Origin of the sequence: Micromonospora yasonensis (assembly GCF_026013475.1) — a bacterium.
In the GTDB taxonomy this organism is placed as follows: domain Bacteria; phylum Actinomycetota; class Actinomycetes; order Mycobacteriales; family Micromonosporaceae; genus Micromonospora; species Micromonospora yasonensis.
On sequence record NZ_JAPDPH010000013.1, the window covers coordinates 1 to 54,374 of the forward strand.

At 73.0% G+C, this 54,374-nt stretch carries 60 protein-coding genes, 3 tRNA genes and 2 pseudogenes (1 of these 65 running past the window's edge); 41 read left to right on the plus strand and 24 right to left on the minus strand.

What is annotated here, in order from left to right:
* The first annotated feature begins 2 nt into the window (after positions 1 to 2).
* The 11 genes from ONA70_RS04965 to ONA70_RS05015 are packed head-to-tail and all read left to right on the plus strand — an operon-like array spanning position 3 to position 8,381.
* Positions 3 to 863 (plus strand): hypothetical protein, encoded by an 861-nt coding sequence (locus ONA70_RS04965; protein ID WP_265005134.1) that lies wholly within the window; start codon positions 3 to 5, stop codon positions 861 to 863.
* Positions 860 to 1,519 (plus strand): SAF domain-containing protein, encoded by a 660-nt coding sequence (locus ONA70_RS04970; protein ID WP_265005135.1) that lies wholly within the window; start codon positions 860 to 862, stop codon positions 1,517 to 1,519. The genes ONA70_RS04965 and ONA70_RS04970 overlap by 4 nt, the downstream gene beginning before the upstream one ends.
* Complete coding sequence (locus tag ONA70_RS04975; RefSeq protein ID WP_265005136.1) at positions 1,519 to 2,352, plus strand: P-loop NTPase family protein; 834 nt, start codon at positions 1,519 to 1,521, stop codon at positions 2,350 to 2,352. Before ONA70_RS04970 ends, ONA70_RS04975 begins: the two co-directional genes overlap by 1 nt.
* A complete protein-coding gene (locus ONA70_RS04980; RefSeq protein ID WP_265005137.1) occupies positions 2,342 to 3,874 on the plus strand; it encodes a CpaF family protein in 1,533 nt (510 codons plus the stop codon). The genes ONA70_RS04975 and ONA70_RS04980 overlap by 11 nt, the downstream gene beginning before the upstream one ends.
* Positions 3,835 to 4,776 (plus strand): type II secretion system F family protein, encoded by a 942-nt coding sequence (locus ONA70_RS04985; protein WP_406601142.1) that lies wholly within the window; start codon positions 3,835 to 3,837, stop codon positions 4,774 to 4,776. Before ONA70_RS04980 ends, ONA70_RS04985 begins: the two co-directional genes overlap by 40 nt.
* Positions 4,776 to 5,636, plus strand: a complete 861-nt coding sequence (locus ONA70_RS04990; protein ID WP_265005196.1) for a type II secretion system F family protein — start codon at positions 4,776 to 4,778, stop codon at positions 5,634 to 5,636. The genes ONA70_RS04985 and ONA70_RS04990 overlap by 1 nt, the downstream gene beginning before the upstream one ends.
* A 25-nt stretch (positions 5,637 to 5,661) precedes the next feature.
* Entirely contained in the window at positions 5,662 to 5,856 is a 195-nt protein-coding gene (locus tag ONA70_RS04995; protein WP_265005139.1) for a hypothetical protein, read from the plus strand.
* A gap of 21 nt (positions 5,857 to 5,877) precedes the next feature.
* Complete coding sequence (locus ONA70_RS05000; RefSeq protein ID WP_406601143.1) at positions 5,878 to 6,357, plus strand: TadE/TadG family type IV pilus assembly protein; 480 nt, start codon at positions 5,878 to 5,880, stop codon at positions 6,355 to 6,357.
* A complete protein-coding gene (locus tag ONA70_RS05005) occupies positions 6,342 to 6,821 on the plus strand; it encodes a TadE/TadG family type IV pilus assembly protein (RefSeq protein ID WP_406601144.1) in 480 nt (159 codons plus the stop codon). Before ONA70_RS05000 ends, ONA70_RS05005 begins: the two co-directional genes overlap by 16 nt.
* Positions 6,818 to 7,249, plus strand: coding sequence for a hypothetical protein (locus ONA70_RS05010; RefSeq protein WP_265005142.1), 432 nt, complete (start codon positions 6,818 to 6,820; stop codon positions 7,247 to 7,249). The genes ONA70_RS05005 and ONA70_RS05010 overlap by 4 nt, the downstream gene beginning before the upstream one ends.
* A gap of 16 nt (positions 7,250 to 7,265) precedes the next feature.
* Positions 7,266 to 8,381, plus strand: coding sequence for a LysM peptidoglycan-binding domain-containing protein (locus tag ONA70_RS05015; protein ID WP_265005143.1), 1,116 nt, complete (start codon positions 7,266 to 7,268; stop codon positions 8,379 to 8,381).
* A gap of 150 nt (positions 8,382 to 8,531) precedes the next feature.
* Here ONA70_RS05015 and ONA70_RS05020 read toward each other — a convergent pair whose 3' ends face one another.
* Positions 8,532 to 9,389, minus strand: coding sequence for a DUF2231 domain-containing protein (locus ONA70_RS05020; protein WP_265005144.1), 858 nt, complete (start codon positions 9,387 to 9,389; stop codon positions 8,532 to 8,534).
* A 210-nt stretch (positions 9,390 to 9,599) separates the two neighbouring features.
* Between ONA70_RS05020 and ONA70_RS05025 the strand changes: the two genes are divergently transcribed.
* Positions 9,600 to 10,499 (plus strand): EamA family transporter, encoded by a 900-nt coding sequence (locus ONA70_RS05025; RefSeq protein WP_265005145.1) that lies wholly within the window; start codon positions 9,600 to 9,602, stop codon positions 10,497 to 10,499.
* Positions 10,500 to 10,503: 4 nt separating this feature from the next.
* On the opposite strand, the gene ONA70_RS05030 is transcribed toward ONA70_RS05025, so the two are convergent.
* Positions 10,504 to 10,752, minus strand: a complete 249-nt coding sequence (locus ONA70_RS05030) for a flavin reductase (RefSeq protein ID WP_265005146.1) — start codon at positions 10,750 to 10,752, stop codon at positions 10,504 to 10,506.
* The gene (locus ONA70_RS05035; protein WP_265005147.1) at positions 10,749 to 10,949 is read right to left on the minus strand and encodes a hypothetical protein; all 201 of its coding nucleotides are present in this window, start codon (positions 10,947 to 10,949) and stop codon (positions 10,749 to 10,751) included. Before ONA70_RS05035 ends, ONA70_RS05030 begins: the two co-directional genes overlap by 4 nt.
* A 198-nt stretch (positions 10,950 to 11,147) precedes the next feature.
* Between ONA70_RS05035 and ONA70_RS05040 the strand changes: the two genes are divergently transcribed.
* The 4 genes and pseudogenes from ONA70_RS05040 to ONA70_RS05055 all read left to right on the plus strand — a co-directional run bounded on the left by ONA70_RS05040 (position 11,148) and on the right by ONA70_RS05055 (position 13,464).
* Positions 11,148 to 11,915, plus strand: a complete 768-nt coding sequence (locus tag ONA70_RS05040) for a helix-turn-helix domain-containing protein (RefSeq protein ID WP_265005148.1) — start codon at positions 11,148 to 11,150, stop codon at positions 11,913 to 11,915.
* Positions 11,906 to 12,097, plus strand: a complete 192-nt coding sequence (locus ONA70_RS05045; RefSeq protein WP_265005149.1) for a DUF397 domain-containing protein — start codon at positions 11,906 to 11,908, stop codon at positions 12,095 to 12,097. The genes ONA70_RS05040 and ONA70_RS05045 overlap by 10 nt, the downstream gene beginning before the upstream one ends.
* Positions 12,098 to 12,200: 103 nt before the next feature.
* Positions 12,201 to 12,386 (plus strand): annotated as a pseudogene (locus tag ONA70_RS05050) (DUF397 domain-containing protein); the annotation flags it as partial.
* Positions 12,387 to 12,663: 277 nt separating this feature from the next.
* Entirely contained in the window at positions 12,664 to 13,464 is an 801-nt protein-coding gene (locus ONA70_RS05055; protein ID WP_265005150.1) for a crotonase/enoyl-CoA hydratase family protein, read from the plus strand.
* A gap of 146 nt (positions 13,465 to 13,610) precedes the next feature.
* Here the strand turns inward: ONA70_RS05055 and ONA70_RS05060 are convergent, their stop codons facing one another.
* Positions 13,611 to 15,092 (minus strand): dihydrolipoyl dehydrogenase family protein, encoded by a 1,482-nt coding sequence (locus tag ONA70_RS05060; protein WP_265005151.1) that lies wholly within the window; start codon positions 15,090 to 15,092, stop codon positions 13,611 to 13,613.
* 156 nt (positions 15,093 to 15,248) lie between these two features.
* A complete protein-coding gene (locus ONA70_RS05065; RefSeq protein ID WP_265005152.1) occupies positions 15,249 to 16,154 on the minus strand; it encodes a phytoene/squalene synthase family protein in 906 nt (301 codons plus the stop codon).
* Between the two features lie 64 nt (positions 16,155 to 16,218).
* Between ONA70_RS05065 and ONA70_RS05070 the strand changes: the two genes are divergently transcribed.
* The 8 genes from ONA70_RS05070 (at position 16,219) to ONA70_RS05105 (ending at position 21,824) form a co-directional block, all read left to right on the plus strand.
* The gene (locus tag ONA70_RS05070) at positions 16,219 to 17,373 is read left to right on the plus strand and encodes a polyprenyl synthetase family protein (protein WP_265005153.1); all 1,155 of its coding nucleotides are present in this window, start codon (positions 16,219 to 16,221) and stop codon (positions 17,371 to 17,373) included.
* A gap of 28 nt (positions 17,374 to 17,401) precedes the next feature.
* On the plus strand, positions 17,402 to 18,883 hold the full coding sequence (gene crtI, locus ONA70_RS05075; protein WP_265005154.1) for a phytoene desaturase family protein: 1,482 nt from the start codon (positions 17,402 to 17,404) through the stop codon (positions 18,881 to 18,883).
* Positions 18,880 to 19,491 (plus strand): isopentenyl-diphosphate Delta-isomerase, encoded by a 612-nt coding sequence (idi, locus tag ONA70_RS05080; RefSeq protein ID WP_265005155.1) that lies wholly within the window; start codon positions 18,880 to 18,882, stop codon positions 19,489 to 19,491. The genes crtI and idi overlap by 4 nt, the downstream gene beginning before the upstream one ends.
* Complete coding sequence (locus ONA70_RS05085; protein WP_265005156.1) at positions 19,481 to 20,476, plus strand: MerR family transcriptional regulator; 996 nt, start codon at positions 19,481 to 19,483, stop codon at positions 20,474 to 20,476. The genes idi and ONA70_RS05085 overlap by 11 nt, the downstream gene beginning before the upstream one ends.
* A 77-nt stretch (positions 20,477 to 20,553) precedes the next feature.
* Positions 20,554 to 21,339, plus strand: a complete 786-nt coding sequence (locus tag ONA70_RS05090) for a polysaccharide deacetylase family protein (protein ID WP_265005157.1) — start codon at positions 20,554 to 20,556, stop codon at positions 21,337 to 21,339.
* 156 nt (positions 21,340 to 21,495) lie between these two features.
* Positions 21,496 to 21,568 (plus strand) — tRNA-Glu (locus ONA70_RS05095).
* A gap of 33 nt (positions 21,569 to 21,601) precedes the next feature.
* Positions 21,602 to 21,675 (plus strand) — tRNA-Asp (locus ONA70_RS05100).
* A 75-nt stretch (positions 21,676 to 21,750) separates the two neighbouring features.
* Positions 21,751 to 21,824: transfer RNA gene (locus ONA70_RS05105), tRNA-Phe, on the plus strand.
* A gap of 200 nt (positions 21,825 to 22,024) precedes the next feature.
* On the opposite strand, the gene ONA70_RS05110 is transcribed toward ONA70_RS05105, so the two are convergent.
* Positions 22,025 to 22,498: an HIT family protein gene (locus tag ONA70_RS05110; RefSeq protein WP_265005158.1), complete on the minus strand. Its 474-nt coding sequence runs from the start codon at positions 22,496 to 22,498 to the stop codon at positions 22,025 to 22,027.
* A 515-nt stretch (positions 22,499 to 23,013) separates the two neighbouring features.
* Here ONA70_RS05110 and ONA70_RS05115 point away from each other — a divergent pair.
* The 4 genes from ONA70_RS05115 to ONA70_RS05130 all read left to right on the plus strand — a co-directional run bounded on the left by ONA70_RS05115 (position 23,014) and on the right by ONA70_RS05130 (position 25,549).
* Complete coding sequence (locus tag ONA70_RS05115) at positions 23,014 to 23,268, plus strand: hypothetical protein (RefSeq protein ID WP_265005159.1); 255 nt, start codon at positions 23,014 to 23,016, stop codon at positions 23,266 to 23,268.
* A gap of 400 nt (positions 23,269 to 23,668) precedes the next feature.
* Positions 23,669 to 23,983 carry a tyrosine-type recombinase/integrase gene (locus ONA70_RS05120; RefSeq protein WP_406601145.1) on the plus strand — a complete coding sequence of 105 codons (315 nt, stop codon included), beginning with the start codon at positions 23,669 to 23,671 and terminating at the stop codon, positions 23,981 to 23,983.
* A gap of 90 nt (positions 23,984 to 24,073) precedes the next feature.
* Positions 24,074 to 24,709, plus strand: a complete 636-nt coding sequence (locus tag ONA70_RS05125) for an SMI1/KNR4 family protein (RefSeq protein WP_265005160.1) — start codon at positions 24,074 to 24,076, stop codon at positions 24,707 to 24,709.
* Between the two features lie 324 nt (positions 24,710 to 25,033).
* Positions 25,034 to 25,549, plus strand: a complete 516-nt coding sequence (locus tag ONA70_RS05130; RefSeq protein WP_265005161.1) for an SRPBCC family protein — start codon at positions 25,034 to 25,036, stop codon at positions 25,547 to 25,549.
* 66 nt (positions 25,550 to 25,615) lie between these two features.
* On the opposite strand, the gene ONA70_RS05135 is transcribed toward ONA70_RS05130, so the two are convergent.
* Together ONA70_RS05135 and ONA70_RS05140 are read right to left on the minus strand one after the other, a co-directional pair.
* Complete coding sequence (locus ONA70_RS05135; protein WP_265005162.1) at positions 25,616 to 26,320, minus strand: DUF2786 domain-containing protein; 705 nt, start codon at positions 26,318 to 26,320, stop codon at positions 25,616 to 25,618.
* A gap of 52 nt (positions 26,321 to 26,372) precedes the next feature.
* Positions 26,373 to 26,762: a hypothetical protein gene (locus tag ONA70_RS05140; protein WP_265005163.1), complete on the minus strand. Its 390-nt coding sequence runs from the start codon at positions 26,760 to 26,762 to the stop codon at positions 26,373 to 26,375.
* A gap of 166 nt (positions 26,763 to 26,928) precedes the next feature.
* Here ONA70_RS05140 and ONA70_RS05145 point away from each other — a divergent pair, with 166 nt between their 5' ends.
* Positions 26,929 to 28,278: an ABC transporter substrate-binding protein gene (locus tag ONA70_RS05145; RefSeq protein ID WP_265005164.1), complete on the plus strand. Its 1,350-nt coding sequence runs from the start codon at positions 26,929 to 26,931 to the stop codon at positions 28,276 to 28,278.
* A gap of 61 nt (positions 28,279 to 28,339) precedes the next feature.
* Here the strand turns inward: ONA70_RS05145 and ONA70_RS05150 are convergent, their stop codons facing one another.
* Together ONA70_RS05150 and ONA70_RS05155 are read right to left on the minus strand one after the other, a co-directional pair.
* On the minus strand, positions 28,340 to 29,083 hold the full coding sequence (locus tag ONA70_RS05150; protein WP_265005165.1) for an enoyl-CoA hydratase/isomerase family protein: 744 nt from the start codon (positions 29,081 to 29,083) through the stop codon (positions 28,340 to 28,342).
* The gene (locus ONA70_RS05155; RefSeq protein ID WP_265005166.1) at positions 29,080 to 29,937 is read right to left on the minus strand and encodes a 3-hydroxyacyl-CoA dehydrogenase family protein; all 858 of its coding nucleotides are present in this window, start codon (positions 29,935 to 29,937) and stop codon (positions 29,080 to 29,082) included. The genes ONA70_RS05150 and ONA70_RS05155 overlap by 4 nt, the downstream gene beginning before the upstream one ends.
* A gap of 165 nt (positions 29,938 to 30,102) precedes the next feature.
* On the opposite strand from ONA70_RS05155, the gene ONA70_RS05160 reads away from it, so the two are divergent.
* Positions 30,103 to 30,390: a hypothetical protein gene (locus tag ONA70_RS05160; RefSeq protein WP_265005167.1), complete on the plus strand. Its 288-nt coding sequence runs from the start codon at positions 30,103 to 30,105 to the stop codon at positions 30,388 to 30,390.
* A 47-nt stretch (positions 30,391 to 30,437) separates the two neighbouring features.
* Here ONA70_RS05160 and ONA70_RS05165 read toward each other — a convergent pair whose 3' ends face one another.
* Complete coding sequence (locus ONA70_RS05165) at positions 30,438 to 31,217, minus strand: class I SAM-dependent methyltransferase (protein ID WP_265005168.1); 780 nt, start codon at positions 31,215 to 31,217, stop codon at positions 30,438 to 30,440.
* 172 nt (positions 31,218 to 31,389) lie between these two features.
* On the opposite strand from ONA70_RS05165, the gene ONA70_RS05170 reads away from it, so the two are divergent.
* Positions 31,390 to 31,767, plus strand: a complete 378-nt coding sequence (locus ONA70_RS05170) for a PPOX class F420-dependent oxidoreductase (protein WP_265005169.1) — start codon at positions 31,390 to 31,392, stop codon at positions 31,765 to 31,767.
* 101 nt (positions 31,768 to 31,868) lie between these two features.
* Here ONA70_RS05170 and ONA70_RS05175 read toward each other — a convergent pair whose 3' ends face one another.
* Positions 31,869 to 32,078 (minus strand): BldC family transcriptional regulator, encoded by a 210-nt coding sequence (locus tag ONA70_RS05175; RefSeq protein WP_007073996.1) that lies wholly within the window; start codon positions 32,076 to 32,078, stop codon positions 31,869 to 31,871.
* A gap of 269 nt (positions 32,079 to 32,347) precedes the next feature.
* On the minus strand, positions 32,348 to 33,187 hold the full coding sequence (locus tag ONA70_RS05180; RefSeq protein WP_265005170.1) for a hypothetical protein: 840 nt from the start codon (positions 33,185 to 33,187) through the stop codon (positions 32,348 to 32,350).
* A 172-nt stretch (positions 33,188 to 33,359) separates the two neighbouring features.
* Here ONA70_RS05180 and ONA70_RS05185 point away from each other — a divergent pair, with 172 nt between their 5' ends.
* Positions 33,360 to 34,442 carry a Glu/Leu/Phe/Val family dehydrogenase gene (locus ONA70_RS05185; protein WP_265005171.1) on the plus strand — a complete coding sequence of 361 codons (1,083 nt, stop codon included), beginning with the start codon at positions 33,360 to 33,362 and terminating at the stop codon, positions 34,440 to 34,442.
* 301 nt (positions 34,443 to 34,743) lie between these two features.
* The gene (locus ONA70_RS05190; RefSeq protein ID WP_265005172.1) at positions 34,744 to 34,959 is read left to right on the plus strand and encodes a DUF3073 domain-containing protein; all 216 of its coding nucleotides are present in this window, start codon (positions 34,744 to 34,746) and stop codon (positions 34,957 to 34,959) included.
* Positions 34,960 to 35,104: 145 nt separating this feature from the next.
* On the opposite strand, the gene amcA is transcribed toward ONA70_RS05190, so the two are convergent.
* The 5 genes from amcA to ONA70_RS05215 all read right to left on the minus strand — a co-directional run bounded on the left by amcA (position 35,105) and on the right by ONA70_RS05215 (position 39,794).
* Complete coding sequence (gene amcA / locus ONA70_RS05195; protein WP_265005173.1) at positions 35,105 to 35,341, minus strand: multiple cyclophane-containing RiPP AmcA; 237 nt, start codon at positions 35,339 to 35,341, stop codon at positions 35,105 to 35,107.
* Entirely contained in the window at positions 35,310 to 36,413 is a 1,104-nt protein-coding gene (gene amcB, locus ONA70_RS05200) for a cyclophane-forming radical SAM peptide maturase AmcB (RefSeq protein WP_319956152.1), read from the minus strand. Before amcB ends, amcA begins: the two co-directional genes overlap by 32 nt.
* A gap of 122 nt (positions 36,414 to 36,535) precedes the next feature.
* Positions 36,536 to 37,690: a phosphoribosylformylglycinamidine cyclo-ligase gene (gene purM, locus ONA70_RS05205; RefSeq protein ID WP_265005175.1), complete on the minus strand. Its 1,155-nt coding sequence runs from the start codon at positions 37,688 to 37,690 to the stop codon at positions 36,536 to 36,538.
* 60 nt (positions 37,691 to 37,750) lie between these two features.
* Positions 37,751 to 39,280 carry an amidophosphoribosyltransferase gene (purF, locus tag ONA70_RS05210; protein ID WP_265005176.1) on the minus strand — a complete coding sequence of 510 codons (1,530 nt, stop codon included), beginning with the start codon at positions 39,278 to 39,280 and terminating at the stop codon, positions 37,751 to 37,753.
* A 160-nt stretch (positions 39,281 to 39,440) separates the two neighbouring features.
* Positions 39,441 to 39,794 carry a sterol carrier family protein gene (locus ONA70_RS05215; protein ID WP_265005177.1) on the minus strand — a complete coding sequence of 118 codons (354 nt, stop codon included), beginning with the start codon at positions 39,792 to 39,794 and terminating at the stop codon, positions 39,441 to 39,443.
* Positions 39,795 to 39,957: 163 nt separating this feature from the next.
* Here ONA70_RS05215 and ONA70_RS05220 point away from each other — a divergent pair, with 163 nt between their 5' ends.
* The gene (locus ONA70_RS05220) at positions 39,958 to 41,910 is read left to right on the plus strand and encodes a carboxypeptidase-like regulatory domain-containing protein (protein ID WP_265005178.1); all 1,953 of its coding nucleotides are present in this window, start codon (positions 39,958 to 39,960) and stop codon (positions 41,908 to 41,910) included.
* A gap of 99 nt (positions 41,911 to 42,009) precedes the next feature.
* Here the strand turns inward: ONA70_RS05220 and ONA70_RS05225 are convergent, their stop codons facing one another.
* From ONA70_RS05225 to purS, 4 genes are read right to left on the minus strand one after another with little or no spacing between them, the layout of a single operon-like run.
* Entirely contained in the window at positions 42,010 to 42,759 is a 750-nt protein-coding gene (locus ONA70_RS05225) for a 2-phosphosulfolactate phosphatase (RefSeq protein WP_406601146.1), read from the minus strand.
* Between the two features lie 10 nt (positions 42,760 to 42,769).
* Positions 42,770 to 45,541 (minus strand): phosphoribosylformylglycinamidine synthase subunit PurL, encoded by a 2,772-nt coding sequence (gene purL, locus ONA70_RS05230; RefSeq protein WP_265005179.1) that lies wholly within the window; start codon positions 45,539 to 45,541, stop codon positions 42,770 to 42,772.
* 22 nt (positions 45,542 to 45,563) lie between these two features.
* Positions 45,564 to 46,247 (minus strand): phosphoribosylformylglycinamidine synthase subunit PurQ, encoded by a 684-nt coding sequence (gene purQ / locus ONA70_RS05235; RefSeq protein ID WP_265005180.1) that lies wholly within the window; start codon positions 46,245 to 46,247, stop codon positions 45,564 to 45,566.
* Positions 46,244 to 46,507, minus strand: a complete 264-nt coding sequence (purS, locus tag ONA70_RS05240) for a phosphoribosylformylglycinamidine synthase subunit PurS (RefSeq protein WP_265005181.1) — start codon at positions 46,505 to 46,507, stop codon at positions 46,244 to 46,246. Before purS ends, purQ begins: the two co-directional genes overlap by 4 nt.
* Before the next feature lie 468 nt (positions 46,508 to 46,975).
* Between purS and ONA70_RS05245 the strand changes: the two genes are divergently transcribed.
* The 3 genes and pseudogenes from ONA70_RS05245 (at position 46,976) to ONA70_RS05255 (ending at position 47,763) form a co-directional block, all read left to right on the plus strand.
* A complete protein-coding gene (locus ONA70_RS05245) occupies positions 46,976 to 47,107 on the plus strand; it encodes a hypothetical protein (protein WP_265005182.1) in 132 nt (43 codons plus the stop codon).
* Positions 47,050 to 47,172: pseudogene (locus ONA70_RS05250) on the plus strand (peptidase S1); the annotation flags it as partial. The gene ONA70_RS05245 and the pseudogene ONA70_RS05250, both read left to right, overlap by 58 nt.
* 24 nt (positions 47,173 to 47,196) lie before the next feature.
* A complete protein-coding gene (locus ONA70_RS05255; RefSeq protein WP_265005183.1) occupies positions 47,197 to 47,763 on the plus strand; it encodes a YbjQ family protein in 567 nt (188 codons plus the stop codon).
* Between the two features lie 147 nt (positions 47,764 to 47,910).
* On the opposite strand, the gene purB is transcribed toward ONA70_RS05255, so the two are convergent.
* Positions 47,911 to 49,335, minus strand: coding sequence for an adenylosuccinate lyase (gene purB, locus ONA70_RS05260; RefSeq protein ID WP_265005184.1), 1,425 nt, complete (start codon positions 49,333 to 49,335; stop codon positions 47,911 to 47,913).
* A gap of 124 nt (positions 49,336 to 49,459) precedes the next feature.
* Between purB and ONA70_RS05265 the strand changes: the two genes are divergently transcribed.
* Positions 49,460 to 49,684 carry a fascin domain-containing protein gene (locus ONA70_RS05265; protein WP_265005185.1) on the plus strand — a complete coding sequence of 75 codons (225 nt, stop codon included), beginning with the start codon at positions 49,460 to 49,462 and terminating at the stop codon, positions 49,682 to 49,684.
* A gap of 139 nt (positions 49,685 to 49,823) precedes the next feature.
* On the plus strand, positions 49,824 to 50,570 hold the full coding sequence (locus ONA70_RS05270) for an SDR family NAD(P)-dependent oxidoreductase (protein WP_265005186.1): 747 nt from the start codon (positions 49,824 to 49,826) through the stop codon (positions 50,568 to 50,570).
* A 99-nt stretch (positions 50,571 to 50,669) separates the two neighbouring features.
* Here the strand turns inward: ONA70_RS05270 and ONA70_RS05275 are convergent, their stop codons facing one another.
* Positions 50,670 to 51,962: an acetyl-CoA C-acetyltransferase gene (locus ONA70_RS05275; protein WP_265005187.1), complete on the minus strand. Its 1,293-nt coding sequence runs from the start codon at positions 51,960 to 51,962 to the stop codon at positions 50,670 to 50,672.
* Between the two features lie 55 nt (positions 51,963 to 52,017).
* Here ONA70_RS05275 and ONA70_RS05280 point away from each other — a divergent pair, with 55 nt between their 5' ends.
* Together ONA70_RS05280 and ONA70_RS05285 are read left to right on the plus strand one after the other, a co-directional pair.
* Positions 52,018 to 53,376 (plus strand): 3-oxoacyl-ACP reductase, encoded by a 1,359-nt coding sequence (locus tag ONA70_RS05280; protein ID WP_265005188.1) that lies wholly within the window; start codon positions 52,018 to 52,020, stop codon positions 53,374 to 53,376.
* A gap of 263 nt (positions 53,377 to 53,639) precedes the next feature.
* A protein-coding gene (locus ONA70_RS05285; protein WP_265005199.1) for a MaoC/PaaZ C-terminal domain-containing protein crosses the window boundary here: on the plus strand, positions 53,640 to 54,374 show its 5' portion. 156 nt of this gene lie beyond the right edge of the window; 735 of the gene's 891 nt are visible here — the first part of the coding sequence; it begins with the start codon at positions 53,640 to 53,642; the stop codon falls past the right edge of the window.

Genomic DNA, 54,374 nt, shown 5'->3' on the forward strand with positions numbered 1-54,374 from the left:
GCCTGGTGCTGCTGCTGGCCCTGGCCGGGTCGCCCGTCCACGCCGCCGGCCCCGGCGGGGACTGCCCACCGGGGCAGAACGACTGCAACGTCTGGGACGACGACCCCGGCGTACCCGGCGGGCCGGGCGGCGGGAGCACCGGCGGCGGGGGCTCCGGTGACGGTGCCACGCCGAAGTGCCAGTGGGACGGCCGGGTCATCCCCTGCTACGACAACCTGCTGGGCTGGTTCAACAACAGCGACGGCTGCTACTACAAGCTCGAGGAGCCGCAGCCGGAGGCGCCCGACGGCAAGCAGTGGTACCTCCGTACCTGCAATGGCGGGGACCTGGGCGACCAGAGCGAAGTCCTGCTCGACGCCCCGCCGCCCGGCTACGGCGCGCCGCCCGACCCGGAGGAGCTGGCCCGCCGGGCGCTCGCCTCGATCTCGCTGCTGCCGCCCCGGATCGCGGTCGCACCCCGGCGGAGCAAGGGACCGGGCCTGGTCGGGCTGCCGGTCTGGATGTGGGCCAGCTCGGGCCCGGGCTACTTCGGGCCGCTCACCGCGTCCGCCTCGGACCGGGGCCTGACCGTCGAGATCACCGCCCAGGTGGACCGGATCGTGTGGACCATGGGCGACGGCCAGAAGGTCACCTGCACCGGACCGGGCACACCGTACGCGGCCGACGGTCCCCTGGCCGGGCTGACCTCGCCGGACTGCGGCTACGACCCGGGCTACGCCCGGGCCGGCACGTACCGGGTGAGCGCCACCACGTTCTGGACCGTGCACTGGTCCGGCGGGGGCGAGAGCGGCGACATCGCGCAGAGCCGGGTCAGCGGAACGGTCCCGGTGCAGATCAACGAACTTCAGGTGGTGGCGCGATGAGTGTGGCGACCCGGAACGGGATCCCGTCGGAGGCGCCGGTGGCGCCGCCCCGGGTGGTCCGGCAGCGGCGGGTACGTCCCGGCCTGCTCGGCCTGGCGGTGCTGCTCATCGCCCTGGGCGGGCTGGGCGCGACGTTCGCGGTGACCTCGGTCCGGTCGACCGGCAGCTACCTGGCGGTGGCCCGGCCCGTCGACGTGGGCGAGCAGCTCACCACCGACGACCTGGTCACCGTCCGGGTCTCCGGCGGGCGGGAACTGCGCCCGGTGCCGGCCAGCCGGCTCAAGGAGGTGCTCGACCTGCGCGCCGCCGTCCGGCTGACCCCGGGCACGCTGCTGACCCGCGGTCAGCTCACCGACGCCCCGCTGCTCGGGCCCGGGCAGCAGCAGATCGCGCTCGGCCTCAAGCCGGCCCGGGTGCCGGCCCGCAAGCTCCACCCCGGCGACAAGGTCCTGCTGGTCAGCACCCCGGAACGGCAGGCCGACGGGACCGCCGCCACCAGCGGCGGCACCCGGTTCGAGGGCACCGTCATCGACAGCGCCACGCCGGAGAACGACGACGTGGTGGTCTATGTCGCGCTCGCCGTCCGCGACGTGCCGCCGGTGGTGGCGCTGGCCGCCGACGACCGGATCGCGCTCGTGCTCACCGAGGCGGCCTGATGGCGATCATCGCCCTGGTCTCCGCGAAGGGTTCCCCCGGCGTCACCACGTCCGCGCTGGCCGCCGCGTTGAGCTGGCCCCGGCGGCTGGTGCTGGCCGAGTGCGACCCGGCGGGCGGCTCGATCCTCGCCGGTTACCTGGGCGGGGCGCTGGACGGACCCCGGGGCATCGGTGAGCTGGCCGTCGGGGAGCTGCGCGACGGCAACCTGGAGACCGCGTTCTGGTCTCAACTGGTCGACCTGGACGCGCCCAAGCGGGAGCGGCTGCTGCTGCCGGGCGTGGTCGACCCGGCCCAGGCCGGCAGCGTCACCCCGTTGTGGCAGCGGTTCGCCGACTTCTTCACCGGACTGGAACGGGGTGTCCCCCCGTACGACGTGCTGGTCGACTGCGGCCGGCTGCAGGTGGGCGGTCCACCCTGGCCGGTGCTGCGGGCCGCCGCGATCGTGCTGCTGGTCACCCGCGCCCATCTGCCCGACCTGTCGGCCACCCGGTCGACCATCCAGGCGATCGAGCGGGACTTCACCGAGCACCGGCTGCCCCCGGGCACGCTGCGGCTGCTGGTGGTCGGCGACGGCCACGGCAACAGCGAGATCAGCAAGGCGCTGCGGCTGCCGGTGATCGCCCGGCTGCCGCACGACCCGCGTACCGCGGAGGTGCTCAGCCTCGGCGGCACCGTACGCGCCGGACGGCCGCTGATGCGCGCGGCCGGTGCCCTGGAGGTGCCGGTCCGGGCGCTGCTGGACCGGCGGCGGGCCCGGCTGGCCTGGCCCGGGGCCGCGCAGCCGCGGGCGGTGGCCGCGCCGACCGTGCCGGGGGTGTCCGGTGCGGTTTGAGCCGGTCTCCCACGACCCGCGCGGGCAGCAGCCGGGCGCCACCTCCACGGTGCCGCCGCTGGCCCCGCCGAACGGCCGGCAGCACGGGCCCGGGGCGGCGCCGCTGCCCGCAGGGCCGTCGACGCCTCCGCCGCCCCGGCCCCGGGTGGACTTCGCGGTGGTCCGCGAGCTGCGCCGGGAGCTGAGCGAACGGCTCACCCTCTGGCAGCGCGGCCGGGAGTTCGACGCCGACGCCGAGGAGGTCGAGCGGGCCCGGCTGGCCGTCGCGGTGGTCTCCGCGTATGCGGACTCGGTGCGCCGGGCCGGCACCCCGATGCCCGCCGAGGAGGAGCGGCTGCTGCTCGACCAGGTGACCGCCGAGCTGGTCGGCCTGGGCCGGCTCCAGACGCTGCTGGTCGACGACACCATCGAGGAGGTGCACATCCTCGGCTGCGACCAGGTACGCATCACCCGGCACGGTGGGGGCGTCGACTGGGCGGAGCCGATCGCCGACAGCGACGACGAGCTGGTGGAGATCCTCCAGGCGGCGGCCCGCCGGGCGGGGGCCACCGAGCGGTCGTTGTCCACCTCGAAGCCCACCCTCGACCTGCAACTGCCCGACGGCAGCCGGCTGGCCGCGGTGTTCCTGGTCAGCCACCGCCCGTACGCGGTGATCCGGAAGCACAACACCCTCGAGGTGAGCCTGGAGGACATCGCCGGCGGCCGGCCCGACCTGGACGAGATGATCGATCCGCTGCTGCGCGACTTCCTCCGCGCGTCGCTGCGGGCCGGGCTGAACATCATGGTCGCCGGGCTGGCCGGGGCCGGGAAGACCACGATCATCCGGGCGCTGATGGACGAGATCCCGGCGGACGAGCCGTACGTGCTGCTGGAGGAGAGCCGGGAGCTGCTGCCGGCCCGGCGGGGGCACAAGCACCGCGCGGTGATGAGCTTCGAGGCCCGTGAGGGGCACGGCGAACGCGGCATGGACGGCCGCCCGGCCGGCGAGGTGAGCATCGCCGACCTGATCCCGGTCTCGCTGCGGATGGGCGTGCTGCGGATCATCGTCGGCGAGGTCCGGTCCCGGGAGATCGTGCCGATGCTCCAGGCGATGACCACCAGCCGCGGGTCGATGTGCACCATCCACGCCCGTACCCCGGCCGGGGTGAGCGAGCGGATCATCGAGCTGGCCCTCTCCCACGGCCGGGAGATGACGGTCGACCAGGCCCGCCGGATGGCGGGCAACGCGCTCGACCTGATCGTCTACGTCACGGTCGAGGACGAGACCGCGATCGGCGGGCGCAAGCACCGCTTCGTCTCGTACGTCGAGGAGGTCATCGGCGTCGGCGAGGGCAACCGGATCACCACCACGACGGTCTTCGGGCCGGGCCCGGACGGCCGGGCGGTGCCCCGGCACCTGCCCGAGCGGATCCGCGACCAACTGCTCCGGGTCGGCTACGACGCCCGGCTGCTGACCCGCTTCATCGAGGCCGGCACCGGCGCCTGGCGCCGCCCCCGGCACAGCCGGCTCGGGGGGCGCTAGGCATGGCCACCATCGAACTCGTCGCCCTGGTTTCCGGGGCGGTCTGCGTGGCCGGCCTGGTGCTGGCCGTGGTCGCGCTGGTCGGCACCCGCCGGCCGCCCCGCCGGGCACCGGGCGCCGGGCCGGGGCTGCGCCGGCTCTGGACCGGCTCCGGGGCGAGCGCCCGGGAGCAGCACCGCTACCGGCTCCTGCTCGGCGCGGCGGTGGTCGCCGGCGCGCTGGCCTTCCTGCTGACCGGGCTGCCGGTGGTCGGCCTGCTGGTGGCGCTCGCGGTGCCCGGGGTGCCGTGGCTCTTCGCGGTCGGCCAGGCCGAGCAGCGGGCCATCGCCCGGATCGAGGCGGTCGGCGAGTGGACCCGCCGGCTGAAGGACATCTGCGGCACCGGCCAGGGCCTCCAGCAGGCCATCATCGGCACCATCGCGACCGCGCCCGAGGAGATCCAGGACGAGGTACGCACGCTGGCCGCCCGGTTGCAGGCCGGCTGGCTGGCGAAGTCCGCCCTGCTCGCGTTCGCCGACGAGATCGGCGACCCGGTCTGCGACCAGGTGGTGGCGGCGCTGATCCTGCACCTCACCGACCGGGGCGAGCGGCTGGGTGACGTGCTCGGCTCGATCGCCTCGGCCGCGTCGGCCGAGGTGGCCACCCGGCGGGAGATCGAGGCGAAGCGGACCCAGCCGCGGTTCGCGGTCCGCTTCCTCACCGGGATGACCCTGGCCGCCCTCGCGTACGGGCTGGTCAACCGGGAGTACGTGCGGCCGTACGCGACACCGTTCGGGCAACTGGTGATGGCGGTGCTCGGGGCCGCGTTCGTCGGGCTGCTGATCTGGGTGCGTGCGATGAGCCAGCCACCCCGGCCGGCGCGCTTCCTGCCCGCCCCCGACCCCGAGGCGGCGATCGCATGATGGTCAACTGGCAGCTCGCCGTCGCCGTGCTCGGCGGGTCGGCCGTCGGCCTCGGCCTCTTCCTGGTGGTCCGCGAGGCGCTGCCAGCCACCCCGGCGCTCGGCCCGGCGCTGCGCCGGCTGCACCAGCCGCCCGGTCAGGTGACCGGCACCGGCAGCGGGCCGGACTGGCTGGCCGGCCTGTCCCGCTGGTTGCGCCCGCCGCACCGCCAGCTCGCCCTGCTCGACCGCACCCCCGAGCAGTACGCGCTGTCGCTGCTGCTGTCCGCGCTGATCGGGTTCGCCACCCCGGCCGTGCTGTCGGCCGTGCTGTTCGTCGGCGGGGTGTCGCTGCCGCTGGTCGTACCGGTGCTCGGGAGTCTGGGGCTGGCGTTCCTCGCCGGGCTGGTCGCACACCGGGACGTGCTGGCGAAGGCGGAGGCCGCGCGGGACGAGTTCCGCCAGGCGGTCTGCACCTATCTGGACCTGGTGGCCTTGCAGCTCTCCGCGGCGCACGGCCCGGTGCAGTCGCTGGAACGCGCGGCGACGGTCTGCGACGGCTGGGTCTTCGACCGGATCCGGGAGGCGCTGCGGATCGCCCAGCTCCAGATGCACTCCCCCTGGGACGAGCTGCAGGCGCTGGCCGACCGGATCGGCATCCCGGAGCTGGGTGATGTGGGCGCGATCATGCGCTCCTCGGGCAGCGAGGGCGCCCAGGTGCACGAGACCCTGCGCAGCCGCGCCGACTCGCTGCGCGACCAGATCCGCACCGACAACCTGGCCCGGGCCGAGGGCGTCACCAGCCGGCTGGACATCCCCGGCTCGCTGCTGGTGTTCGTCCTGCTCGGCTTCGCCGTCTATCCGTTCCTCGCCCGCCTGTGAACCCACCCCGAGAAGGAGCTCCGACATGCACGTGATCAGCTACCTGCACACGGCGCTGGCCGCGCGCCTGGCCGAATTGCGCCACGACGCGGAGCGCGGGGACAGTCCGGTCCCCACCGCCGTGATCATCTTCGGCCTGGTGGCGGCGGCCATCGCGGTCACCGCTCTCGTCATGAACCGGGCGACCAACTGGATGGGCAACGTCCCGACCGCGCCCTGACGGCCGACGATGCGGCGCGCACTGTGGACAGGCGACGGCCGGGCAACGGGTGCCGTCCGGCCGCACCGGCCGGCCCGTGGCCTCCGCCGGGCGGTCGCGGCCGTCCGGCACCGGCTCGCCGAGGCCGGTACGGACCGGGGGGCGAATCCGGTGGAGCTGGCCGTGGTGATGCCGGCGATCCTGGTGCTGCTCTTCGGTTCGATCCAGCTCGCGGCGGTGTTCGTCGCCCGTTCCACGGCGCTGCACGCGGCGGAGAGCGGGGTCGACGCGCAACGCGTCCTGGCGGCACCACCCGGCGCCGGTGAGGCACGGGCCCGGCGTTTCCTCCGGTCGACCGGCGACTGGCTGGTCGGCTGGGACGAGCGCGGACCCCGCTGCGTCACCACCGCCACCGAGGTGACCTGCACGGTCACCGGCCGGTCCCTGTCGGTCGTCCCCTGGGTCAGCTTCCCGGTCCGGCAGACCGCGCACGGCACCGTCGAACGCTGGACGACGAGGTGAGGCCGGTGCGGGAGCGGGGATCCGTGTCGATCGAGGTGGCGGTGCTGGCCCCGGCCTTCATCGCGCTGATGGTGCTGGCCGGCGTGGTCGGGCGTACCGCGGTCGCGGACGAGGCGGTGGAGTCCGCCGCGCACGACGCGGCCCGGGCCGCCTCGATCGCCCGGGACGCGGCCACCGGCCGGGCCGCGGCGACCAACGCCGCCCGGCGGCGGCTCGACTGGCGGGACCTGAGCTGCGCGGGCGCCCCGGCGCTCGCCTTCAGCGGCACGGTCCGGGGCGCACCGACCAGCTTCGGCCAGGCGTACCGGGCCGCCCCGGGGGTGCCGGCGACGGTGACCGTACGGGTGACCTGCCGGGTCTCCTTCGCCGACCTCCGGGCGCCCGGGCTGCCCGGGGTGCCCGGCTCGCACACCGTCTCGGCGAGCTTCACCTCACCGCTGGACAGCTACCGGAGCCGAGGATGACCGGGTGGACGGGCCGGGAGAGCGGCCGGGTCAGCCTCTTCCTCGCCGCCGCGATGGCCGGCGTCCTCATGATCATCGGGACGGCGTACGACACCGCCGGCCAGTTGCGGTCGGTGCGGCGCGCCGACGATCTCGCCGCCGAGGCGGCCCGCAGCGGCGGCCAGGTCATCGACCGCGCGCGGGCCATCGAGGGCGGCCCGAAGGAGATCGACGAGGCGGGCGCCCGGGTCGCCGTCGCGGACTACCTGCGCGCGGCCGGCGGGGTACGCGGCCACACCGTCAGCTTCCCCGTGGTCGACGGCGAGAAGCAGATCCGGGTACGGGTCCGCATCACCTACCGCCGGGAACTGCTCGGCCTGTTCGGCTTCCGGAACACCGTCACCGTCACCGGTGAGGCCACCGCACGGGCCCTCACCGGAGCCCCGTAAGGAAGGGAAGGCAGCCATGGCCGTACCGCAACGCTCCGCCGTACGCCGGACCAGCCAGGTCCTCACCGGGCTGGGTGCCCTCGTCGTGCTCTGCGCGGCGCTGGCCGGCGGGCCGGTCGCGCTCCTCGCCCTCGCCGGCAACCCCCTCCCCGACCACCTGCCCACCCTCGCCGAGGTGGGTACGGCGTTGACCAGCCGGGACGACGGGCAGCTCTTCCTGCGCGCGCTGGCGGTGCTGGGCTGGTTCGGTTGGGCGACGTTCGCGTTCTCCGTACTCGTGGAACTGCTGGCGGCGGTGCTCCGCCGGCCGGCGCCCCGGCTGCCCGGGATGGGCCGCCAGCAGCGGGCGGCGGCCGCGCTGGTCGGCTCGGTGGCGCTGATCCTGGCGGCTACCCCGGCCGCGGCGAGCGCCGCCACCCTGGCCGCACCCCAACCCGCCGCCGCCCCGGTGGCGGTCGCGGCGCCGGCCGCCCGGGCCGCGTCGCCGGCCTCCGATCCGGCGGTGTACCGGGTGGCGAAGGGCGACTACCTGGGCGAGGTGGCCGAGCGCTACCTGGACGACTTCGACCGCTACCGGGAGGTGGCCCGGCTGAACCGGCTCGCCGACCCGGACCGGATCCACCCCGGCCAGCTGCTGAAGCTGCCGGAGGGTGCGGTCGACGACGGGGCCCGGCGGCACGCCACCGGCCGGTTGGTGGTGCGGCCGGTGGCCCCGTCCCGGCCCGCCCCTACGCCCCGCCCGCCGGCCGCCGCGCCGCACGCCCCGGGTACGGGTCCGGCGGCCACGCCGCACGCCCCGGGCACGGGCGCAGTGGCCCCCGGCGGCGGGTCGGGTGCGACGGCCGACGGAAGCGGCGCCGGCATGACCGGTCAGCCGGCCAAGCCCAAGCCCTACCCGTCCCGGGCCGACACGCCGAGGTCCACGGTGGAGGAGCCGGCGGGTCCGCCGCCGGCGATGGCGGCGGGCGCGTCCCGGGCCACCGGCGACGACGAGGGGATGAACCGGCCGCTGGCGATCTCGGCGGTGCTGGCGGTGGCGAGCATCGTCGGCGCGCAGATCGGCGCGGTACTCGGCCTGCGCCGCCGCCCCGCTGCCCGCGCCCTCGTCAGCGGCCGACACCGCAAGGACTGACGGCCGTCGCCGGCGTCGGCGTCGGCGTCGGCGTCTGCGTCTGCGTCTGCGTCTGCGTCTGCGTCTGCGGGGGGATCTTGGAGGATTTCGGCCCCTCCCGGGGACGTTTCCTTCCAAGATCTTCCTGCCGTCCGGGGCCGGCGCGACCGGTCAGGGGAGGCGGGCCTCGAGGCGGCCGTCGACGATGCGGGTGGTCAGGGTGACCTGGTCGCTGGCGGCCGGGCCGTGCACCACCTCGCCGCCGCTGGTGAGCCGGAACGTGCTGCCGTGCCACGGACACACCACGCAATCGTGTCCGTCGATCTCCTGCACCTGGCCCTCCCCGAGCGGACCGCTCTCGTGGGGGCAGCGCTCCAACATCACGGTGACCTCGTCGCCGTACCGGTACACGATCACCGACACGTCGTCGTCGATCTGCCGGGTGACCAATTGCCGCTGCGGCAGGCTGGCCAGCTCCCCCAGCGGCTGCCAGCCGTCGCGCACCCGGTGCAGCTCGGAGATGCTCTGGCTGACCTGGGCGCCCTGCTTGTAGGCGAGGTGACCACCCAGGTACGCCCCACCGCTCGCCGCCGACAGCCCCAGGTACGCCAGCGCCCGGCCCAGGTCGTACCGGCCGTTGCGCCGGGCGGCCAGCGAACCGATGTAGCAGGCCAGGCCGACGACGTTCGCGCTGGCGTGCACCAGGCCGACCCGGCGCTGGTCGCGGGAGAGGGCCGCCCAGTCGTTCAGCCCGGCGACGGCGGCCGGCAGGGCGCTCACCGTGCCGATCCCGATCAGGGTGGTCGCCGCCCGACGCTGCCCGGGTAGCGCGTCGAGCACCGCGGCGCTCATCCAGGCACCGACCGGCACCTGCACCATCGCCGGGTGCAGCGGGTGCCCCAGCCAGACGCCGTGCAGCAGGTCCCGGATCCGCTGGCCACGGAGGGCACCCTGGACGACCCGCTGGAGCCGGTCGCCGATCCTGTCCAGCCCGGAGGCCTGTTCGAGTTTGTTCACTAGTCCGCGCACCTGGTCCGACTTCCCGGCAGGAGAGGTCCCAAACCGGGCGACGACGCCGGTTCACCCGTCCGAGGTCGTCCCCACCTCCAACATCGCGCTCGATCCCCGAAGTAGTGGCCTCGCGGCGGGACTGGAAACAGTGGCGCGCGCCGTCACCCTTACCGGCGGGCGCCGGGAAATCCCTCGCGTCGGACGCCGCCGGACGGCACCGTGTTCGGCGTGTACGCGCACGCCTCCCGTACCCCCTCGTCGGCCACCGCCACCCGGCTCGTCGCGGCGCTGGGCCGCCCCGAGGCCGTACCGCCGCCCCTGCTGATGCTGCTCGGCATGGTGTCCACCCAGGTCGGCGCGGCGGTGGCCAAGCAACTCTTCGCCGCCACCAGCCCCGGGGGTACGACCAGCCTGCGGCTCGGCCTCGGCGCGCTGGTCCTGCTGGCGGTCACCCGGCCGACCCGTTGGCCCGGCTGGCGGGCGGCCGGCCTGATCGGGGCGTTCGGGGTGGCCCTGGCGGCGATGAACCTCGCCTTCTACGCCGCGCTCCAGCGGGTGCCGCTCGGGGTGGCGGTCACCGTCGGCTTCGCCGGGCCGCTGCTGGTGTCGCTGCTGGGCAGCCGCCGCGTGGTCGACGTGCTCTGGGCGGTGCTGGCCGGCTCGGGGGTGCTGCTGCTGGCCGGGCTGGGCGGGGCCGGGGTCGACCCGCTCGGCCTGCTGCTCTGCGCCCTGATCGCGGTCGGCTGGGCCGGGTACGTGCTGCTCGGCAAGGCGATGAGCGGGCACGTGCCGGGCAGCCGGGGGCTGGCGCTGGGCATGGCAGTGGGCGCGGTCTGCGTACTCCCGTTCGGGGTGGCGTCCGGCGGGGCCGAACTGCTGGACCCCCGGATCGTGGCGCTCGGGCTCGGGGTGGCGCTGCTGTCGTCGGTGCTGCCGTACTCGGCGGAGCTGGCCGCGCTGCGCCGGATGCCGGCGCGGGTCTTCGCGGTGCTGCTCAGCCTGGAACCGGCGGTGGCGGCCCTGGTCGGCGCGCTGCTCCTCGGGGAACTGCTGGCCTGGCCGCAGGTGCTCGGGGTGGTCTGCGTGGTGGGCGCCGCCCTCGGCGCCACCCTGGCCCGCCGCGCCTGACCGGTCACCGGGCCCGCGCCCAGGTCAGGAACCGCTCGGTCAGGTCCTCCGCCACGGCTGAGCCGTTGAGCTGCGACAACTGAGCACCCGCCTCGGCCATCAGGGTGCTCAGGTAGATCAGCAGGGCGGTCCGGTCCGCGCGGTACTCCACCAGCAGCGCGAGCCGCGCCGGTTGGCAGGGCCACGGCGCGCCACAGCCCCGGCAGAGCCAGAGCGGACGCATGGGCAGGTGGGGACGGGTCGCCCGGCTCATCTCGACCCGCCGTTCCGCCGCCACCCGCCGGCCCGCCACCGCTGCGCCGGGGTGAGGTTGCCGGCCCGCCCGGGCCCGTCGACGGGATAGACGTCCGTCGGTTGGCTCGCCCATCCGGGGCGCTCGTTCTGCGGGGTCCACTGCCGGGGTACGCGCGGCGACGCCTCGGGCCGGTGCCGCCAGAACCGGATACGCATGCCTGTCCTTTCCTCGTCGGTTGAAAGGGGCCGCCCGACGTCGTTGGCGGGGCGGCCCCGGTGCTGACGCTGGCCGCCGGGCTCCTCACCTCCACCGGCCGCGCCGTCCTGGGCAACACGCTGCCGAAGGTGGTCGGACAGATACACCGCGTAGCGATATGGTCGGCAGATATTTGAGACGTCCAATGGGGAGGGACCGTGAACGACGCGCTGCGGGCGGCGCTCAGCAAGACCGGGCACACCACCGAATCACTCGCGGAGCGAGTGGGTGTGGACCCGAAAACGGTGGGGCGCTGGTTGAGCGAGGGCCGCATCCCGCATGCCCGGCACCGGGTGTCGGCGGCGGAGGTGCTCGGCCGGGACGTGTCGGACATTTGGCCGGACACTTCGAGACGTCGTGACCCGGTCTGGTTCCGTCCCTGGCAGGAGATCGAGCGGGAGGCGGTCGCACTTCGGTGGTTCGAATCCCTGGTCCTGCCGGGTCTACTCCAGACGGAGGCGTACGCCCGGGCCGTGCTCACCGGAGCCGGCCTGATACCCCGGAGCGACATCGACCGGCACCTGGCCACACGGCTCAACCGGCAGGGCGTCCTGCGCCGGGACGACCCGCCGCAGTTCACGGCGGTGATCGACGAGGCGGTCCTGCGCCGGCCGGTCGGCGGCCGAGACACCATGCGCGAGCAGTTGGAGGCCCTGATCGCCGCCTGCGCCGAACCGCACATCCGGGTGCACGTCGTGCCGTCCTCGGTCGGGGCCTATGCCGGGCTGAACGGCCCATTCGTGATCGCGCAGTGCCCGGACCACCGCCTCGCCGGCTACCTCGACAACCAGGTCCAGGGACAAGTGGTTAGCGATGTCGATGACCTGGCGGCGATAATGGCCGCGTGGGAGAACGTGCGCGGCGAGGCGCTCTCCCACTGGCAGTCGGTCGATCTCATCAGGGAAGTGGCGGAGACATGGAGCTGACGGGCGCGCGGTGGCGCAAGAGCAGCCGCAGCAGCGGCAACGGCGGTGCCTGCGTCGAGGTGGCCGACAACCTGCCCGGTGTGGTCGCCGTCCGCGACTCCAAGGACCCGACCGGCCCCACCCTCACCTTCACCCCGACCGCCTGGCGCGCCTTCGTCACCCAGATTTCCCACCGCGCCTGAGCCGAGTCGTTCGCGACATCAGCTCGACAGCGTGCCCGGACCACTGCCACGCCGCGCACGGCACGCACCCGGCAGAGCGGCCTGTCACGAAAGGCACGGAGGCATGGAGCTGACCGGCGCCCGGTGGTGCAAGAGCAGCCGGAGCAGCGGCAACGGCGGAAACTGCGTCGAGGTCGCCGGCAACCTGCCCGGCGTGGTCGCCGTCCGCGACTCCAAGGACCCGACCGGCCCCACCCTCACATTCACCCCCACCGCCTGGCGCACTTTCCTCACCCAGCCACCCACTCGTGGGAAGGCACGACTGCGCCGAGCCTGTGCGCTGGCCGACCTGGCCAGCCGCGGGCAGGCCGGTGACTTCGACGAACTGCTCGACAAGCACACCTACCGGGTCCCGCGAACCGAGCGCACCCACCCCGGAGACGCGCGCTGATTCAGGGAAAAGTGGCCATTCTCCGTGGCCGTGGGATGACCACTCTTTTCCGCGAATCAGTCCCGTCGGGAACCGGGAGTAGGAGCGGCACGGGGATCCCTGGCGCGCCAGCCAGCACCGAGGGCATGCTGACCCGATGGGGGTACGCGTCGAGCACGCCGGGCCGGTGACCACGGTGATCCTGGACCGCCCGGAGGCCCGCAACGCCGTCGACGGCCCGACCGCCCGGGCCCTGGCGGACGCCTTCCGCGCCTTCGAGGCCGACCCGGACGCGGCGGTCGCCGTGCTCTGGGGCGCGGGCGGCACGTTCTGCGCGGGCGCCGACCTCAAGGCCATCGGTACGCCCCGCGGCAACCGCGTCGAACCGGAGGGCGACGGCCCGATGGGCCCGACGCGGATGCGTCTGTCCAAGCCGGTGATCGCCGCCATCTCCGGGTACGCCGTGGCCGGCGGCCTGGAGTTGGCGCTCTGGTGCGACCTGCGGGTCGCCGAGTCGGACGCGACGCTCGGGGTGTTCTGCCGGCGGTGGGGCGTACCGCTGATCGACGGCGGGACGGTGCGGCTGCCCCGGCTGATCGGCGAGAGCCGGGCCATGGACCTGATCCTCACCGGCCGCCCGGTTCCGGCCGAGGAGGCGTACGCGATGGGTCTGGTGAACCGGCTGGTCGCGCCGGGTGAGGCCCGGGCGGCGGCCGAGCGGCTGGCCGCCGAGATCGCCCGGTTCCCGCAGACCTGCCTGCGCAACGACCGTTCGGCAGTGCTGGCCAACGCCGGGCTGCCCGAACCGGAGGCGATGGCCACCGAACTGGCCTTCGGCATGGAGTCGCTGATCACCGACGCGATGAACGGCGCGGCCCGATTCACGGCCGGCGCGGGCCGGCACGGCGCTGCCCCGGAGGACGACGCCGTGCCTGGCGCGAACGCGCGGACTACCTGACGACCTCGGCGTCGGCGGGGCGCTCGACCTTCACCGGCAGGCCGTAGTCAATGAACGCCATGGCCACCTGGACCCTGGTCGGGGGACCGGCCTGTCCGTTCTCCAGGCACCGACCACTGGAAAGGTTGTCCGGGCCGGACGGGAGATCACGCCAGGTTGCGGAGCGCCTCCTCGATGGCGCGGTGGAAGGTCGGGTACGTGTAGATCATGTGCCGGAGTTGGCTGAGCGGCACGGCCGCGTGCACCGCCACCACCAGCGCGGAGAGCACCTCGCCCCCGGCCGGGCCGACCGAGGTGGCACCGACCAGCACGCCCTGGTCGGCGTCGGCGACCAGCTTGATGAAGCCCGCGTTGCCGGTCTTGTGGATCCAGCCGCGGGCCGACGAGGTCAGGTCGGTGTAGCCGACCTGCACGTTGATGCCGCGGTCGCGGGCCTGCCGCTCGGTGAGGCCGACGGCGCCCACCTCCGGATCGGTGAAGGTGACCCGGGGCAACGCCCGGTAGTCGGCCACCGGGACGCGGCCCGGCGCGGTCGACTCGCCGGCGCTCATCGCCCCGCCGACCGCGCTGGCCACCCCGGCCGCGCCGCCGATCACGCTGGCGGTGCCGCTGGCGTCCGGGCCGCCCCTGGTCCGTCGCATGTGGTCGAGCACGTCGGCGACGACGATCGCGGCCTGGTACATGGCGATGTGGGTGAACGCGCCCTCGCCGGTGAGGTCGCCGACCGCCCAGATGCCGTCGGTGACGTGCATCCGCTCGTCCACCGGCAGGTAGCGCTGGGTCGCGTCCATGTCGACGGTGTCCAGGCCCAGCTCCTCCAGGTGCGCCTTGCGCCCGGTCACCACGAGCAGCCGGTCGGCGGTGAACCCGCGGTCGCCCGTGTGCACGGTGAAGCCGGTCCCGTCGTGGCTGACCCGCTCGGCCCGCACTGCCGTCTCGATGGTCACCCCGTCGGCGCGCAGCGCCTTGGCGGCGATCTCGGAGGCTTCCGGTTCCTCGATGGCGAGCACCCGGTCGGCCGCCTCGATCACGGTCACCCGGACGCCGAACCGGGCGAAGACCTGGGCCAGCTCCAGCCCGATCGCCCCGCCACCGAGCACCAGCAGGGACCCGGGCAGCTCCTCGACCTCGATCGCCTGGTGGTTGGTCCAGTACGGGGTGTCCGCCAGGCCGTCGATCGGCGGGATCGACGGGCGGGTGCCGGTACCGAGCACGATCCCGTACCGGGTTTCGAAGACCTGGTCACCGACGCGTACCCGGTTGGGGCCGTCGAGCCGGCCGCTGCCCCGGACGAACCGGCCGCCCTTGCCGGTGAAGCGGTCCACCGCCACCTTGTCGTCCCAGGTGTCGGTGGCCTCCTCGCGGATCCGCTTCGCCACCGGCGCCCAGTCGGGCCGGACCTCGGCCGAGCCGGCCAGCTCGTTGACCCGGTGCGCCTCGGCCAGCGCGTTCGCCGCCCGGATCATCATCTTGCTGGGGATGCAACCCCAGTACGGACACTCGCCGCCGACCAGGTCTCGCTCGATTCCCACGACGGTGAGACCCGCCTCGGCGAGCCGCCCGGCCACCTCCTCGCCGCCGACCCCGAGTCCGAGCACGACCACGTCCACCAGTTCCGGATCCGCCATCCCGCCAGCATTCCGCACCCAGGCGGTCACCGCGAGCGCTCCGCACCGGAATTACCGGGCCGGTAACCCGGCGGACCACCACGGTGGCCGGGTGGACGCGTGCCTGCCGGTAGCTGGTTCCGGTGTTAGGAGGGGGCCCCTGTACAACGCCAGGCGTTAAGCGGGGCCCCCTCCTTTCACCACCGGCGTGCCGGCGGGGGTGAGCAGGGCCCACGCGGCCACCGCCATCCGCTTCCGCCCGGGTACGCGGGCCCGGCGGGCGAACACGTCGTGGTCCTGGGCGGCCACCTCGTCGAGGATCCCCCGGTAGAGCGTGTACGCGGTGCGCATGCAGGCCTGCGAGGCGGGCGTGAGCAGCGGGATGCCCGGCGCGGCGGCCAGGTAGTGGGCCTGGGCGCGGCTCACCTCGTGCTCGATCAGCTCGCGGATCTTCGGGCCGGCCCGGCCGGCGGCCTTGGCGGCGAAGAGGTCCTCCCGGGTCACGTCGAACTTGGCCAGGTCCTCGTCGGGCAGGTAGGTCCGCCCCCGGTCCAGGTCCTCGGCGACGTCCCGGATGAAGTTGGTGAGCTGGAACGCGAAGCCGAGCTGGCGGGCCGGTTCGCGGGCGGCGGCCGGGTCGGAACTGCCCAGGATCGGCAGCATCATGGTGCCGATGACCGCGGCCGAGCCCTCCATGTAGTCGAGCAGGTCGTCGTAGGTCGGGTAGGACGACACCGTCAGGTCCATCGCCATGCTGCCCAGGAACGACACGAAGTCGCCGCGGTCGAGGTCGAAGACGGCGATGGTGTGCAGCACGGCGGGGAGCAGCGGGTCGTCGACGGGCTCGCCGTGCAGGCCGGCGACGAACCGGTCCGACCACTCCGCCAGCCGGGCGGCCCGCTCCGCGGGCGGCAGGTCCTCGGTGCGGTCGACGATCTCGTCGGCGTGGCGCGTGAATCCGTACAACGCGTGCACATGCCGGCGTTTCCAGGCGGGGAGCAGGCGGGTGGCGAGATAGTAGGTGCGCCCGTGGCGTCGGTGCAGCTCGCGGCAACGGTCGTAGGCGGCGGTGAGATCGTCCACCGACCCTCCTCGAATTCGACGCGGCAATCGACGCAACTCGCAACTTTACGGTACGCTCGCCCGCATGGCCAATGACGCCGTTGCGGCTGACCCGCGCCGCGTCGCGCCGGCGCAGCCGGGAGCGACGGACGATCCGGTCCGCCGCGTACTGGCCACGTTCACCAGAGACCTGGTCGACGGGGTCGACGAGACGCTGGCGGCGTTCCTCGCTGCCGAGGTCGACTCGCTCACCGAGATCGACCCGGCGATGGGTGGTTTCGCTGCGACGGCCCGCGACTGCGTACTGGCCGGCGGCAAGCGGGTCCGCCCCACGTTCGCGTACTGGGGATGGCGCGGGGTGGTCGGCGGTGCCGAGCTGCTGTCCCCGGTGCTGCCGGCGCTCGCCGCGCTGGAGTTGCTGCACACCTTCGCGCTGGTGCACGACGACGTGATGGACGCCTCCGACACGCGGCGCGGGCTGCCCACCGTACATCGGGCCGCCGCCGCCTGGCATCGAGCCGCCGGCCACGCGGGCGACTCGGACCGGTACGGCGAGGCCGTCGCGGTGCTCATCGGTGACCTCTGCATGGTCTGGGCCGACCGGCTGCTGGCGCACGCCAACGTGCCGCCGGCCCGGCTGCTCGAGGTCCGGCGCTGCTACGACCAGATGCGGGTCGAGACGGTAGCCGGGCAGTTCCTCGACGTGCTCGGGGAGAACGACGCGGCGAACTGGTCGGTGGAGAGGGCGCTGCGGGTGGCCCGCTACAAGACCGCCAGCTACACCGTCCAGCGCCCGCTGCTCTTCGGCGCCTGCCTGGCCGGTGCCGACGCCGACTCGCCGCTGGTCGCCGCGTACACCCGGTACGGGCTGGCCGTCGGCGAGGCGTTCCAGCTCCGCGACGACCTGCTCGGGGTGTACGGCGACCCAGCCACCACCGGCAAGCCGGCCGGCGACGACCTGCGTACCGGCAAGCCGACGGTGCTGCTCATGCTGGCCCGGCAGCGCGCCACCCCGGCCCAGCGCCGGGTGCTCGACCGGGCCGGCACGGTCACCGCGTCCGGCGAGGTGGCCCGGCTGGCCGAACTGGTCCGGGACACCGGGGCGGTGTCCCGGGTGGAACGGATGATCTCCGAGCGGGTGGCCGAGGCGCTCGCCGCGCTCGACACCGCGTCGATCGACGGAACCGCGCGTACCGCGCTGACGGATCTCGCCACCGCCGCCACCGCGCGGCGGACATGATGGGCAACGTGGTGAGGGAGGTGGTCACGTGCGCACCGTGAACGGACGTACCGACCGGGTGGTGGTCGTCGGCGCCGGCCTGGGCGGGCTGGCCTGTGCGCTACACCTGGCCGGCAGCGGCCGGCAGGTGACCATCCTGGAACGCGAGCCGGTGCCGGGCGGGCGCGCCGGCCGGCTCAGCGTCGACGGCTACGAGTTCGACACCGGCCCGACCGTGCTCACCATGCCCGACCTGATCGCCGAGGCGCTCGGCGCGGTCGGCGAGGAGTTGACCGACTGGCTCGACCTGACCCCGCTCGACCCGGCCTACCGGGCGTACTACCCGGACGGGTCGACCCTCGACGTCATCACCGACACCGCCCGGATGGCCGCCGAGATCGCCCGGGTCTGCGGCCCCCGCGAGGCCGACGGCTACCTCCGCTTCGTCGACTACGCACGGAACCTGTGGCGGTGGGAACGGGCCGACTTCATCGAGCGCAACCTGGACGCGCCGACCGACCTGCTCACCGGCAACCTGCTCAAGCTGCTCGGCAACGGGGCGTTCCGCCGGCTCCAAACGAAGATCAACCAGTTCTTCCGCGACCCGCGTACCCAGCGGATCTTCTCCTTCCAGGCGATGTACGCGGGCCTCGCCCCCCACGACGCGCTGGCCATCTACGCGGTCATCGCGTACCTCGACTCGGTGGCCGGGGTGTGCTTCCCGCGCGGCGGCATCCACGCGGTCTCCCGGGCGATGGCCGGCGCGGCGGAGAAGCACGGCGTGCAGATCCGGTACGGGACCACGGTGAGCCGGGTGGAGACCGCGCACGGCCGGGCGACCGGCGTGCTGACCACCGACGGTGAACTCGTTCCCGCCGACGTCGTGGTGCTCAACCCCGACCTGCCGGTCGCCTACCGGGACCTGCTGCCCCCCGGTCGACGGCGGAAGCTCACCTACTCGCCCTCCTGCGTGGTGCTGCACGTCGGCTCCACGCAGGGCTATGACAAGATCGCCCACCACAACATCCACTTCGGACGCTCCTGGAAGGGCACGTTCGACGAGGTGATCCGGCGAGGCGAGCTGATGACCGACCCGTCGCTGCTGGTGACGAACCCGAGCCGGACGGACCCGTCGGTGGCCCCGACCGGTCGGCACACCTACTACGTGCTCGCCCCGGTGCCGAACCTCGACCGCGCCCCGTTCGACTGGCGCGGCGACCTGACCCGCCGCTACGCCGACCGGCTCGTCGGCACGCTGGAGGAGCGGGGCTACGTCGGCTTCGGCGCCGGCATCGAGGTGCTGCGCGCGGTCACCCCGGCCGACTGGGCCGAGCAGGGCATGGCCGCCGGCACACCGTTCGCCGCCGCGCACAGCTTCTTCCAGACCGGCCCGTTCCGCCCGGCCAACCTGCACCGGACGCTCGGCAACGTGGTCTTCGTCGGCTCCGGCACCCAACCCGGCGTCGGTGTGCCGATGGTATTGATCAGCGGCAAGCTCGCCGCGTCGAGGATCACGGGGAGCGCGTCATGACGGCCCGCGAAGGTCACCTGGTCGAATTGGTCGACGACACCGGGCACGCGCTCGGCGAGGCCACGGTGGCCGCCGCGCACCAGCCACCCGGCCGGCTGCACCGGGCGTTCTCGGTGCTGCTGGTCGGCCCCGACGGGCGGGTCCTGCTCCAGCAGCGGGCGGCCGCGAAGACCCGCTTCCCGCTGCGCTGGGCCAACTCCTGCTGCGGTCACCCGCTGCCCGGCCAGTCGCTGGTCGAGGCCGCCAACCGCCGTCTCGCCGAGGAACTCGGCGCCGGTCCGGTCGACCTCACCGAGGTCGGGGTGTACGTCTACTACGCCGAGGACCCGGCCACCGGCCGGGTCGAGTTCGAGTACGACCACGTGCTCCGCGCCGACGTGCCCGCCGACCTGTCCACCCGGCCGGACCCCGACGAGGTGGCCGCCCTGCGCTGGGCCGACCCGCACGACGTCGAGGCCGACCTCGACGCCGATCCCCGCACGTACGCGCCGTGGCTGGGCGGGGTGGTGAACCGGCTGCTGCGGCCGGCGCCGCCCGCCGCCGCGTCCCCCGCCGTCCCGTCCGGCACGGCGGCCGATGAGGCACCGGAGCGGTCGGGTGGCCGATGAGGCGCTGAGCGCGGGAGCCGTCGCGCGCCGGCTGGGGGTCGCCGTCACCACCCTGCGCACCTGGCACCAGCGCTACGGTCTCGGCCCCAGTGAGCACATACCCGGGCAGCACCGGCGCTACACGCCGGCCGACCTCGCGCGCCTGGAGATCATGCGCCGGCTCACCGCGGACGGGGTGACCCCGGCCGAGGCGGCCCGCTGGGCCCGGCACGTGCCCGCCGCCGGCCCACCCGACCTGGGTGCGGCGCTCCGGCGACAACTCCGGCTCGACGTGTCTGACACCACACGGCGGCCGGAAGCCGGCGGCCTCGCCGGCACCCGGGACGGCGGCGGTACGACCATCCCGGTGGGCCGGGCCGGGCCGGTCGCCCGCGGACTGGCCCGGGCCGCCATGCGGCTGGACTCGGTGGCCGTCGGCGAGACGATCGCGCACGCCCTCGCCGCCGACGGCGTGGTCGCCACCTGGGACGGGCTGCTCCGGCCGGTGCTCGCCGGCATCGGCGAGCGGCACGCCGCAACCGCCGGGCTGATCGAGGTGGAGCACCTGATGTCCCGGTGCGTCTCGGAGGCGCTCACCGCAGTGGCCCGGGCCCACCCGACCACCGGGCCGGGGCGCATCCTGCTCGCCTGCGCCGACGAGGAGCAGCACACGCTGCCGCTGGAGGCGCTGGCCGCCGGCCTCGCCGAGGCCGGGGTGGGTTACCGGATGCTGGGCGCGCGGGTGCCGGTGGCGGCACTCGTCGAGGCGGTCGCCCGGACCGGCCCGGCCGCCGTCGTGCTCTGGTCGCACACCGAGGCCACCGCTGAGCCGTACCAGCTCGCCGCACTGCTCACCGCCCCACGGCGACCGCTGCTGGTGCTCGCCGCCGGGCCCGGCTGGCGGGCCGACGCGCTGCCCGCCGGGGTGGTCCGCCCGGTGGATCTGACCGAGGCGATCGCGCTGGCCCTCACCGTTCGCGACTCCCTGGACGCGGCGGCGGGCTGACCGCCCCTCCCGGATCGGCGCTTCGTCCACTACCGTCGGAAAGTCCGCATACCCCGACCCCTCTGCGGGAGCCAACGATGCGTCCACGTGCCGTGCTGGCGCTCGCCGTCGGCCTGGTCCTGCTCCTGGCCGGCTGCGGCGAACCTGGCAAGACCCCGTCCCGGGCCGGTGCCCCGCCCGCCGCCTCGGCCACCCCGAAGCCGAAGCCCACGCCCACGCCCCGGCCCAGCCGCACCCCGCCGAAGCCGCAGCTGCGCCCGCTGCCTAAGAACCTGCCCGCCGGGCTGCACCGGCACAGCGGAGACCAGGGGGTGGCGCTCACCTTCGACGACGGTCCGAACCCGCGCTGGACGCCACAGATCCTCGACCAGCTCCGGGCGGCCCACGTCACCGCGACGTTCTGCCTGGTGGGCAAGGAGGCCCGGCGCTATCCGCAGCTGGTGGCGCGGATCGTCCGGGAGGGCCACCAGCTGTGCAACCACAGCTGGCGGCACGACATGGACCTGGGCCGGCGCCCGGTGGCGCAGATCCGCGCCGACCTGGTGCGCACCAACCAGGCGATCCGGGCCGCCGTACCGAAGGCCAAGATCAGCTGGTTCCGTCAGCCCGGCGGCCGGTGGACCCCCGAGGAGGTGGCGGTGGCGGGCCAACTCGGCATGCGCCCGCTGCACTGGAGCGTCGACCCGCAGGACTGGGACCGCCCGCCGGCGAAGACGATCATCAAGCGGGTGGAGTCGGCGGCCCGCCCCGGCTCGGTCGTGCTGATGCACGACGCGGGAGGCGACCGGAGCCAGACAGTGGCCGCCTGCCGGACCCTGATTCCCGACCTCCGGCGGCGGTACGGGATCTCCAGGCTCCGGTGACACCCCCCTCTGAGCTGCAATTTCGTCCGCTGGTGTGCCGGTAGCCATACCGGTTTGGTCGCCCGGGGAGGCATGACATATGCTTCTCATGCCTCCGGCGGGGCCGGATGGGAGCAAGTCCGCTTGAAGTTGCGAGTGTGCAATGATGGCGGGGCCGCCCTCATCGTCTAGCGGCCCAGGACGCCGCCCTTTCAAGGCGGTAGCACGGGTTCGAATCCCGTTGGGGGCACGGTCCGGCTCAGACCGGATGCAACACCAGCTAGGTCCTGTGGAGCAGTCGGAGTGCTCGCCGCCCTGTCAAGGCGGAGGTCGCGGGTTCAAGTCCCGTCAGGACCGCAAGCGCTGACGCCGCGCCCCGCATGCGCGGCGTTCTGCGTATCGGCCTGTGCGGTAGCATGAGCCGAGCACCACGGCCAGGTAGCTCAGTTGGTACGAGCGTCCGACTGAAAATCGGAAGGTCGGCGGTTCGACCCCGCCCCTGGCCACATAGCCTTTCGCCGGGCTACAGGAACGCCGACCAGCGGAAACGCCGGTCGGCGTTCTGCTTTGCGCCCCCAGATGCCACGTGTCCGGTCTGACCCTCGTTGACCCCGGAATCCCACTGGTCGCCGCTCCTTGTTGCACGTGGATTGCACGACGGAGCGCGCCGGGGGTGGGGAGCCAAACCGTCATGCTGTGGCTCGCCTCACATGAGCCCTTCGCCGCGCTGTTGCAGCCACTCGGTCAAGGCCACCGCTACGGCGTCCATCTGGCCGGCGCTGATCGCCTGGCCGTCCGGCTGTCCCAGAAACCCGAACACGTTCGGTCCGCGTCGGTCGGCTGGCAGATCAGCCGGCCGTGGGATCACGTGGAAGTGGACGTGACCAAAGCCCTCTGCCTCCGCGAACTGCACGACGTACGTTTTCGCGCAGCCCGTCACGGCTTGCAGCGCTCGCGACAGGCGGACCTGCCAGTAGCCCAACCCGGCGGCTTCGACATCAGTCAGGTCAGCGATTGTGAGCACGTGACGGTGCGGAACGAGCACGAGCCAGCCTGGCAGCCCGGTACCTACTGCGTGCGCCGCACGCCAGTGCTCATCGGCCGCAATCCGCTCCCGCGGTGGCAGCTCGTCAAACCGGGCGGTGTTCTCACAGGTGAAGCATCCTGGCTTGATCACCATCGGGGCAGTAGACCTCTTGCCGTCCCTTTCTTCAACCCCGCCGTTAGCGGATCTCCTCGTCGGGCATCGGCCTGGACGGGCCTTGGGGTTAGAAGAAGATCGCGGATGACTGGTCAGGCCATCGCGCCCCTGTTCAGCCTGTCCTTGGGTGTCGGGCGTCGTCGGCCACTGCCGCTCTCCTTGGCTGTACGGATGGCTGTACGACCGGCCGGCGCTGACCACCTCATCCGTAGATTCCCAAGAGCATGCCAAGGCCGTCCGATGCCGTCCGCCTGGTCCTGGTCCTCAAGCGCTCGGCAACTCGATAGGTCCCGTCCCGTCCGGTCCAGTCCGCCCCGGTGGCTCCCACGCGTGGCTCCCAGACACCGAGATCATGCGATGCCTCAAGCGCTACATCGCCCGCGACGCGTTCCGCCTGCTCGCATCGCGACCCATGAACCAGGCATCCTTTTCTGGTGCCACCGCTACTAACTGACGACGAGTACAAGGCAACGATGGGACCCCACCCCACAAGAGTGGGTCCGGACCAGGTACCCCCCTTCGACTTCTGGCCCTACTTCGACTCCATCCCCCAAGGCGACTTCAACGGGCACGACTTCTCCCAAGGCCGGGTCACCCACGCTTGGCAGATGCCGGACGGGGCGCACCAACACGTCCTCATCGCCTGCGAGACACCCAACGTGTTCCTGGTCCTCGTGCTCGACCTACATGCCTCCTCGGTCCTCGGCCACCACCTACTCGACCTCAACCGGCTCTACGGACTCCCCTGAGCCGGGCAGCCTTCCCGCTTGACCAGCACGGCGGGCCTCAGAGCCATCTCCGCCGTGAGTCCCACACACCGTGGAGTAGGCCAGGGGCCAGGGGCCAGGGTGACAAGGTGGAGCGCCCTACCGGACGAACGACCTTGGCACCCTGGCCCCTGGTCTGCTCGGCTCTGCCTGGGACTCATGGTGGAGATGGCGACCCGCGCAACCACCGACTACCGCACCGTCCGGACGGGCTTCCCCGTCTCTGTCGAAGATCCCTGCCCGGAGGGCAAACAGCTCTTGCCGTCCGCCAGCGTGGCCGGCTGGCCCGGCCGATGCCGGCCGGAGGTCGCCAGCAGGCCGGGGCCGGGCCGGCGCGGCCCGCTTTGCGGGCCGCCTTGATGAGTACGCGGGCAAAGGCCGACTGTTCGTCAGCCGCGACGGGTCGCCGCTGCGGAGGGACAGCTTGTATCAGGCGTTCGTCCGGGCGCGGAAGCAGGTGGGTCTGGATGGCCTGACCTTCCACGACCTGCGGCACACCGGGCAGACCCTCGCCGCACAGACTGGCGCGACCCTCGCTGACCTGATGAAGCGGTTGGGTCACTCGTCCATGGCGGCTGCTCGTCGCTACCTGCATGCCGTGAACGGACGCGACCGGGAGATAGCCAAAGCCCTGTCCGAGCTCGCCGCGCACGGGGATGTCGCACGGCTGCCCCGACACATCACGATGCGGAGCTAGTGAGCCGTGCCCCATGACAACGCGACCCAGCCACCCACCAACCAAGCGGCGACCTCATCGTCGTCCAAGGCTCGGCCCTACGCTGGGCCAATGCAGCCGATCAACTGGCATGAGATCCGGGAACGGGTCCTCCGGATGACGCCGTCGGTGGAGCAGATGTGGCGGGATCTTGAACCAACATTGACGTCAGGAGAGTTGGACGATCTGCAGCAGCAGATTGGTGCCGAGCTGCCTAACGATTACCAGCAGTTCCTCCTTCATGTCGGACGCGGTGGGCCTGGACCGTCTTACGGGATCACTCCCGTAGGCAAGGTTGAGGGTCGATGGGCATGGCGCGGCGAGGGATACGAACACCGGCCGGTCAACCTGGCCGACCCCTTCCCGCTGCGCACCTCCGACTGGCGTGTGCAGGCAGAGCTGGAAGCGGCCTATCCCGACTGGTTCGCGTTCGCGACACAGGCCAACTACGAAGCTGCGGTGCAGACGTGGCATGACCGGCACGACAGCATCGTGTTCGACCCCCGGCGCACATACGGTGCGATCCCGATCTGCGAAGAAGGCTGCGGCCTGCGGGCATTGCTCATCGTCACTGGCCCCGAACGTGGCCACATCTGGCTCGACCATCGCGCCGACGGTCGCGGCTTGACGCCGGCCTGGCTGCCACACCATCCCCGTATCACTTTCGCCCAGTGGTACCGCGACTGGATCGAGAGGCAGAGCACCTAGTTGCATGGGCCGTTGCACGACGGGGTGCGGCGGCTGTCTGACCTGCGGAAATGCGGGTGCCTGAAAATCGGAAGGTCGGCGGTTCGACCCCGCCCCTGGCCACATAGCCTTTCGCCGGGCTACCAGAGCGCCGACCAGCGGAAACGCCGGTCGGCGCTCTGCGTTGTGCCGGAACGGGTGTCTCCCGTCTTGGCGCGAAGACCGGGTCGGCCGGCCACGGCGCCGAGGCCCGCAGAGCCGGCGACGAACAGTGTCGGGAGCACGTCGGAGAGCGAGCACGCGCGAAGCTGCGCAGCCGGGCATCAGCCGGTATGGTCCGGGCCTATGGGACAGGAGATGGCCGGCCCGGATGAGGTCCGCCAGGAGTTCGACCGTTTCTCCCTCCGCTGCCGCCTCCTCGCCCCCACGTCCGCCGAGCGGGCGTTCGCCGTCTTCACCGGCTCGCTGACCGACTGGTGGGTACGGGAGTACACCTGGTCCGGGCCGGACGCCCTGGCCGAGCTGGGCGTCGAGCCCCGCTCCGGCGGCATGCTCTACGAGATCGGCCCGTACGGTTTCCGGAACGACTTCGGTCGGGTGCTCACCTGGGACCCGCCCCGCCGGCTGGTGTTCACCTGGCAGATCGGGCCGGACCGGGTGCCGGTGCCCGAACCGGCACGGGCCAGCGAGGTCGAGGTGCTCTTCCTGCCGGACGGACCGGACCGGACCCGGGTCGAGGTCGAGCACCGCAACTTCGACCGGCACGGCGAGGCCGCCGAGGGCTACCGCGAGGCGCTCACCGCCGGCTGGCACGAACTGCTCCGCCGCTACCTCGCCACGGTCACCCGCGCCGCGGCCTGAGCGAGGGCAACCCGCGGAAACCCGGCACCGCTGCCGATGCGGACGCGAGCCGGTCGAGGCGGCCCGTCAGTGCCCGAGGCCACGCGCAGCGGCGCCGCCGGTCACGCCCGTGCCGCCCAGGTCGGCCCGGCGTCCCGCCTCGGCTCCTGAACCGAAGCCGGTGCCGGCGAGCCGGCGGGCCGGCGCGGTACGCAGCCGGGGATAGACCTCGGCGAGCCGGCGCTGGACGCGGTCGGAGCGGTCGGCGAGCACCAGGGCCACCGAGGGCACCCCGGACCCGGCGACGGCGCCGGCCTCGGCCGAGCGCAGCCGCTCCGCCACCACGTGCGCGAAGCCGGCCAGCCAGGTACGCCGGAACGCGGCCGGCTGCTCCCCGGCCGGTACGGCGGTGCCAGCCAGCCCGTGTGCGGCCTGGACCAGCAGCGAGGTGAAGAGCAGCTCGACCCGCTCCAGGTCGCTGGCGAAGCCGAAGAGGTGCATCGCGAAACCGCTGCCCTGCCGGCGTCGTACGCAGCGGCAGCGCAACGGGTCGGTGACTGCGGCGAGCAGCCCGGCCTTGTCCCGGGCGTACGGGGCGACGACCTCGACCACGCGGTCGCCGACCGGGTCGGTGGCCGGCTCCCGGGCGGCGAGCAGCGCCCGGTCGACGCCGTAGCGCGCGATCAGTTCGGTCGCCTTGGCCATGAACGCGGCCGACTCGGCGGGCGTGCAGGCCGGGTCCTCGGCCTGGGCGAGCAGCTTGCGCACCTTGCTGAGCATCGCCTCGGACATGCACCAGAGCTACCACAGGCACCGCCGGCGGCCCCTCCGGCACCCCGTGCGGTCAGCCGGCCCGGCTCCGCAACGTGGCCACCGTCGACCCGGCGAGGGTGAGCAGGCAGTCGGGCAGCAACCCGTCGGCCATTGCGGCGCCGAACAGCGCCTCCCCGGTGTCGGCGTCGTCGTTGGCGTACGCGCTGACGAAACGGGCCACCCAGCGGGTGTCGTAGGAGGCCTGGTCGATGCCGGGGAAGTCGAGGGCGGCACCGCCGGCCGGGGCGTCGTCGCCGACCATGGCGGCGGCCAGGCACCAGGCCACCCCGTACGCGCCGGCCAGCCCGGAGCGGTCCACCACCGCGTCGAAGGTGCCGACCACCGCGTCGCCGTCGCCGGCCAGGGCCGAACGGAGCACGGCGGTCGCGTCGTCCAGCGTCTGCTGTGCTTCGTCGGTCACCCGCCGAACAGTAGGACCGAGGGTCAAGCGGTGACCCCGAAACAGCCTCGCCGTCACCCTCGGTGATACCCGCAGTCAAGCTACCGACGGAGCGCCCTCCACAGTCCCACGGCCACCGCCGGCACGCTAATGTGCGCAGCGGACCTTCGCCGGAGGAAGGACGACCATGCTCGTATCACGCGCGTCGCGCGCGGCCATGTCCATGGCCTGCGCGGCGCTCCTGCTCGCCACCAGCGCCTGCGGGAGCGACAAGCCCGAGGGGGCGGCCACCACCACCCAGGTGCGCCTCTACGGCACCGACGGCAACATGCAGAACTCGTACGTTGATGAGTTCAAGGACCGTAGGGACCTCGTCAACGGCATGAAGGGCACCATCCCGCTCACGCCGCTGCCGGAGACCTTCAAGGATCGGCTACGCACCGTAGACCCGGAGCTGAAGGACTACCTCTACTCCGGCGAGACGTACGACGCCGTCGTGATCAGCGCGCTCGCCGCCCAGCTCGCCGGCACCACCGACCCTGCCGAGATCGCCAAGCAGATCGTCGGGGTGACCACCAGCGGTGAGCGGTGCGAGGATGCGGCGACCTGCCTCCAGCTCGCCCGCGCCGGGCAGGACATCGAGTACCGGGGGGTGTCGCTGAACCGGGCCGGGTTCACCGACGCCGGTGAGCCGGCCACCGCCAGCTACGCCACCCAGCACTTCGACAACGAGAAGATCGACGACGGAAAGACCGAGTTCGTCGGCGCCGGCGACGAGTCCGCCGCAAGCACCAAGGCTCCCCCACGCGGGAAGAAGCAGCGCGGCAAGCCGGGCAAGGAGGCGGGTGCCCCGCTGGTCCTCGGCGGGCTGCTGCCGAAGACCGGTGACCTGGCGCTGGCGTACCCGCCGATGGCGGCCGGTGTGGCGCTGGCGGTCAAGGACATCAACGCCGGCGGCGGGGTGCTCGGCGAGCCGATGGTCTGGATCGAGGGCGACGACGGCACCAACCCGCAGGTCGCGAAGGCGACGGTCGCCTCGCACATCGGCAAGGGCGTGCACGTCATCATCGGTGCGGGCGCGTCCGGCATCTCCCGGGCCGTGCTGCCCGACGTGGTGGCCGCCGGCCGGGTCCTCTTCTCCCCGTCCAACACGGACGCCGGGCTGACCACGATCGACGACAAGGGCCTCTACTTCCGTACCGCCCCGTCGGACATCCTCCAGGGGCGGGCGCTGGCCGACGTGATACTGCGGGACGGCCCGCACAAGATCGCCATCGTCGCCCGTAAGGACTCCTACGGCGAGGGCCTGCAGGAGAACGTCCGCGCCGAACTGGAGCGGGCCGGCCTGGGCGGGGACGGGGTCAAGCTGCTCACCTACGCGCCGCCGGCCGACGCCAAGGCGCCGCCGGTCGACTTCGGCGACGGCGCCAAGCAGATCAAGGACTTCGGCGCGGACGCGGTGCTGGTGATCGGCTTCGGTGAATCCGCGCACGTGATCACCGCGCTGGCCGACGCCGGGGTGCAGATCCGGCACTGACCTGACGACGACGGGGGCCGCACCGGCCGAACCGGTGCGGCCCTCGTTCTCTTGCCGGCGCTCAGCGGGACCGGCGCCGCTCCAGGAACTCGGTCATCCGCCGGTGCTTCTCCTCGTCCTCGAAGAGCACCGCCTGGCCGAGCAGGTCGAGCTGGGGGTGCGCGGCCGGCGGGGCGTCCACGGCCAGCTTGGTCAGCCGTACCGCCAGCGCCGAGCCCTTCGCGATCTCGTCGAGCAGGGCGTGCGCGGTGGGCAGCAGCTCGGCCGGCTCGGCCACCACCCGGTTCACCAGCCCGATCCGCAACGCCTCGTCGGCGTCCACCCGCCGGCCGGTGAAGAGCAGCTCCTTGGCCCGGGCCTCGCCGATCAGGGCCGGCAGGCGGTGGGTCGCGCCCGCCCCGGCCAGGATGCCCAGCCGCACCTCGGGCTGGCCGAAAACCGCCCGCGCCGTGCAGACCCGCAGGTCACAGGCGTACGCCAGCTCGGCGCCGCCGCCCAGCGCCGGGCCGTCCACGGCCGCCACAGTCGGCATCGGCAGCGCCCGGACCCGGGCGAAGGCGGCCTGGTTGATGGCGGCCAGGGCGTCCAGCCGACCGCGCTCGCGGAGCTGGCCGATGTCCGCCCCGCCGGCGAAGATGCCCTCCGCCCCGCCGGTGAGCAGCAGCAACCGGGGCCGCGCCTCCAACTCCGCGCAGACCGCGTGCAGCTCGGCGACCAGGTCGGCGTCGATGGCGTTGCGCTTCTCCGGCCGGTCCAGGGTGACCACCAGCCGGTCCGGCAGCTCCTCGATCCGCAGCCCGCTCACTGTCGGACACCGTCCTTCCAGGTGTAGAAGCCCTGGCCGGACTTCTTGCCGAGCTTGCCGGCGGCCACCATCTCCACCAGCAGCGGCGGCGGCGCGAACCGGTCCCCGTACGCGGCCTGGAGGGTGCGCGCGATGTCGAGCCGGACGTCCAGCCCGACCAGGTCGGTCAGCTCCAGCGGACCCACCGGGTGCCGATAGCCGAGCACCATCGCCTTGTCGATGTCGGCCGGGCTGGCCACCCCGTCGGCGACCATCCGGATCGCCTCCAGCCCGAGCGTGACCCCGAGCCGGGAGGTGGCGAAGCCGGGCATGTCGCGTACGACGACGGGGTCCTTGCCGAGCCGCCCGGCGAGCGCGACGGCCGCCTCGGTGGTGCCGGCGGCGGTGGCCGGGCCCACCACGATCTCCAGCAGCGCCATCGCCCAGACCGGGTTGAAGAAGTGCAGCCCGAGGAAGTCCGCGGGGCGGTCCAGCCCCTCGGCCAGCTCGGCGATCGGGATGCTGGAGGTGTTGCTGCCGAGCAGGGCGGGCCGCCGGGCGGCCGCCTCCCGGAGCACCGCCCGCTTGAGGTCGAGCTGCTCGGGGACCGCCTCGACGATCACGTCCGGCCCCTCGGCGACCTCGGCGAGGCCAGCCCGCAGGCTGACCCGCTGCCGGTTCACCGTCGCCTCCTCGGCGGTCAGCTTGCCGCGCTGGACCCCGCGCTCCCACAGCTCGCCCAGGCGCCGCACGGCGGCGGCACCGCGTTCCGCGTCCACCTCGACCAGCTCGACCGCGTAGCCCGCGCCGGCCGCCACGTACGCGATGCCGAGGCCCATCGTGCCGGCCCCGACGACCACAAATCGACCACTCATGACGTCCCCTCGCCGCGTACGGTGACGCGCGGGGTCTCCGCCGCGCCGGGCCGCCCGCTCCGCTCGTTCATGGGTGCGACCCTATGCAGGGCCGGCCCGGGCGGCATGCGTGGGGGCGCGCCGGATCGGGTACAGACGGCCTCCAACGCCGACGGAAGGACCGAGATGAGTCAGGCACCGGAGAGCGCGGAGCGCACCGAGACCGTGGAGACCCGCGGCGAGGAGCGGGTGGACCTGCTGCGCGCGGACACCAACAACGACGGGAAGACCGACGTGTGGGTGGTGGACACCGACGGCGACGGGAAGGCCGACCTCTTCCAGTTCGACACCGACGGTGACGGCCAGGTGGACATCACCATGGTCGACATCGACGAGGACGGCACCCCGGACGAGGTGGTGGACGGCGATGGCGGCCTCCCGCCCGAGCAGACCACGCCGACCGTGCAGGTGTGAAAGGAGGGGGCCCCGGTTGACGCCCAGGCGATAACAAGGGGCCCCTCCTAACCTCTCAGCCGGAGCGTGGCCAGGTAGTACGGGTGGTCCCGGTCGTCGACGTCGGCCAGGTGCCACGGCGAGCCGTGGACCAGTTCGGCGAGTTCGTCGACCGTGCACACCAGGTAGTCGAACCACTCGGTGCCGAGCAGCCGGTAGCGCAGCCGCAACCGGAGCTGCCCGCCCAGCCGGCCGCGCCGCCGGTTGAACTCGTGGTAGCCCGTGTGCACCGGGTCGGTGGTGCCGTAGGGGTCGGTGCCGTGCGCGATCACCTGCGCGCCGGGGCGGGCCAGCGCGGCGAGGGCGGCCAGGAAGCCCGGTGCCCGCGCCCGCCCCTCGATCAGCCCGAGATTGTTGCCGAGCAGCAGGAAGGTGTCGTACCGCCGGCCGTCGGCGACGTGCTCGTCGACCGTGCCGTGCACTAGGTCGCGGACGCCACGGTGGCGGCAGACCCGCAGCGCGCCGGCCGAGGTGTCCAGCCCGGTGACCGGTACCCGCTGCTCCTGCAGGTGCAGCGCGATCCGGCCGGCGCCGACGCCGACGTCCAGCACGTGCCCGCGTACCCGGGCCACGGCCCGGTGGTCGTGCGGCTGCCAGAACCCGGGCGGGTCCAGGTAGTGGGCGGCGGGCGCCCCGTTGACCAGGCCGTCGTCCCGCTCGATGATCTCGATGACCGGCCGGGGCAGCCGCCCGCCGGCCAGCGGCCGGGGCCCGATCCCGGTGGCCACGGCGTACGCGTCCCGGATCATCTCGCCGAACACGTCGCCGATCGTGGGTTCCCCGGTCACGCCGCTGTCTCTGTTCGCGACTGCGGGGCTCGCAGACCCGGCTCACTCCTCGCGCTCACGGCGCTGTCTCTGTTCGCGACTGCGGGGCTCGCAGACCCGGCTCACTCCTCGCGCTCACGCCGATCACGCTATCCGGACTCGACCGGCCTGTCGCGGCCGTATTCTGGGCGGCGTGACCGACCTGGACCGCCTCGGGGCGGAGAAATACGTGCTGCTCACGACCTTCCGGAAGGACGGTCGGGCGGTGCCGACGCCGGTCTGGGCGGTACGGGACGGCGACGCGCTGGCGGTGTGGACCGTGTCGGACTCCGGCAAGGTCAAGCGGATCCGGCGCGACGGTCGGGTGACGGTGGCCCCGTGCGACGTACGCGGGCGGCCGCACGGCGAGGCGGCGCCGGGGCACGCGTCGATCCTCGCCCCGGAGGCCACCCGGCGGATCCGCGGCCTGTTGAAGCAGAAGTACCGGCTGATCGGCCGGCTCAGCCTGCTGGGCAGCCGGCTGCGCCGGGGTGAGGGCGGCACGGTCGGGCTGCGGATCGTGCTGGACTAGGAGATGGCCCAGGGGCCCGGACACGACGAAGGGCGGCGGGATCGTCGCTCTCGCGTACGTCCGGCCGCCCCTGATCGGAACGCCTGGAAAACGTCCGGTCCTCAGTCCCCCTGACGCTGCTGGGGGATCTGCCCCTGCAGCAGGGCCCGGACCTCCGACTCGCGGTATCGGCGGTGGCCGCCCAGGGTCCGGATGGCGCTGAGCTTGCCAGCCTTGGCCCACCGGGTAACCGTCTTCGGGTCGACACGGAACATCGACGCCACCTCGGCCGGTGTGAGTAGCGGCTCTGGTTCGTGCGTTCGCGATGCCATCGGGGTCACTCCTCCACATGTATAGACATCGGCCGGGGTCCCGCCGGCCGACGCGTCTCCCATGGTCCGGCTAGTCCCCGATGTCCGACATGGGCCGAACGGCTGAAGGTCCCTAGACGGACGGATGAACCATGCCCGATTTTTACGACTTTTATGCCGCAGAAACTACCTTATTCGGACTCATGATCACGGTTCGTGATGCGTCAACTACGAGACACTCTCGCATCGAAGGGCCTCGGTAGGGGCAATTCGGGCCACGGGGTGAACGCCTAGTTACAGCGCTCCAGCAGCTGCACCGCCCGCCACCGGGCAACCAGCTTGTCGTACGCCGCCGAGGCGTCCTCCGCCTCACCCCGGGAGAGCCCGGCCAGCCCGGTGGCGACCAGCTCGGTCGAGTCGTCGGCCGCCAGGGTCTCGTCCGGCAGCAGCTGCACCAGGCCGCCGTAGTCCAGCTCGACCACCGAGCGTGGGTGGAACTCCTCCAGCCAGCGGGCGGCCTCCTCGACCGCCTCGGTGATCGGCGCCTCCCCGACCGACTTCCGCAGCACCGACAGCGCGCGGGACGAGCGGCGGCGGGCCTTGGAGATCTCGGTGCGGTAGCGCAGCGCCCGCCGGGCCGGGTCGGTCACCAGGTGCCGCTCCCGCGCCTCGAAGAGCACGAACCAGCGCAGCGGCACCCCCCAGGTGGCGATCTGCTCGTGCACCCGGGGCACCCCGTGCTCCAGCACCCGGGCCCCGCTGCGCCAGTCCTCCACCACCGCCTTGGCCTGGCCGGCCAGGATCGGCGGGACGAAGGCGTCGGCCAGCACCGCGGGCACCCCGTCCCGGGCGCTCAGCGCCGCCTCGGCGACCCGGACCCGCAGGTTCCACGGGCAGACCAGCAGGGTGTCGTCGGTCTCCAGGACGTACGCCTCTTCGGGCAGGTCCGGCAGCCGGGTCCAGCCCGCGCCGAGCGCCTCGATCACCGCGGTCCGTTGCCGTACCGGGCCTTCGAGCGGGGCGATCGCCCGCCCCTCGCTGACGTACCGGCGCCAGAACGACTGGCGTTCCCGGTCGAAGGCGGTCAGCGGCTCGTACACGCGCAGGTAAGAAGCGAAGAGCGACGGCACGGCGCGATCCTCCCACGAGTCGGGACTGGTACGCAGTCGCCGCGACGGGGGGCCGTGACGTGCGCGACAGTACCGCTTCGGCCGATATTAGGCTCAGCAGCACCGGCAACATCCCGCCGGCGGGTAACCAGGTTCGCGCCCCACAAGGGCGCACCCATCACAGGAGTAAGCCATGGGCGTTTTCGCGAGCACCGACGACCCGGGATCCACGGGTCACGAACAGGTCGTTTTCTGCCAGGACAAGCAGTCCGGCCTGAAGGCGATCATCGGGATCTACTCGACCGCGCTGGGCCCCGCGCTCGGCGGTACCCGGTTCTACCCGTACGCCAGCGAGGAGGAGGCCCTCGCCGACGTGCTCGACCTCTCGCGGGGAATGGCGTACAAGAACGCTCTGGCCGGTCTCGACCTCGGCGGCGGCAAGGCGGTCATCTGGGGTGACCCGGAGCGGATCAAGAGCGAGGCCCTGCTGCGCGCGTACGGGCGCTTCGTGGAGTCCCTGGCCGGGCGCTACTACACCGCCTGCGACGTCGGCACCTACGTCGCCGACATGGACGTGATCGCCCGGGAGACGAGGTACGTCACCGGTCGCAGCGTGGAGCACGGCGGCGCCGGCGACTCCTCGATCCTGACCGCCTGGGGCGTCTTCCAGGGCATGCGGGCCGCGGCCGAGCACGTCTGGGGCGCGCCGACGCTCTCCGGCCGGCGGGTCGGCGTGGCCGGCCTGGGCAAGGTCGGCAAGTACCTGACCGCGCACCTGTTGGAGGACGGGGCCGAGGTCGTGGCGACCGACGTCAACCCGAAGGCCCTGGAGTGGGTGCGCGCCACCCACCCGCAGGTCGAGCTGGTCGCCGACACCGCCACCCTGGTCGCCTCCGACATCGACGTGTACGCCCCGTGCGCGCTCGGCGGCGCCCTCAACGACGACACGGTGCCGGTGCTGCGGGCCAAGGTGGTCGCTGGCGCGGCGAACAACCAGCTCGCCCACCCGGGCATCGAGAAGGTCCTCGCCGACCGGGGCATCCTCTACACCCCCGACTACGTGGTGAACGCCGGCGGCGTGATCCAGGTCGCCGACGAGATCGAGGGCTTCAACTTCGAGCGGGCCAAGCTGCGGGCCACCCGGATCTACGACACCACCCGGGAGATCCTCCGGCTCGCCGACGACGACGGCGTCCCGCCGGCGGTGGCCGCGGACCGGCTCGCCGAGCGGCGGATGGCCGAGGTCGGCCGGCTGCGGACGATCCACCTGCGGTGAACGTCACGCCGGGGCGGGGCACCCGCTCCGCCCCGGCGCACCCGTTCTCCCGCCCCGACGGTAAGCTGGAAAATGGGACGTTTCGCACCGGTTTGCCCGCTGTCACGGCCACCCCCGGCCATCGCTCCTTACCGGGTACACTTTGTGACGGCCGGATAACTGCGACGCGCAGGGCCGGCTGACGGTAACCCGAGGTGCCGAACGGTGGCATCCCCATGTACCGTAAGAGCCACGAGAGATGCCTGACGTCATCGGGGCCCGCCTTCGGGCTGCCCCGCATTCTGTGCGAGGGGGTCGAGCCATGGGGCGCGGCCGTGCTAAGGCCAAGCAGACAAAGGTGGCCCGGGAGTTGAAGTACCACTCCCCGAACACCGACCTCGCCGCCTTGCAGCGAGAACTCGGCGGTGGCGGCAAGTCGGACCACGACTTCGACGACGACTACAAAGAGTATGTCGACGACGATGACGAGGACCACGCGGACGAGGACCCGGACACCTGGGCCCGCCCGACCCGCTGACCTCCGGTCGCATCTGAGCACGCGGTAAGCCCCGCGTGCTCACGCATGTGCTCTGCGGAAGCCGGCGTGCCGACCGACGATCAAGGGCCTGTCGCACCGAGTCCCCTCGGCGTACCGGCAGGTCCTTGATCGCGGACTCGTAGCGTCAGCGGGGCCGGTTGTTCCAGTTGTAGAACGTCGGGATGTTCTCGAAGTGGTTCCAGGCGCAGACCGCGCTGGCCCCGTCGCCGCCCGACACCTCCGCCCGCAGCAGCCGCGCGGCCTCCGCCTCCCGGAGTAGTGCGGTCAACCCCACGGCGGCTTCCCGCACCCGGTCGGCGACCAGGTCCGGGGCGGCTCCCCCGGCGCGCTCAGGCTGCCGGTGACTCGTGGTCTCGGGCATGCTCCAACACTCCCTCCAGTAGGCGGATCTTGCTGTTGCGGCAGTGCTCGGTCTCCGTACCGTCAAAGCGCCCCAGCTCGAAGTAGCGGTTGGCGGCGTGGCCGCCGCCGCAGAACCCGAAGTAGGGGCAGGACGACCGGCACCCCTCGACACCGGCGAGGAACTCGCCCACCCAGGGCGTACGCCCGGCGCCGGCCAGGATCTCGGCCAGCGGGGTGGCCAGCACGTTGCCGCTGCTGAAGTCGCCGTACCGGGGATCGGTGAAGCCGGCCAACTCCGGGGAGAGCACGACCACCGAGCCGTCGTGGGCGATGGTGGGGATTGGATCCAGCCGGCGGGGCAGCAGGTCGTCCGCCGTGCCGTCCAGGACGGCTCCGGCGTACCGCAGCGACCACTCCACCTCGCGCAGGTGGATCCGGGGATTCCGGCGCCACGCGGTCACCAGCTCCGCCCAGAAGCCGGTCACCGCTGCGGCGTCCCGGGCGTTGCTCCGGGTGTTGACCCCCTCGGTCTCCTCGATGTTGACGCCGAGCACGTCGCAGCCGAGGTCGAGGAAGTAGTCGTACAGCTCGGTGGCGAGACCCGGTGCCGGGCGGGAGACCACGGCCAGCGCCGAGAACGGCAGCCCGTGCCGGCGCAGCGCGTCCACCCCGGCCACGATCCGGTCGTACGCCTGCCGGCCGCCCCGGGTGACCCGCTCGCTGTTGCGTTCGCGCGGCCCGTCCACGCTCACGCTGACCCGGACCCCGTGCTCGGCGAAGAACGCGCACCAGGCGTCGTCGATCAGCGTGGCGTTGGTCTGGACGTGGTGCTCCACCGCCGGCCCGAACGGGGCCAGCAGGCCTGCCAGATGCTCCCGGCCGGCCGCGAGCGGCTCTCCGCCGTGCCAGACCACGGAGAAGCGGCCGGCCGTCGCCCACGGGTTCACCGAGGCCGCCACCGCCTCGGCGACGGCGACCGGCATCCGCCGGTCCACCGCCCGCATCGGCAGGTAACAGTAGACGCAGTCCAGGTTGCAGAGCGTGGTCGGCTGCATGACCACGTACGAGGGCACGGTGGCGAGGCCGCGCATGCCCGAGTGCGGACGAACAGCCATCGACCCTCCCCCGTCTAGCCTGAGACCTTTCAGGCTAGGCGGCGGTGGCCACTCGGGTGAACCCCCGATCAGGTGGCCGGATGATCACCAGAGCGTGATCACCCGCGGGTGTGGTGGCCGATCATCTGCACGTTGCCGGAGCCCTCGATGATCTCGCCGGCCTGCCAGGCGTCGACTCCACGGCCGGTCAGCGTGGCCAGCGCGCGGTCGGCATCCTCGGCGGAGACGATGGCGAACATGCCGATGCCCATGTTGAACGTCGCCTCCATCTCCGGGTCCTCGATCCGGCCCTTGGACTGGATCAGGTCGAAGATCGGCTGCGGCTTCCAGGTCGAGCGGTTGACCACCGCGTCGACGTGCTCCGGCAGGATCCGGACCAGGTTGCCCGGGATGCCGCCACCGGTGACGTGGGCCAGCGCCCGGACGTCGGCCTCGGCGATCAGCTTGAGGCAGTCCTGCGCGTAGATCTTGGTCGGCGTGAGCAGTTCCTCGCCGAGGGTCCGCTGCCGGCCGAAGTCCTCGATCACCACGTCCAGCCGCATCCGGGCGACACCCAGCAGCACGTGCCGGACCAGCGAGTAGCCGTTGGAGTGCAGGCCGGAGGAGCGCATGGCGATCACGACGTCGCCCACCTCCACCCGCTCCGGGCTGAGGATCTCGCTCTCCTCCACCACACCGACGCCGGTGGCGGAGATGTCGTACTCGTCGGGACGCAGCACGCCCGGGTGCTCCGCGGTCTCGCCGCCGAGCAGGGCGCAGCCCGCGTACCGGCAGCCGTCGGCGATGCCCGCGCCGATCTCGGCGACCTTGTCGGGGACGACCTCACCGGTGGCGATGTAGTCGAGCAGGAAGAGCGGCTCGGCCCCGCAGGCGACCAGGTCGTCGACGACCATCGCGACCAGGTCGATGCCGACCGTGTCGTGGATGTCGAGCTGCTGGGCGATCACCAGCTTGGTGCCGACCCCGTCGGTCGAGGAGGCCAGGATGGGGTTCTTGTATTTCTTGGTGTCGAGCCGGAACAGGCCGGCGAAGCCACCCAGGTCGCCCAGCACCTCCGGGCGCCGGGTCTGCTTGACCTTGGACTTGAGCAGCTCGACGGCGCGGTCGCCCGCCTCGATCGACACCCCGGCGTCCGCGTAGGAGACCGAGCGTTTACGCGTGGTGCGGCTGGTGCCGGCCGTCCAGGGCTGGCGGTCGCCGCCGGCGCCCGTCGGGCTTGTTCCTGCGCCGCTGCGCTCGGACACGTGCGTCACGGTTCTCCCCTTTGTGCTTCTCGCGGACACCGGTTGCGGACGGGCCCGCGTCGGGTGGTGCTATGGGCGGTTGGTCGCGCCGCCCGAGGTGGCGACGAGGGACGTGTCGGTGGGCTGCGTCGCCTCGGCGGTGACCCGGCGACCCACACCTTCGAGTACGTGCTTGCCGATCAGGTTCCCGGCCGGCAGCTCGATCGGGTACTCCCCATCGAAGCACGCCCGGCAGAGTCGGGTCTTCGGCTGCTCGGTCGCCGCGATGAGGCCGGGAAGCGATACGTAACCCAGCGTGTCGGCGCCGATCGAACGCCGGATGCCTTCGTTGTCCAGCCCGTTGGCCAACAGCTCGGCACGGGTGGCGAAGTCGATGCCGTAGAAGCACGGCCAGCTCACCGGCGGGGAGGAGATCCGGACGTGCACCTCCAGCGCACCGGCCTCGCGCAGCATCCGCACGATGGCCCGCTGGGTGTTGCCGCGGACGATGGAGTCGTCCACCACCACCAGGCGCTTGCCCCGGACGTTCTCCCGCAGCGGGTTGAGCTTGAGTCGGATGCCGAGCTGACGCAGGGTCTGCGACGGCTGGATGAAGGTACGCCCGACGTACGGGTTCTTCATCAGGCCCTGGCCGTAGGTGATGCCGGACTCCTCCGCGTAGCCGATGGCCGCCGGGGTGCCGGACTCCGGCACCGGGATCACCAGGTCGGCCTCGACCGGGTGCTCCCGGGCGAGCTGGCGGCCGATCTGCACCCGGGCCGCGTGCACGTTCCGCCCAGCGATGGTGGCGTCCGGGCGGGCGATGTACACGTACTCGAAGAGGCAGCCCTTCGGCTCCGGCGCGGCGAACCGGGTGGACCGCAGCCCGTCCTCGTCGATGGCGATCAGCTCGCCCGGCTCGACCTCGCGGACCACGCTCGCGCCGACGATGTCCAGCGCGGCGGTCTCGCTGGCGACCACCCAGCCGCGCTCCAGCCGGCCGAGCACCAGCGGTCGCACGCCGTGCGGGTCGCGGGCCGCGTAGAGCGTCGACTCGTCCATGAAGACGAAGCTGAACGCACCGCGCAGCTGGGGCAGCACCTCCAGCGCGGCCGCCTCGACGGAGAGGTCGGGCCGGCTGGCCAGCAGCATGGTGACCAGGGACGTGTCGTTGGTCGAGCCGTCCGGGTCGATCCCCCGCTCGGCCACCTCGCGCTGGAGCTCGGCGGTGTTGACCAGGTTGCCGTTGTGGGCCAGCGCGATGGTCGTGCCGGCCGTGGTGGCCCGGATCGTCGGCTGGGCGTTCTCCCAGGTCGAGCCGCCGGTGGTCGAGTAGCGCGCGTGGCCGATCGCGACGTGCCCGCGCAGGCTCGCCAGGGTCGGTTCGTCGAAGACCTGGGCGACCAGGCCAAGGTCCTTGTAGACCACCACGCGCGACCCGTCGCTCACCGCGATGCCCGCAGCCTCCTGGCCACGGTGCTGCAGGGCGTAGAGCCCGAAGTAGGTGAGGTTGGCAACCTCCTCCCCGGGCGCCCAGACACCGAAGACGCCACACGCGTCCTGGGGGCCGGGTCGTTGGGGGTCAAGGTCGTGGCTCAGCCGGCCATCGCCTCGGGGCACCTGCCGCTCCCTCTGCTGGACTGGCCTGGCGGAGTCGGGGGGCAGGCTCCGCGTGGTCGGCCGGGACCGTGTCACCTGACAGTGTACGCGAGTCCGAATCGACACCGACAGTCATGAGTCGGCTGCTCCCAGTGACATCGATGGAATGCCGTGCGCCCGGTCAAAGCGGCAGGTGCTCGGAGAGGTCGGCACGGATGCCGCTGACCCGTACCCGGCCCTCACTGACCGCCGCGGCCCAGCCGAGCCGCCCGGTGGCCAGCTCAAGCCAGGTCTTCGGATCCATTTCCACCACGTTCGGCGGCGTTCCGCGGGTGTGTCGCGGCCCCGCCACGCACTGCACCGCACCGTAAGGTGGAACCCGCACCTCCACCGATCGGCCGGGGGCGCGCTCCGCGAGGACGGCCAAGAGGATACGGACCGCCTCCCGGAACACCGGCCGTTCGGGCGTACGCCCCTCATCCAGCGCCGTCAACGCGGCCGCGACCGCGGCGGAATTACTGTGCGGAGAGGACACGACGGGACGATACGACTCGACCGGACCGTGGTAGATGCCGGCCCTGGGTAGAGATGATCCGGTCAGACAAGGCATAGTTGCCGACGGCGTATTCGTACCGTGAGTGATCAACCTTGGTCCGGCACCCGGCCGGCGAGGAGATCAGACCCGGAAGGCGGTGGACGTGTCAACACACCGACGTGCCTGGAAGCAGCGGGCCGGTGTGGTCGTGGCGCTGGTAGTCGGCTCGCTGCTCGCCATCCCCGCAACACCCGCGTTCGCGGCACCGAGCATCGGCAATGTCTCGGCCTCGCCGAACTCGGTCGAGGCGGGGAAGACCGTCAAGGTCACCTACAGTTTGACGACCGATGCGCTGTCGTCCGCAGACCTGTCGGTGACCTCCAGCAACCCGAAGCTCACCTGCGTTGACGGCTGCTCTCGCGGCCGGGTCTCAAGCGGTACCTACGACGCCACCTTCCGGGCCGCCGCGGACGCTCCCGACGGGTCGGCCACGATCACCGTCAAGGCCACCGACGCGACGGGGCCCGGCAAGGAGGAGGATTCGGCCACCGTCAGTGTCACGGTGGTCGGCAAGGCTCCGGCGGTGCAGACGGTCAAGTCGGTGTCCGGCAAGGCGGTCATCGCGGCGAACGGCGATCCGCTGTCCGGCATTGTGGTGATGCTCCGGGACAGCCAGGGCAAGCAGCGCCAGACCAGCACCGACGGCAGCGGCAACTTCCGCTTCACCGGCTCGACCTCCGACCCGATCGCGCCGGGGCGAATCGACCTGGGCGCCAACAAGGACGGCACCATCGGCACCAAGTCGATCGAGGCCCGCGCGGGCCAGGCGGTGACCGGCCTGCGGATCGGCGTGCCGATCGAGGTCAAGGCCAGCCCGAGCGCCACCCCCTCGGCCACCGAGGAGGCGCTGCCGACCGACGAGGCGACGGACGAGGCGACCGACGGGCCGGCCAGCGAGGCCCCGGCCGCCCAGCAACCCGCCGCCAACCCGGACTCGGGCTTCGGCTCCTGGCTGCTGATCCTGCTCGGCGGCCTCTTCGTGGCCGTGGGCGTCGGCACCATCGTGCTGCTCTACATGCGCCGCAAGAACGAGGGCGAGGACGCCGACGGGGACGGCCCCGCCGGGCCTGCCGGCGCGGCGGGCGCGGTGCCGGTCGCCCGGGGCGGCTACCCGGGCACCGACGACCAGACCCGGGTGGTCAACGGGATGGGCGCCGGGCCGGCGCCGACGATGGTCGGCGGCACCTCGCTCAGCGACGCGCCGACGATGATGCACCGCCCGGTCGTGGACGACGTCCCGCCGGACCCGTACGGCGCGCCGGCCGGGCCGGGGTACGCCGGTGGTGGGCAGGGCGGCTGGGCCGGCAACGGCTACGGCGACGAGCCCGGCCAGGGCGGCTACGGCAACAACAGCTACGGCAACGCGCCCTCCTCGGGCGGCGGCTACGGCAACGCCCCGCAGTCGGGTGGCGGCGGCTACGGCAGCGCGCCGTCCTCGGGCGGCGGTTACGGGAGCCGGGACTACGGCGCCGGGGCCGGCGGCTACCCGCCCGCCCACGGCGGCGGCTACGGCGGTGACCGGTACGACGAGCCGACCGGCCGCTACACCGGCGACAGCACGCAGCACGCGCCGGCGGCCGACCCCTATCCGACCAGCACCTACCAGCCGGACCAGGGCCCGGGCTACGGTGCGCAGGACCAGGGCCACTACGGCCGGGGCCCGGAACCGGACAACGGCTACGGCGCGGGCGGCGGCTACGGCGCCCAGGGCGGCTACGACAACGGACCGGGCCGCGGTGGCTACGACAACGGCTCCGGCCCGGGCGGCTACGACGGCGGGCCGGCCGGCGGCTACGACGGCGGCCAGAGCTACGACCAGCGCGGCGGCTACGGCGGCAACGACGGTTACGGCCAGCAGGGCGGTTACGGCCAGCAAGGCGGCTACGGTCAGGAGCCCCCGCAGCAGCGCGGCGGTGGTTACGACAATCACGGTTACGACAACCGCGGTTACGAGCAGGGCGGCGGCCACTACGGCGACGCGACCCAGGCCGGCCGGGGCCGGGGCGACGGCCAGCAGGAGCGCGGCGGTCGCCGGCTCGACTGGCTGGACGACTGATCGCTCGGGGGCCGATGCCCTGAAACGAACCCGACAGTGGCCGCCCGGATCACCGGGCGGCCACTTCGCTTTCCGGAGGCGTCCGGGAGACGGACGGAATCAGGCGGCGGAGAAGTAGCCCTGGCGGAGCACCGGCACGACCTCCGACACGCCGGCGTCGACGGCGACCGCCACGTCCTCGGCGAAGCCGCCCTCGGTCAACTCCCGCCCGGAGACGCAGCCCCGGACGGCGGCCGGCACGTCGGGCGTGCTGGCCAGCGCGGCCAGCGCCATCGCCGCCTCCACCGAGAGCCCACCCGGTACGCCGGAGAGGGCGTCCAGCACGCTGGCCGCCCCCAACTGGTCCTCGACGCAGGGCCGCAGTGAACCGTCCGGCCAGCGTTCCCCGGCGGCCACCACGCCCACCGGGGCGTCCGCCGAGCCGTACCCCTGGGCCCGCAGCCAGCGCCCGACGGCACCGGAGTTACGCAGGCACGCCGCGACCACCGGCAGTCCGGTGGCGCTCGCGGCGGCGCTGATGGCCGAGCCGTTCGGCGAGGGCAGCACCAGGTCCTCGACGATCGGTGCGGTCCGCAACGCCGCCGGCGAGAGCGACCACGGATGCTCCGGGGTCATCTGCCGGCGGCCGACCGCGGCGACGGCGCCCACCCGGCGGGCGTACTCGGCCGCCTGCTCCCCCCAGGGGAACGGGTGCACCCGCATGCCCCGGCCGACCGCCACCTCGACGGCGGTGGTGAACGAGAGCACGTCCACCACCACCAGGGCCGCGCAGACCCGGCCGAGCTCCGCCGCCCCGGTCAGCCCCCAGTCGAACCGGGCGCCGGAACCGGGCTGGGCGTAGACGGCCAAGGCCAGGGCCTCAGCGCTGATCCGGCGCGGCGGGCTGGTCCGGGTCACCGGTAGCCGTCGCGGACCCGTCCGGCCCGGCCTCGGTCGAGGTGGGGGCCGCCTCGGGGGCGTCGACGTCGTCCGACGCCGGGTCCGCGACCGGCGCGGCCGCGGCCTCGACCGGGACGTCTCCGGTCTCTGCCGCGTTGTCGGCGTCGGCGCTCTCCGGGCCGGCCTCGGCGGCGGCCGGCGCGGTCGCGTCCGGCTGGCCCTCCGTGGTTGCCCCACCGTCGGCCGCCCCGGCCCGGGCGATCGGCTCGGCGGCCACCGCGTCGGGGTCGACGTCGACCGGCTGCTCGGCGGTGGCCGGCAGAACGGTGGCGGTCCCGGTACGCGTCGCCTCCACCGCCACCTGGGCCGTCTCCTCGCCGCCGAAGAGGCGCGGCAGGGTCGCGGTGTGCGCGCCCCGCAGCTCGTCGAGGCCGATCCGGAACTGGTCGTGCACCTCCAGGGCGCCGCCGGCCGGGTCGGTGACCCCGATGAACTCCCACGGCACCCCGTGCTCGGCGCAGAGGGCGGTGAACGCCTTCTCGTGCCCGCGCGGCACCGACACCAGCGCGCGGCCGGCGGACTCGCTGAACAGGAAGACGAACGGCATCGAGCCGCCGGCGAAGTGCTCCGGCAGCACGACCCGGACGCCGATGCCGCGTCGCAGGCAGGACTCGACCAGGCTCTGGGCGAGGCCACCGTCGGAGAGGTCGTGGGCGGAGGTGAGGTGCCCCACCCGCGCGGCGGCGGCCAGCAGGTCGGCGAGCTGCCGCTCGCGGGCCAGGTCGACCTGCGGCGGGATGCCGCCGAGGTGCTCGTGGGTGACCCAGGCCCATTCCGAGCCGGAGAGCTCGACGTGCGTCTCGCCCAGCAGGAAGAGCTGGTCGTGGTCGCCACCCGGGCGGGGCACGAAGCCCATCGGCACCCGGTCGGCGACGTTGTCGAGCACGCCCAGCACGCCGACCACCGGGGTCGGGTGGATGGCCGCCGCGCCGGTCTGGTTGTAGAAGCTGACGTTGCCGCCGGTCACCGGGATGCCCAGCTCCAGGCAGCCGTCCGCCAGGCCGCGCACGGCCTCGGCGAACTGCCACATCACGCCCGGGTCCTCCGGCGAGCCGAAGTTGAGGCAGTTGGTGACCGCGATCGGCTTCGCGCCGGTCACCGCCACGTTCCGGTACGCCTCGGCCAGCGCGAGCTTCGTCCCCTGGTACGGGTCGAGGCGCGCGTACCGGCCGTTGCCGTCGACGGAGAGCGCGACCCCGAGGCCGGTCCGCTCGTCGATCCGGATCACGCCGGCGTCCTCCGGCTGGGCGAGCACGGTGTTGCCCAGCACGTACCGGTCGTACTGCTCGGTGACCCAGGTCTTGTCGGCCAGGTTCGGCGACGCGATCATCCGCAGCACGGTCTCGCGCAGCGCGTCGGGGGTGCTCGGCCGGGGCAGCGTCTCGGCCCGGTCGGCCTGGAGCAGGATCAGGTCGGCCGGCTCGCGCATCGGACGGGCGTAGACCGGTCCGTCGTCGACCAGCGAGCCCGGCGGCACGTCGACCACCACGCGGTCCCGCCAGGTGACCAGCAGGCGGCCCGGCTGGCCGTCCGGCGCCGGCGGGGTGACCTCACCGATGGCGGTGGCGAGCACGCCCCACTTCTCGGCGGTCTTGAGCACCGCCTCCAGCTTGTCCGGGGCGACGACCAGGAGCATCCGCTCCTGGGACTCGCTGGCCAGGATCTCGTGCGGGGCCATCGACGGCTCGCGCAGCGGCACCCGCTCCAGCCACACCCGCATGCCGGTGCCGGCGGCCGCGGCGGTCTCGGTGAGCGCGCAGGTCAGGCCGGCGCCGCCGAGGTCCTGGATGCCGACGACCAGCTCGGCGTCGTACAGCTCGAGGCAGGCCTCGATCAGCAGCTTCTCGGTGAACGGGTCGCCCACCTGGACCGACGGGCGGCGCTGCTCGCTGCCCTCGTCGAAGGTGGCGCTGGCCAGCACCGACACGCCGCCGATGCCGTCCCGGCCGGTCTTGGCGCCCATCAGCACCACGACGTTGCCGGGGCCAGCGGCCTCCTTCTTCTGCAGCCGGTCGACCGGCAGCACGCCGAGGCAGAGCGCGTTGACCAGCGGGTTGCCCTGGTAGCAGGGGTCGAAGACCACCTCGCCACCGATGTTCGGCAGGCCCAGGCAGTTGCCGTAGCCGCCGACGCCGGCCACCACTCCGGGCAGCACCCGGGCGGTGTCCGGGTGGTCGGCCGCGCCGAAGCGCAGCGGGTCCATCACCGCGACCGGGCGGGCGCCCATGGCGAGGATGTCCCGGACGATGCCGCCGACGCCGGTCGCCGCGCCCTGGTAGGGCTCGACGAAGCTCGGGTGGTTGTGCGACTCGACCTTGAAGGTCACCGCCAGCTCGTCGGAGACCCGGACCACGCCGGCGTTCTCTCCGATGCCGGCGAGCAGCCGGTCGCTCGGCGGGGCCTTCTCGCCGAACTGCCGCAGGTGCACCTTGCTCGACTTGTAGGAGCAGTGCTCGCTCCACATGATCGAGTACATGGCCAGCTCGGCCTGGGTGGGCCGGCGACCGAGGATGTGCCGGATCCGGTCGTACTCGTCGTCACGGAGGCCCAGCTCGGCGTACGGCTGGAGCTCGTCGGGGGTCTCGACGGCCTGCGGCACGGTGTCCACGCCGTGGGCCCAGTCGTCGGCGGGGCCGCCCTGCGGCACGACGGCCGGCGCCTCCCGCAGGGCCGGGTCCGGATGGGTGGTCATGACCTCTCCTCGCTGCGCTCGCTCACGCCGGCGCCCCCACCAGGTGCTTGAGCACCGAGGTGAAGAAGCCGAGACCGTCCAGGGAGGGGCCGGTGAGCGCCTCCACCGCGTGCTCGGGATGCGGCATGATGCCGACCACGTTGCCGGCCTCGTTGGTGATCGCGGCGATGTCGCGCTGCGAACCGTTGGGGTTGCCGCCGAGGTAGCGGGCGACGACCCGGCCCTCGGCCTCCAGCCGGTCCAGGGTCGCCGGGTCGGCGACGTAGCAGCCCTCGCCGTTCTTGACCGGGATCAGCACCTCCTGGCCCGGCTGGAACGCGTTGGTCCACGCGGTGCCGACGGCCTCGATGCGGAGGATCTGGTCCCGGTTACGGAAGTGCAGGTGCTGGTTGCGGGTGAGCGCGCCGGGCAGCAGGTGGGCCTCGCAGAGGATCTGGAAGCCGTTGCAGATGCCGAGCACCGGAAGGCCACCCCGGGCGGCGTCCACGATCGTCTCCATCACCGGGGCGAACCGGGCGATGGCCCCGCAGCGCAGGTAGTCACCGTAGGAGAAGCCGCCGGGCAGGACGACGGCGTCCACCCCGTGCAGCCCCGGGTCGCCGTGCCAGAGCCGGACCGGCTCGGCGCCGGCGATCCGTACGGCGCGGGCGGCGTCCCCGTCGTCGAGCGAGCCGGGGAACGTCACCACACCGACCCGGGCGGTCACGAGTGCGCGCCCGCGGTCTCGTCGCTCTCGACCAGGCGGACGGTGAAGTCCTCGATGACCGGGTTGGCGAGCAGCTTGTCGGCGATCTCCCGGGCTCGGTCCAGGTCCGGTTCGCCGGTGAACTCGATCTCGATCCGCCTGCCGATCCGGACCGAGGCGACGTCGCTGACGCCGAGCCGGGGCAGCGCGTTTGCGACGGCCTGGCCCTGAGGATCGAGGATCTCGGGCTTGAGCATGACGTCGACGACGACGCGAGGCACGGGGCACTCCTGACTGTGTACGCAGTTGGGTGCCGGCCCACTACGGGCGAGCGCAGCCAGCCTACCTGGCAGATCCCGCCTCGCCCCCACCGGCCGGGGCCGGATCAGGCAGTGATCGGCGTGGACGGCCGCGCGGGCGGAACGCCGATGCGGGTTCGTTGCGACGTCGATACGGATTCGTTGCCCAAGGGCGGGCCCAGGTCCGGGCGACACCCCCTCTGACCAGCCATTTTCCGAGCCACCTCGGTCCGCCGGACCGGTTTCCGACAGATGAACCGGCCGCGCCGGTGGCTTCGGCGGGATGGACCAACTGATATCGATCGGAGCCTTGTGACGAAGCTCCCCCCTCCTAGCGTTCATCGTCAGCTGTCGATGGAGTCGTCGACCGGCCCCCGGGCCCATCCCGCCCTGGTGACGTCGCCCCTGGCCGACACCCCGAGCCGCCTCCGCGGAAGGAGTTTCCCCGACATGCGCCTCCGAGCCCTGCTCGCCGCCCTGGCCGGCGCACTCGCCACCGCCTCCGGCGCGTCGCCGCGCCGGCTGGCCCGCAGCCGATCATCGGCGGCAACACCGGTGTCGCCTCCACCGCCGACGGGGTGAGCATCCAGAACTACGGCAGTGTCGCGTACAACCGGGCCTGGATCACCTTGGCGGCCGGTGTCTGACGGTTAGGGCCGGGTGCGGCGGGGATGGGTCGTGGCACGCCGACCGTCCGCGCCGCGCCGTTTTGCAGCATCCGATCAGGTGAACACGGCTCACGAACCGGCCGCCTACCTACTGGAAGCATCGGAACCGTGCTGGTCGTGACGACGGATCAACTGCCTGGCTACGAGATCCGCCAGATCCTCGGCGAAGTGGTCTCCTCGATGGCGAGGACCCGGAACCCCTACCGCGAGGGGGTCAAGAACCTGCGTGGTGGCGCCTACGACCCGATGGCGCCGGACAACCTCACCCGGTGGCGTACCGACTCGGTGGCCCGGCTGGGCGAGGAGGCCCGCCGGCTCGGCGCGAACGCGGTGATCGGCATGCGCTTCGACAGCCGGGACTGCGGCGAGATGTGGATGGAGATCTGCGCGTACGGCACAGCGGTCATCGTGGCGCCCAAGATGCCGGACGTCATGCCGCCCGACCAGCCCATGATCGCTGCCGAGACGGCCCAGGACCCGGAGATCGCCTCCGCCCCTGGCGGCATCGCCGAACCGGCCAGCGCCCCCAATCTGAGTTCCGCCGCCGAAACCCCCACCCGCGACTCCTGACCATGCCCCGGCCCGGACCATCCTCCCGGCCCTGACCATCCTCCCGGCCCTGACCATCCTCCCGGCTCGTTGATCAAGGAGTTTGCGTCAGAGTTGATCTCCGCGGCGACGCAAACTCCTTGATCAACAACGCGAGGGGCGGGGCGGTCAGAGGATGGGGGGCGGGGAGTAGGCGGCGGCCTCGGGGTGACGCTCGACGATCTTGGTGATGCGGGCGGTGACGCGGGCGACCTGGTCGGACGCGGCGCCGACGAACGCGTTGCGGTCGGCGACCAGGGCGTCGATCTCGGCGCGGGTCAGGCCCAGTCGACCGTCCGCGGCAAGGCGGTCGAAGAGGTCGTTCTCCGCCGCGCCCTTCTCCCGCATGGCCAGCGCCACGGCGACCGCGTGCTCCTTGATCACCTCGTGCGCGACCTCTCGGCCGACCCCGCGCCGGACCGCCGCCACCAGGATCTTGGTGGTGGCCAGGAACGGCAGGAAGCGCTCCAGCTCCCGGTTGATCACCGCCGGGTACGGCCCGAACTCGTCGAGCACGGTGAGGAAGGTCTGGAACAGCCCGTCGGCGGCGAAGAACGCGTCCGGCAGGGCGACCCGGCGAACCACCGAGCAGGAGACGTCCCCCTCGTTCCACTGGTCGCCGGCCAGCTCACCGACCATCGACAGGTAACCCCGGATGATCACGGCAAAGCCGTTCACCCGCTCGGACGAGCGGGTGTTCATCTTGTGCGGCATGGCGCTGGAGCCCACCTGACCGGGCTTGAAGCCCTCGGTGACCAGTTCCTGGCCGACCATCAGCCGGATCGTGGTGGCCAGCGACGACGGCGCGGCGGCCACCTGCGAGAGCGCGGCGATCACCGCCAGGTCGATCGAGCGCGGGTAGACCTGCCCGACGCTGTCCAGCACCCGGCTGAATCCGAGGTGCTCGGCGACCCGGCGCTCCAGCTCGGCGACCTTGTCGGCGTCGCCGTCGAAAAGATCGAGCTGATCGGCGGCGGTGCCCACCGGCCCCTTGATGCCGCGCAGTGGGAACCAGTTGATCAGGTCATCCAGCCGCTCGTACGCGATCAGCAGCTCCTCGGCGGCGGAGGCGAAGCGCTTGCCCAGCGTGGTGGCCTGCGCGGCGACGTTGTGCGACCGGCCGGTCATCACCAGGCCGGAGTACTCGTGGGCATGCCAGGCGAGCCGGGCCAGGGTGGCCACCACCCGGTCCCGGATCAGCTCCAGCGAGGCCCGGATCTGGAGCTGCTCGACGTTCTCGGTGAGGTCCCGGGAGGTCATCCCCTTGTGCACGTGCTCGTGCCCGGCGAGCGCGCTGAACTCCTCGATCCGGGCCTTCACGTCGTGCCGGGTGACCCGCTCGCGTTCCGCGATCGAGGCCAGGTCGACGGTGTCAACCACCTGCTCGTACGCCTCGACCACCCCGTCCGGCACCGGCACGCCGAGGTCCCGCTGGGCCTTCAGTACGGCGAGCCAGAGCCGCCGCTCCATCCGTACCTTCTCCTCGGGCGACCAGAGGGCGACCAGCTCGGGTGAGGCGTACCGGTTGGCGAGCACGTTCGGGATCGTCGTCACGCGCCTTATTCTCCATCGTCCCGTACGGGCGCGGCGGCGGCCCCGGCGCGTGTGATTACGCGGGTTTGGGCGGAAAAGTTCCTGTTGTCGCTCATGACCGGGCAGGACGGCAGGACAGGGGCCGTTGCGGGATCATGTCGCCATCCACCTCTCGCCGTTGATCGCCAATCGCGCCGTCGTCGGGACGGCGGAACGGTTCACCCTCGTCCGGACCATCTACGGCACGGTCAGCCTGAAGGCGGCCGCCAACAACCGCTACGTCACCGCGGCGAGCGGCGGCGCCAAGCCGCTGATCGCGAGCAGCCAGAGAATCGGGATCGGCTCCTGGGAGAAGTTCAACCTCGGCTGATCCCCAGCACAGCGACCGACGCCCGTCCGGGTACGTAGCCGGACGGGCGTCGCCGTTCCGGGTCACCGGGTGATCTTCCGCCGGCCCCGGCCGGATAGGGTGCTCATCGTCCTGATTCGACGGACAGGATTGGGGAAGAGTGTCCAGAATTTCCGGCAGGGTTGCCCTGGTCACGGGCGGGAGCCGCGGTATCGGTGCCGCCGTCGCGCGTCGGCTGGCCCAGGACGGTGCCCACGTCGCGTTCACCTATCGCGAGGCGGAGGACAGCGCGAAGGCCGTCGTGGCCGACATCGAGTCGTACGGCCGCACCGGCCTGTCGATCCGGGCCGACAGCACCGACCCGGCCGCACTGGTCGGCGCGGTCGAGCAGACCGTCGCCGAGCTGGGGCGGCTGGACGTCCTGGTCAACAACGCCGGGGTGTTCTCGTCGGCGCCGATCGAGAAGGTCAGCCTCGACGACCTGGACCGGGCCATCGCCGTGCACGTACGCGGGGTGTTCCTGGCCACCCAGGCGGCGGTGCGCCACCTGGGTGACGGCGGGCGGATCGTCAACATCGGCAGCAGCTTCGCCAGCCGCGTTCCGACCCCGGTCCCGGGCGTGAGCGTCTACGCCATGACCAAGAGTGCGGTCAACGGCCTGACCCGGGCACTCGCCCGCGAGCTCGGCCCGCGCGGGATCACCGTCAACCTGATCCTCCCCGGCTCCACCGACACCGACATGAACCCGGCGGACAGCGCCGGCGCCGACGCGCAACGGTCGCAGATCGCACTCGGCCGGTACGGCACGCCGGCCGACGTGGCGGCGATGGTCAGCCACCTGGTGGGCGAGGGCGGGCGGCACATCACGGGCGCGTCAATCGCCATCGACGGGGGCACCACCACCTGACCCGGTCGCGGCTCGCCGGCCTGCGGCGAGCCGCCCGGGACCCGGGCAGGGCCCGCACCGTGGTCGACTCGCCGTGCGGCACGGGTGCCGGCTGCCGGTTCACCGCTCCAGGATCGCGGTCACGCCCTGGCCACCGGCGGCGCAGATGGAGATCAGACCCCGCCCGCCGCCCTTCCGGTCGAGGAGCTTGGCCAGGGTGGCCACGATCCGCCCGCCGGTGGCGGCGAACGGGTGCCCGGCGGCCAGCGACGAGCCGTTGACGTTGAGCTTGTCCCGGTCGATCGACCCGAGCGGCGCGTCCAGGCCCAGCCGTTCCTTGCAGAACTCCGGCGACTCCCATGCGGCCAGGGTGGCCAGCACCTGCGAGGCGAACGCCTCGTGGATCTCGTAGAAGTCGAAGTCCTGGAGGGCCAGGCCGGCCCGGGCCAGCATCCGGGGTACCGCGTACGCCGGGGCCATCAGCAGCCCCTCGTCACCGTGCACGAAGTCGACCGCGGCGGTCTCCGACCAGGAGAACCAGGCCAGTACCGGCAGGCTGTGCTCGCGGGCCCACTCCTCACTGGCCAGCAGCACCGTCGACGCGCCGTCGGTGAGCGGGGAGGAGTTGCCGGCGGTCATGGTGGCCCGCTCGGCGTCCGGACCCTTGGCGCCGAAGACCGGCTTGAGCGAGGCGAGCTTCTCCAGGCTGGTGTCCGGGCGGAGGTTCTGGTCGCGGGTCAGCCCCAGGTAAGGGGTCATCAGGTCGTCGAAGAACCCCTGCTCGTACGCGGCGGCGAGCCGCTGGTGCGAGCGGAGCGCCAGCTCGTCCTGGGCCTGCCGGTCGATGTTCCAGCGCAGCGCCGTCCGCGCCGCGTGCTCCCCCATGGACAGCCCGGTACGCGGCTCCGCGTTGCGCGGGATCTCCGGCTTGAACGGCTGGTGCGGGCGGAGCTTCGCGGCGACCTTGAGCCGCTCGCCGAGGGTCCGCGCGGAGTTGAGCTGGAGGAGGGTGCGGCGCAGGTCCTCGTTGATCGCCAGCGGCGCGTCCGAGGTGGTGTCCACGCCACCGGCGATGCCGACCTCGAGCTGCCCGAGGGCGATCTTGTTGGCGACCAGGATGGCGGCTTCGAGCCCGGTGCCGCAGGCCTGCTGGATGTCGTACGCCGGGGTGTGCGGGTCGAGCCGGGAGCCGAGCACCACCTCGCGGGTGAGGTTGTAGTCCCGGGAGTGCTTGAGCACCGCGCCGGCGACCACCTCACCGACCCGCTGCCCGGCCAGGCCGAACCGGGCGACCAGGCCGTCGAGCGCCGCGCCGAGCATGTCCGCGTTGGACGCGTGCGCGTAGCGCGAGTTGGACCGGGCGAAGGGGATGCGGTTGCCGCCGATGACCGCGACCCGCCGGACACTCTGCACGATCGGCCTCCTCTGAAGCTGTTGCCCGAACCCTACTCGCCAGTAGGCTACGCCTATGACCGACAGGTACGCGAGCTTCGTCCAAACGGGGGCCGGCCGCGCGCTGGTCAAGCGCCTCGGGCTGCCCGATCCGCCTCGCCTGCGCCGACACGAGCCGGGCGACCCGCTCGTTCCCGGGCCGGTCCTGCTCGGCGCGGCGACCGGCGGCCGACTCGCCGAGCAGGTCACCAAGCTGCTGACCTTCGCCGGGGTCGAGCTGCTCGACCCGGTCGCGGCCACCGACGCCACCTCGCGCTACGCCGGCCTGGTGTACGACGGCACCGGCGTCACCGACTCCACCGAGCTGCGCCAGCTCTACGACTTCTTCCACCCGCACGCCCGTTCCCTGACCCCGAGCGGCCGGGTGATCGTGCTGGGCACCCCGCCGGCCGAGTGCGACTCGCCCCGCGAGGCGACCGCCCAGCGGGCCCTGGAGGGCCTCACCCGCAGCATCGGCAAGGAGTTCGGCCGGGGCGTCACCGCCCAACTGGTGTACGTCACGAAGGACGGCGACGCCGGCACCCCGGTCAGCCTGGAGTCCACCCTCCGCTTCCTGCTGTCCGGCCGGTCCGCGTACGTCTCGGGTCAGGTGATCCGGGTCGGCGCCGGCACCGCCACCGCACCGGCCGACTGGGACCGGCCGCTGGACGGGCAGGTCGTGCTGGTCACCGGGGCGGCCCGGGGCATCGGCGCGGCGCTCGCCAAGGTGCTCGCCCGGGACGGCGCCAAGATCCTGGCGCTGGACGTCCCGGCCGCCGGGGACGCGCTGGCCGAGGTGGCCAACGAGATCGGCGGCAGCGCGGTGCAGCTCGACCTGACCGCGCCGGACGCCCCGACCCGGCTGGCCGAGCACCTGGCGAGCCGGCACGGCCGGGTCGACGTGGTGGTGCACAACGCGGGTATCACCCGGGACCGGACCCTGGGCCGGATGGACGCCGACCGCTGGGACCAGGTCATCGACGTGAACCTGTCCAGCCAGGAGCGGATCAACGACGTGCTGCTGGCGCGCGACCTGATCCCGGCCGGCGGCCGGATCGTCTCGGTCTCCTCGATCGCCGGCATCGCCGGCAACCGGGGCCAGACCAACTACGCGACCAGCAAGGCCGGCGTGATCGGCCTGGTCGACGCGCTGGGCCCGGTGCTGCGGGAGCGGGGCATCAGCCTCAACGCCGTCGCGCCCGGGTTCATCGAGACCCGGCTGACCGCGCGGATCCCGCTGATGATCCGCGAAGCGGGCCGGCGGATGAACAGCATGGCCCAGGGCGGCCTGCCGGTGGACGTGGCGGAGGCGATCGGCTGGCTCTCCTGGCCGGCGACCGGCGCGGTCAGCGGCAACGTGGTTCGGGTCTGCGGCCAGAGCCTGCTGGGGGCGTGATGGCACGGCGGAAGCGGCGGTCGGAGAAGCCGACCGAGGAACTGTCGGTGCACGAGCTGATCGAGGGCCCCACCCAGGACCTCACCGCGGCCCGGCACGCCCTGGCCGCCCGTGGCGGACCCGAGCCGTCGCGCGACCCGGCCCAGGAGCCACCCACCCTGGCCAGCGAGGCGACCCAGGACCTGTCCGCGCTGGCGGCCGACCTGACCCACGACCTCTCTGGCGCGGCCGCGGCGGTCGCGGCGAGCCGGTCGGCGGGCACGCTGACCGCACCCGGGCGCATCGGGCCGGAACGGCGGGTCCGGGTCGACCTGCCCCGGCTGCCGGCGGCCGGCGCGCTCTACCGGCGCGCCCTGCTCGGCGCGCTGCCCGGTCTCGGCGGCCGGCGCGGCCAAGACGTGCCCGCGGTGGAACTGGGCGTCACCGGGGTGACCGTGCGCACCGCCCACCTGGCCGACTACGACCGGGTCTGCGGCTTCCGGCTGACCGACCGGCTACCGGGGACGTACCTGCACGTGCTGGGTTTCCCGCTGTCGCTGCGGCTGATGACGACCGCGGAGTTCCCCATCCCGCTCACCGGGGTGGTGCACGTGGCGAACCGGATCACCGTGCACCGCCCGGTCGAGGTCGGCGAGACGGTGGACTTCCGCACGTACGCCGAGAACCTGCGCCCGCACGAGCGGGGCCGGCAGCTCGACGTGGTGCTGGTCGGCTCGGTCGGCGGCGAGGAGGTGTGGCGAGGCGTCTCGACGTACCTCGGGCGGGAGCGCACGGCGGGCGGCGGCCCAAGGCGCGACCGGGGTGACCGGGGTGACCGGCCGGCCTCGTCGGCGCACTGGCGGGTGCCCCCGCGGGTCGGGACCGACTACGCCCGGGTCTCCGGCGACCACAACCCGATCCACACCTCGCGGCTGGGTGCGCGGCTGTTCGGCTTCCCCCGCCCGATCGCGCACGGCATGTGGAGCAAGGCGCGGTGCCTGGCCGCGCTGGAGAGCCGG

What these genes read in the sequence shown, in the direction of transcription:
- ONA70_RS04970 (WP_265005135.1), top strand. Translation starts at nt 860, where the DNA reads ATGAGTGTGGCGACCCGGAACGGGATCCCGTCGGAGGCGCCGGTGGCG.
- ONA70_RS04975 (WP_265005136.1), top strand. Translation starts at nt 1,519, where the DNA reads ATGGCGATCATCGCCCTGGTCTCCGCGAAGGGTTCCCCCGGCGTCACC.
- ONA70_RS04990 (WP_265005196.1), top strand. Translation starts at nt 4,776, where the DNA reads ATGGTCAACTGGCAGCTCGCCGTCGCCGTGCTCGGCGGGTCGGCCGTC.
- ONA70_RS04995 (WP_265005139.1), top strand. Translation starts at nt 5,662, where the DNA reads ATGCACGTGATCAGCTACCTGCACACGGCGCTGGCCGCGCGCCTGGCC.
- ONA70_RS05010 (WP_265005142.1), top strand. Translation starts at nt 6,818, where the DNA reads ATGACCGGGTGGACGGGCCGGGAGAGCGGCCGGGTCAGCCTCTTCCTC.
- ONA70_RS05015 (WP_265005143.1), top strand. Translation starts at nt 7,266, where the DNA reads ATGGCCGTACCGCAACGCTCCGCCGTACGCCGGACCAGCCAGGTCCTC.
- ONA70_RS05030 (WP_265005146.1), bottom strand. Translation starts at nt 10,752, where the DNA reads ATGAGCCGGGCGACCCGTCCCCACCTGCCCATGCGTCCGCTCTGGCTC.
- ONA70_RS05035 (WP_265005147.1), bottom strand. Translation starts at nt 10,949, where the DNA reads ATGCGTATCCGGTTCTGGCGGCACCGGCCCGAGGCGTCGCCGCGCGTA.
- ONA70_RS05045 (WP_265005149.1), top strand. Translation starts at nt 11,906, where the DNA reads ATGGAGCTGACGGGCGCGCGGTGGCGCAAGAGCAGCCGCAGCAGCGGC.
- ONA70_RS05055 (WP_265005150.1), top strand. Translation starts at nt 12,664, where the DNA reads ATGGGGGTACGCGTCGAGCACGCCGGGCCGGTGACCACGGTGATCCTG.
- ONA70_RS05060 (WP_265005151.1), bottom strand. Translation starts at nt 15,092, where the DNA reads ATGGCGGATCCGGAACTGGTGGACGTGGTCGTGCTCGGACTCGGGGTC.
- ONA70_RS05070 (WP_265005153.1), top strand. Translation starts at nt 16,219, where the DNA reads ATGGCCAATGACGCCGTTGCGGCTGACCCGCGCCGCGTCGCGCCGGCG.
- idi (WP_265005155.1), top strand. Translation starts at nt 18,880, where the DNA reads ATGACGGCCCGCGAAGGTCACCTGGTCGAATTGGTCGACGACACCGGG.
- ONA70_RS05090 (WP_265005157.1), top strand. Translation starts at nt 20,554, where the DNA reads ATGCGTCCACGTGCCGTGCTGGCGCTCGCCGTCGGCCTGGTCCTGCTC.
- ONA70_RS05110 (WP_265005158.1), bottom strand. Translation starts at nt 22,498, where the DNA reads ATGGTGATCAAGCCAGGATGCTTCACCTGTGAGAACACCGCCCGGTTT.
- ONA70_RS05125 (WP_265005160.1), top strand. Translation starts at nt 24,074, where the DNA reads ATGCAGCCGATCAACTGGCATGAGATCCGGGAACGGGTCCTCCGGATG.
- ONA70_RS05130 (WP_265005161.1), top strand. Translation starts at nt 25,034, where the DNA reads ATGGGACAGGAGATGGCCGGCCCGGATGAGGTCCGCCAGGAGTTCGAC.
- ONA70_RS05135 (WP_265005162.1), bottom strand. Translation starts at nt 26,320, where the DNA reads ATGTCCGAGGCGATGCTCAGCAAGGTGCGCAAGCTGCTCGCCCAGGCC.
- ONA70_RS05145 (WP_265005164.1), top strand. Translation starts at nt 26,929, where the DNA reads ATGCTCGTATCACGCGCGTCGCGCGCGGCCATGTCCATGGCCTGCGCG.
- ONA70_RS05155 (WP_265005166.1), bottom strand. Translation starts at nt 29,937, where the DNA reads ATGAGTGGTCGATTTGTGGTCGTCGGGGCCGGCACGATGGGCCTCGGC.
- ONA70_RS05160 (WP_265005167.1), top strand. Translation starts at nt 30,103, where the DNA reads ATGAGTCAGGCACCGGAGAGCGCGGAGCGCACCGAGACCGTGGAGACC.
- ONA70_RS05175 (WP_007073996.1), bottom strand. Translation starts at nt 32,078, where the DNA reads ATGGCATCGCGAACGCACGAACCAGAGCCGCTACTCACACCGGCCGAG.
- ONA70_RS05185 (WP_265005171.1), top strand. Translation starts at nt 33,360, where the DNA reads ATGGGCGTTTTCGCGAGCACCGACGACCCGGGATCCACGGGTCACGAA.
- ONA70_RS05190 (WP_265005172.1), top strand. Translation starts at nt 34,744, where the DNA reads ATGGGGCGCGGCCGTGCTAAGGCCAAGCAGACAAAGGTGGCCCGGGAG.
- amcA (WP_265005173.1), bottom strand. Translation starts at nt 35,341, where the DNA reads ATGCCCGAGACCACGAGTCACCGGCAGCCTGAGCGCGCCGGGGGAGCC.
- amcB (WP_319956152.1), bottom strand. Translation starts at nt 36,413, where the DNA reads ATGCGCGGCCTCGCCACCGTGCCCTCGTACGTGGTCATGCAGCCGACC.
- purL (WP_265005179.1), bottom strand. Translation starts at nt 45,541, where the DNA reads ATGACCACCCATCCGGACCCGGCCCTGCGGGAGGCGCCGGCCGTCGTG.
- ONA70_RS05245 (WP_265005182.1), top strand. Translation starts at nt 46,976, where the DNA reads ATGCGCCTCCGAGCCCTGCTCGCCGCCCTGGCCGGCGCACTCGCCACC.
- ONA70_RS05255 (WP_265005183.1), top strand. Translation starts at nt 47,197, where the DNA reads ATGGGTCGTGGCACGCCGACCGTCCGCGCCGCGCCGTTTTGCAGCATC.
- ONA70_RS05280 (WP_265005188.1), top strand. Translation starts at nt 52,018, where the DNA reads ATGACCGACAGGTACGCGAGCTTCGTCCAAACGGGGGCCGGCCGCGCG.